Annotated in this window: 43 protein-coding genes; 9 read left to right on the top strand and 34 right to left on the bottom strand. The window is 67.2% G+C overall.

The annotated features are described in order from the left end of the window. Positions 1 to 186: 186 nt before the first annotated feature. From J7J50_RS21270 to J7J50_RS21210, 13 genes are all read right to left on the bottom strand, one after another. Positions 187 to 948, bottom strand: a complete 762-nt coding sequence (locus tag J7J50_RS21270; protein ID WP_215061162.1) for a YdcF family protein — start codon at positions 946 to 948, stop codon at positions 187 to 189. Positions 949 to 950: 2 nt separating this feature from the next. Next, positions 951 to 2,210 carry a glycosyltransferase family 4 protein gene (locus J7J50_RS21265; protein WP_215061160.1) on the bottom strand — a complete coding sequence of 420 codons (1,260 nt, stop codon included), beginning with the start codon at positions 2,208 to 2,210 and terminating at the stop codon, positions 951 to 953. Between the two features lie 6 nt (positions 2,211 to 2,216). Continuing rightward, positions 2,217 to 3,863: a heparinase II/III family protein gene (locus J7J50_RS21260; RefSeq protein ID WP_215061158.1), complete on the bottom strand. Its 1,647-nt coding sequence runs from the start codon at positions 3,861 to 3,863 to the stop codon at positions 2,217 to 2,219. Between the two features lie 40 nt (positions 3,864 to 3,903). Continuing rightward, positions 3,904 to 6,051, bottom strand: a complete 2,148-nt coding sequence (locus J7J50_RS21255) for a bi-domain-containing oxidoreductase (RefSeq protein ID WP_215061157.1) — start codon at positions 6,049 to 6,051, stop codon at positions 3,904 to 3,906. Positions 6,052 to 6,134: 83 nt separating this feature from the next. Further along, positions 6,135 to 7,232 carry a hypothetical protein gene (locus tag J7J50_RS21250; protein ID WP_215061155.1) on the bottom strand — a complete coding sequence of 366 codons (1,098 nt, stop codon included), beginning with the start codon at positions 7,230 to 7,232 and terminating at the stop codon, positions 6,135 to 6,137. Further along, positions 7,229 to 8,560, bottom strand: a complete 1,332-nt coding sequence (locus J7J50_RS21245) for an oligosaccharide repeat unit polymerase (protein WP_215061153.1) — start codon at positions 8,558 to 8,560, stop codon at positions 7,229 to 7,231. Before J7J50_RS21245 ends, J7J50_RS21250 begins: the two co-directional genes overlap by 4 nt. 12 nt (positions 8,561 to 8,572) lie before the next feature. Further along, entirely contained in the window at positions 8,573 to 9,106 is a 534-nt protein-coding gene (locus J7J50_RS21240; RefSeq protein ID WP_215061151.1) for an acyltransferase, read from the bottom strand. Positions 9,107 to 9,115: 9 nt separating this feature from the next. Next, the gene (locus tag J7J50_RS25175; RefSeq protein WP_215061149.1) at positions 9,116 to 9,637 is read right to left on the bottom strand and encodes an acyltransferase; all 522 of its coding nucleotides are present in this window, start codon (positions 9,635 to 9,637) and stop codon (positions 9,116 to 9,118) included. Next, positions 9,634 to 10,926, bottom strand: a complete 1,293-nt coding sequence (locus tag J7J50_RS21230; protein WP_215061147.1) for an oligosaccharide flippase family protein — start codon at positions 10,924 to 10,926, stop codon at positions 9,634 to 9,636. Before J7J50_RS21230 ends, J7J50_RS25175 begins: the two co-directional genes overlap by 4 nt. A 31-nt stretch (positions 10,927 to 10,957) precedes the next feature. Then, a complete protein-coding gene (wecC, locus tag J7J50_RS21225) occupies positions 10,958 to 12,214 on the bottom strand; it encodes a UDP-N-acetyl-D-mannosamine dehydrogenase (RefSeq protein WP_215061139.1) in 1,257 nt (418 codons plus the stop codon). Between the two features lie 109 nt (positions 12,215 to 12,323). Further along, on the bottom strand, positions 12,324 to 14,681 hold the full coding sequence (gene wecB, locus J7J50_RS25315) for a UDP-N-acetylglucosamine 2-epimerase (non-hydrolyzing) (protein WP_215061137.1): 2,358 nt from the start codon (positions 14,679 to 14,681) through the stop codon (positions 12,324 to 12,326). 519 nt (positions 14,682 to 15,200) lie between these two features. After that, positions 15,201 to 17,429: a polysaccharide biosynthesis tyrosine autokinase gene (locus J7J50_RS21215; protein WP_215061135.1), complete on the bottom strand. Its 2,229-nt coding sequence runs from the start codon at positions 17,427 to 17,429 to the stop codon at positions 15,201 to 15,203. Between the two features lie 36 nt (positions 17,430 to 17,465). Then, on the bottom strand, positions 17,466 to 17,882 hold the full coding sequence (locus J7J50_RS21210; protein ID WP_215061127.1) for a low molecular weight protein-tyrosine-phosphatase: 417 nt from the start codon (positions 17,880 to 17,882) through the stop codon (positions 17,466 to 17,468). Between the two features lie 536 nt (positions 17,883 to 18,418). Between J7J50_RS21210 and J7J50_RS21205 the strand changes: the two genes are divergently transcribed. Then, positions 18,419 to 19,516 carry a polysaccharide biosynthesis/export family protein gene (locus J7J50_RS21205; RefSeq protein WP_215061125.1) on the top strand — a complete coding sequence of 366 codons (1,098 nt, stop codon included), beginning with the start codon at positions 18,419 to 18,421 and terminating at the stop codon, positions 19,514 to 19,516. A gap of 24 nt (positions 19,517 to 19,540) precedes the next feature. Here the strand turns inward: J7J50_RS21205 and J7J50_RS21200 are convergent, their stop codons facing one another. From J7J50_RS21200 to J7J50_RS21175, 6 genes are all read right to left on the bottom strand, one after another. After that, positions 19,541 to 20,353 carry an arginase family protein gene (locus J7J50_RS21200; protein WP_215061123.1) on the bottom strand — a complete coding sequence of 271 codons (813 nt, stop codon included), beginning with the start codon at positions 20,351 to 20,353 and terminating at the stop codon, positions 19,541 to 19,543. Between the two features lie 205 nt (positions 20,354 to 20,558). After that, a complete protein-coding gene (locus J7J50_RS21195) occupies positions 20,559 to 21,638 on the bottom strand; it encodes a LacI family DNA-binding transcriptional regulator (RefSeq protein ID WP_215063507.1) in 1,080 nt (359 codons plus the stop codon). Between the two features lie 103 nt (positions 21,639 to 21,741). Next, a complete protein-coding gene (locus tag J7J50_RS21190; protein ID WP_215063505.1) occupies positions 21,742 to 23,025 on the bottom strand; it encodes a TRAP transporter large permease in 1,284 nt (427 codons plus the stop codon). After that, complete coding sequence (locus J7J50_RS21185; protein ID WP_215059846.1) at positions 23,025 to 23,585, bottom strand: TRAP transporter small permease; 561 nt, start codon at positions 23,583 to 23,585, stop codon at positions 23,025 to 23,027. Before J7J50_RS21185 ends, J7J50_RS21190 begins: the two co-directional genes overlap by 1 nt. Continuing rightward, positions 23,566 to 24,558, bottom strand: coding sequence for a TRAP transporter substrate-binding protein (locus J7J50_RS21180; protein WP_215059843.1), 993 nt, complete (start codon positions 24,556 to 24,558; stop codon positions 23,566 to 23,568). Before J7J50_RS21180 ends, J7J50_RS21185 begins: the two co-directional genes overlap by 20 nt. After that, entirely contained in the window at positions 24,555 to 25,391 is an 837-nt protein-coding gene (locus tag J7J50_RS21175) for a 2-keto-4-pentenoate hydratase (RefSeq protein ID WP_215059841.1), read from the bottom strand. The genes J7J50_RS21180 and J7J50_RS21175 overlap by 4 nt, the downstream gene beginning before the upstream one ends. 324 nt (positions 25,392 to 25,715) lie before the next feature. On the opposite strand from J7J50_RS21175, the gene J7J50_RS21170 reads away from it, so the two are divergent. Continuing rightward, a complete protein-coding gene (locus tag J7J50_RS21170) occupies positions 25,716 to 26,735 on the top strand; it encodes a sugar kinase (protein WP_215059839.1) in 1,020 nt (339 codons plus the stop codon). On the opposite strand, the gene J7J50_RS21165 is transcribed toward J7J50_RS21170, so the two are convergent. Further along, on the bottom strand, positions 26,668 to 27,219 hold the full coding sequence (locus J7J50_RS21165) for an SRPBCC domain-containing protein (RefSeq protein WP_215059837.1): 552 nt from the start codon (positions 27,217 to 27,219) through the stop codon (positions 26,668 to 26,670). The two genes, J7J50_RS21170 and J7J50_RS21165, sit on opposite strands and share 68 nt — an antisense overlap. Before the next feature lie 131 nt (positions 27,220 to 27,350). Continuing rightward, positions 27,351 to 27,995, bottom strand: coding sequence for an SAM-dependent methyltransferase (locus tag J7J50_RS21160; RefSeq protein ID WP_251044373.1), 645 nt, complete (start codon positions 27,993 to 27,995; stop codon positions 27,351 to 27,353). Between the two features lie 194 nt (positions 27,996 to 28,189). Between J7J50_RS21160 and J7J50_RS21155 the strand changes: the two genes are divergently transcribed. After that, on the top strand, positions 28,190 to 28,459 hold the full coding sequence (locus J7J50_RS21155; RefSeq protein ID WP_215059833.1) for a hypothetical protein: 270 nt from the start codon (positions 28,190 to 28,192) through the stop codon (positions 28,457 to 28,459). Between the two features lie 7 nt (positions 28,460 to 28,466). After that, the gene (locus J7J50_RS21150) at positions 28,467 to 28,844 is read left to right on the top strand and encodes a hypothetical protein (RefSeq protein ID WP_215059832.1); all 378 of its coding nucleotides are present in this window, start codon (positions 28,467 to 28,469) and stop codon (positions 28,842 to 28,844) included. Between the two features lie 55 nt (positions 28,845 to 28,899). On the opposite strand, the gene J7J50_RS21145 is transcribed toward J7J50_RS21150, so the two are convergent. Further along, a complete protein-coding gene (locus tag J7J50_RS21145) occupies positions 28,900 to 29,856 on the bottom strand; it encodes a LysR family transcriptional regulator (protein ID WP_215059830.1) in 957 nt (318 codons plus the stop codon). Between the two features lie 170 nt (positions 29,857 to 30,026). Here J7J50_RS21145 and pcaD point away from each other — a divergent pair, with 170 nt between their 5' ends. The 4 genes from pcaD to J7J50_RS21125 all read left to right on the top strand — a co-directional run bounded on the left by pcaD (position 30,027) and on the right by J7J50_RS21125 (position 34,414). Further along, the gene (gene pcaD, locus J7J50_RS21140) at positions 30,027 to 30,824 is read left to right on the top strand and encodes a 3-oxoadipate enol-lactonase (RefSeq protein WP_215059828.1); all 798 of its coding nucleotides are present in this window, start codon (positions 30,027 to 30,029) and stop codon (positions 30,822 to 30,824) included. Positions 30,825 to 30,946: 122 nt separating this feature from the next. Then, positions 30,947 to 31,195, top strand: coding sequence for a hypothetical protein (locus J7J50_RS21135; protein WP_215059826.1), 249 nt, complete (start codon positions 30,947 to 30,949; stop codon positions 31,193 to 31,195). Between the two features lie 123 nt (positions 31,196 to 31,318). Beyond that, a complete protein-coding gene (locus J7J50_RS21130; RefSeq protein WP_215059850.1) occupies positions 31,319 to 32,575 on the top strand; it encodes a D-amino acid dehydrogenase in 1,257 nt (418 codons plus the stop codon). A gap of 162 nt (positions 32,576 to 32,737) precedes the next feature. After that, positions 32,738 to 34,414 (top strand): diguanylate cyclase, encoded by a 1,677-nt coding sequence (locus J7J50_RS21125; RefSeq protein WP_215059824.1) that lies wholly within the window; start codon positions 32,738 to 32,740, stop codon positions 34,412 to 34,414. 27 nt (positions 34,415 to 34,441) lie between these two features. Here J7J50_RS21125 and J7J50_RS21120 read toward each other — a convergent pair whose 3' ends face one another. Continuing rightward, the gene (locus tag J7J50_RS21120) at positions 34,442 to 35,938 is read right to left on the bottom strand and encodes a PLP-dependent aminotransferase family protein (protein WP_215059823.1); all 1,497 of its coding nucleotides are present in this window, start codon (positions 35,936 to 35,938) and stop codon (positions 34,442 to 34,444) included. Between the two features lie 12 nt (positions 35,939 to 35,950). After that, positions 35,951 to 36,559, bottom strand: coding sequence for a hypothetical protein (locus tag J7J50_RS21115; protein ID WP_215059821.1), 609 nt, complete (start codon positions 36,557 to 36,559; stop codon positions 35,951 to 35,953). Between the two features lie 259 nt (positions 36,560 to 36,818). On the opposite strand from J7J50_RS21115, the gene J7J50_RS21110 reads away from it, so the two are divergent. Then, a complete protein-coding gene (locus J7J50_RS21110) occupies positions 36,819 to 37,163 on the top strand; it encodes a hypothetical protein (protein ID WP_215059819.1) in 345 nt (114 codons plus the stop codon). Positions 37,164 to 37,226: 63 nt separating this feature from the next. Here the strand turns inward: J7J50_RS21110 and J7J50_RS21105 are convergent, their stop codons facing one another. The 10 genes from J7J50_RS21105 to J7J50_RS21060 form a co-directional block, all read right to left on the bottom strand. Continuing rightward, positions 37,227 to 37,880: a lytic transglycosylase domain-containing protein gene (locus J7J50_RS21105; RefSeq protein ID WP_215059817.1), complete on the bottom strand. Its 654-nt coding sequence runs from the start codon at positions 37,878 to 37,880 to the stop codon at positions 37,227 to 37,229. A gap of 85 nt (positions 37,881 to 37,965) precedes the next feature. Then, complete coding sequence (locus tag J7J50_RS21100; RefSeq protein ID WP_215059815.1) at positions 37,966 to 38,598, bottom strand: tetratricopeptide repeat protein; 633 nt, start codon at positions 38,596 to 38,598, stop codon at positions 37,966 to 37,968. Further along, positions 38,595 to 39,353, bottom strand: a complete 759-nt coding sequence (locus J7J50_RS21095; protein ID WP_215059814.1) for a sigma-70 family RNA polymerase sigma factor — start codon at positions 39,351 to 39,353, stop codon at positions 38,595 to 38,597. Before J7J50_RS21095 ends, J7J50_RS21100 begins: the two co-directional genes overlap by 4 nt. Beyond that, positions 39,350 to 40,120: a flagellar type III secretion system pore protein FliP gene (gene fliP / locus J7J50_RS21090; protein WP_215059812.1), complete on the bottom strand. Its 771-nt coding sequence runs from the start codon at positions 40,118 to 40,120 to the stop codon at positions 39,350 to 39,352. Before fliP ends, J7J50_RS21095 begins: the two co-directional genes overlap by 4 nt. Continuing rightward, positions 40,117 to 40,479 carry a hypothetical protein gene (locus J7J50_RS21085; RefSeq protein WP_215059810.1) on the bottom strand — a complete coding sequence of 121 codons (363 nt, stop codon included), beginning with the start codon at positions 40,477 to 40,479 and terminating at the stop codon, positions 40,117 to 40,119. The genes fliP and J7J50_RS21085 overlap by 4 nt, the downstream gene beginning before the upstream one ends. Before the next feature lie 43 nt (positions 40,480 to 40,522). Continuing rightward, positions 40,523 to 40,813, bottom strand: a complete 291-nt coding sequence (locus tag J7J50_RS21080) for a FliM/FliN family flagellar motor switch protein (RefSeq protein ID WP_215059808.1) — start codon at positions 40,811 to 40,813, stop codon at positions 40,523 to 40,525. A 41-nt stretch (positions 40,814 to 40,854) separates the two neighbouring features. Beyond that, positions 40,855 to 41,673 carry a FliM/FliN family flagellar motor C-terminal domain-containing protein gene (locus J7J50_RS21075; RefSeq protein ID WP_215059806.1) on the bottom strand — a complete coding sequence of 273 codons (819 nt, stop codon included), beginning with the start codon at positions 41,671 to 41,673 and terminating at the stop codon, positions 40,855 to 40,857. Next, complete coding sequence (locus J7J50_RS21070) at positions 41,670 to 42,896, bottom strand: flagellar hook-basal body complex protein (RefSeq protein ID WP_215059804.1); 1,227 nt, start codon at positions 42,894 to 42,896, stop codon at positions 41,670 to 41,672. Before J7J50_RS21070 ends, J7J50_RS21075 begins: the two co-directional genes overlap by 4 nt. An 11-nt stretch (positions 42,897 to 42,907) precedes the next feature. Then, positions 42,908 to 43,321 (bottom strand): flagellar hook capping FlgD N-terminal domain-containing protein, encoded by a 414-nt coding sequence (locus J7J50_RS21065; protein WP_215059797.1) that lies wholly within the window; start codon positions 43,319 to 43,321, stop codon positions 42,908 to 42,910. Next, positions 43,311 to 43,583, bottom strand: a 273-nt coding sequence (locus J7J50_RS21060; RefSeq protein ID WP_215097557.1) for a hypothetical protein, incomplete at its 5' end; no start/stop codon positions are given. The genes J7J50_RS21065 and J7J50_RS21060, both read right to left, overlap by 11 nt.

Raw genomic sequence — 43,583 nt, 5'->3', positions numbered from 1 at the left:
GCTGGCGCGCGGGACCGATGTGGATAAGCCGCGCAATCTGGCCAAGGCGGTTACGGTCGAGTAAGCGCGGTGCGGTCGGTTTCGCGAATCGCCTTCGGTGTTCGCTAAACCCTTCGATAAGAAAACGGCGCCTTTCGGGGCGCCGTTTTCGTTGCGGGTGCGTCTTCGCCCGATTCGCGCGGCGACTCAGACCACCATCGCCACCAGCAGCCCCGCGTACTCGCGCAGCCCGCGCGCGCTGTAGCGCAAGGCGCGCATCGACGGTTGCCAGGGCGTGGCCGCGCTCAGCAGCGGCGGCGCTTCGGCCGGCGCCAGCGGCAGCGCCGGCAGGCGTTGATGATTGAACCAGCGCAGCGCGCGCGGCATGTGCATCGCCGAGGTCACCAGGATCACCCGCTGCCAACCGCGTTCGCGCCCGATGCGCGCGGCGTGTTCGGCGTTCTGGCGGGTGTCGCTACTACTGTCGTCCTGGATCATCGCCGTCTCGGGCACGCCGAGTTTGTTCAAGGCTTCGGCCATGAGCCGCGCTTCGCTGATGCCGCGGCTGGTACCGTTGGGGGCACCGCTGAGCAGGATCGTCGGTGCGCGCTGGGCATGCCATGCGCGCGCGGCGGCGGCGACGCGGTTGTCGGCCAACTCCGGCGACTGCGCGTCGCCGCTGTCGAAACGGTCGAGGCGGCCGATATCGCCGCCGAGCACGACGATGGCGTCGGCCGTCGGCATGCCTTCGGCGGATTGGCCCAGGTAAGCGCGTTGCAGCGAATCGCGCAGGGCGTCGGCCGCGGCCGGCATCGACCACAGCAGCGACCACACCGCGCCGGCCAGGAACAACGTGACGCCGCTGCGGCGCCAGCGGGCCAGCCAGGCCACCACCGCGAACCCGGCCGCGAGCAGCGACAGATGCAAGGGTTCGATCATCCAACCCAGCGCGGCGGCGACAGCGTCCATCGTTACGAGCCTTTCGAAGTCGGCAACATGCCGCGGGTGTCGTCGTCGAGCAGGCGCAGCAGCGCGTCGCTCATCAGTCCGGCCTGGCGATCGCGCGAATACGCCGGCGCGGCGGCGACGCTGGCCGCGCGCAGGCGCTGCATGCGTTCGGGATCGCCGGCCAATTGCGCGATCGCATCGGCCATGGCCTGCGCATTCTCCGGCGCGACGCACAGCCCGCAGCCGGTGCTTTCGACGATGCGCGTGGCTTCGCCGCGCGGCAGCGACATCAACGCCGGAATGCCCATGCCCATGCCTTCGAACAGCTTGGACGGAATCACGCCGCCGAACACCGGGTTGTCGCGCAGCGGAATCAGCGAAATGTCGCACAGCCCCCACAGCTTGGGCATCATCTCCTTGGGCTGGCGCGGAATCATGCGCACGTTCGCCAGTTGCCGCTCGGCCACCAGTTGCTCGACCCGCGCGCGCTCGGCGCCGCTGCCGGCGAAGAAGAACACGATGCGCGGATCGTGGCGGAGTTTTTCCGCGGCATCGACCACCGTTTCCAGCCCGTGCGCCATGCCGTGGGTGCCCAGGTAGCCGACCACGAAGCGCCCGTCCAGATCGTATTGCTGCGCCATCGCCGCATCGCGCGCGTACGGCACGTAGCGCTGCAGGTCCACGCCGTTGAGCACGACGTGGATCTTGCCGGCGTCGATGCCGCGATGGATCAGCTCCTCGCGGAACGACTGCGTGACCGGGATGATGGCGTCGGCGCTGCGGTACAGGAACATCTCCAGCCGTTCCAGCACGCGGATCGCCAGGCTGCGCTTCATCGCCCCGACCGCGGTGATCGAGGCCGGCCACAGGTCGCGCAGTTCGAACACGAACGGCCGGCGCTTGAGCCGCGCCAGCATCCAGCCGCCGAGCGCGCAGAAGAATTGCGGCGAGGTCGCCACCACCACGTCGTGGCGGCGCTCGAACAGGCCGGCGACGGTGGACGCGGCCATGAAGCTCAGATAATCCAGGGTGCGCTTGACGAAACCTTCGTTGGCGGTGATGTAGGTCTTGACCCGCACCACGCGGATGCCGTCGATGGTTTCCACACTGCGCCAATCGTTGCGGTAACCGTCGAACAACTTGCCTTCGGGGAAGTTCGGCGCGCAGGTGATCACGGTCACCTCGTGCCCGGCGCGCACCCAGCGCACCGCGTGCTCATAGGTGCGCGTGGCCGGTGCGTTGCCCTCGGGCGGGAAATTGTCCGAAAGAAAAAGAATGCGCATGAGAGTTCAACAATCCCAGAGGAACAAGGCGACCGCGTTGCCGACGGCCGGGTCCAGCGTCGCCTCGATGACCCGGCAGGCGCGGCCGAGGCCGAATTCGGGGTGATACGTGCTGGCCGCGGTGCGTTCGGTCGCAGGCTCCATGCGCCAGCGCAGGCCGAAGTTCGCATCCAGGTGCAGGGCGTGATCTTCGATGCGGATGTCCGGATGCACGCGGTAACGCGCGACGGCGCGGTCGAACCCGCCATCGATGCGATCCTCGATGCGCAGCGCGCCGGGTTGCAGCACCCAGCGGCGATGGTGCACCGGGCGGCCCTTCAGACGCCGATAGCCGTCGTGTGACGCGGCGAGCCAGGCGCCTTCGCCGAAGTGGCCGTGTTCGACCGCCGACGCGCGCGCACGGCGGGCGACGCGGAAGCTGCTCCACACCTCGGAGGAATTCTGGCCGTCGATCTCGATGGTGTTGTGCGCGGACGTGCCGCGCTGCCACAGCCGCTCGGCGCCGATGTCGTAGCGCGAGGTGCCGGCGTTGACCAGCACCCGGCGTCCGCGCAGCGACAGCTCGAAACTCAGGGTGTCGGCATGGGCGTGGCCAGGCAGATAATCCGGGCCGATGTCGCCGACGTCGGCGATCAACACCGCGTCGCCGCATTGCAGGCGCGCGTAACCCGAATCCGGCAGCAGCTGCAGGGCTTCGTCGGACGGCGCCGGCGCTTCGATGCCGAGCGCGAGCGCGTAGGCGGACAGCTGCGCGAGATTCGCCGCGATGCCGAGCGCGGCGTCGTTGAAGAAGGCGATGCCGCCGTCGGGATGGGTCATCACGCTCAGCCAGCGCAGCATCGCGGCGGCCTTGTCGCGCCACAGCGCCACGTCGGTGTGCGGCACGGCTTCGGGGAACAGGCGCGCGAGCTGAACCATGTCGAGCAGGTCTTCGAGCAGGATCGCGTGGTACATCGGGCTGCGTTCGAAGTGGCCGCCGTCGGCGAGGATCTGCTCGTCGATCTCGCGGCGCAGTCCGTGCAAGCCTTCCGCGCGCCAGCGCTCGGCTTCGGCGCCCTGGAAGAACGCGCCGGCGAACAGTAGCGCCTTGTAGTTGGCCCACAGGTGATTGCCGAGCAGATGGCGTTCGAGCCGGCGGCGCAGGAAACGCACCTGCGTGGCCAGACTGTTCAGCGCCGAGCGCTCGCGGGCGGCATCGCCGAAAGCCTGTCCGGCGCAGCGCCATTTGATCCAGTTGACGATGCGCAGCGACAGGCAGTACGGCTCCCAGCCGTTGCCGCCGGCCGGCGGATTGTCGGCGATCCAGCGCGCGATCAGCTCGCGGTGCCAATGGCTGCGCGACGGCGCGCCGTCGGCGTTGAGGTCGTCGAAGTAGTGCAGGTTGTACAGCCACAGCTTGGGCAGCGTGGTGCTGTTCCAGTCGTTGCCGGCCAGCTCGCGCTCGTCGTTCAAGAAGCGGAAGCGGTTCGCGCCCAGCATCGAGGGTTTGCGCGCGCAGGCCGCCCAGCGCACGTCGGTGGCGGCCGGCGCCGGCGCCGGCGCGTGCTCGATGCGCGGCCGGTGCAGCCGATGCCAGGCGCGGCCGTAGATCTGCACCGGGCGCAGATAACGCACGGTGTGCCACATGCGCGGCAATCGCGAAGCGATGCTCATGCGGCGCACCTGCAAGCGGGCGTGAGAACGTTCATGCGATTCAGACCGACGCATCCAGTTCGATGGTGACCCGCGCCACCTCGAAGATTTCTTCCGGCGGGATCGGCGGCGGCGACTTGCCTTGCACCGCCTGCATGAAGGCCGCGGCGCAGGCGGCCTGGCCCTTGTCCTGGCTCCACAGATTCATTTTGCTGAAACCCGGCCAGCCGTAACCGCGCAGCTTGCGGAAGTTGTCCAGCGCCAGCACGCGGCCGGCGGTGAACACTTCCAGGCGTTCCTTCGGGAAGCTCTTATGGCCGTTGGCGAGGTAATGCACGGTGCCGAAGGAACCGTCGGCGAAACTCAGGGTGAAGCTGACCCGGTCGCTGCGGATGCCGCTGGCGTCGCCGACCGCGGTGAGTTGATGGCTGACGATCGGCGAGCCGGCGAGGAAGCGCAGCAGATCGACGAAGTGGCAGGCCTCGCCGATCAGGCGGCCGCCGCCGAGTTGCGGGTCCTGGGTCCAGTGATCGGCCGGAATCGCGCCGGCGTTGACCGTCATCACGAACGATTTGGGTTCGCGCACGCCGGCCAGCAGTTGGTGCATCTTCTTCACCTGCGGGGCGAAGCGGCGGTTGAAGCCGACCATCAGCACCGGCGGGGTGCCGTAGACCGATTGCTCGCCGTGCGCCTTCTCGATGGTCTGCAGTTCTTCCAAGGTCAGGCACAGCGGCTTTTCGACGAACACGTGCTTGCCGCGGCGCAAGGACTTGAAGGTCAGCTCGGCGTGGCTGCCGTGCTGGGTCGCGATCACCACCGAGCCGACGCTGGCGTCGCGCAGCAGCGCGTCGGTGTCGGTGCTGGCGTTGCGGAAACCGTACTTCTTGCCGAAGTGGACGCTGCCGACGCCGTTGTTGGTCACTACCGTGTGCAGCTTGGCGCCGGACTTGACGAAGGCCGGGATCAGCACGCGGCCGGCGTAGTTGCCGGCGCCGATGAAGGCCACGCCGGCGCCGTCGGTATCGCCGGCGACTTCGCGCACCGCCGGCTTGGCCGGCAGCGGCACCTTGCGCCGGATCAGGTCGTCGGGCATTTCTTCGCCGCGGCGATAGTCGAGCATGATGCCCAGTGAAGGTTCGCCGCCGCCGAGCACGCCGTAGGCCTGTTCGGCATCGGCGATGCCGTAGCGATGGCTGACCAGCGCGCTGGCGTCGACCGCGCGGCTGGCCATCATGTCCAGCACCGCTTCGAAGTTGCGTTGCTCGGTCCAGCGCACGAAGGCGACCGGATAATCGTTGCCGCGTTCTTCGTAGGAGGCGTCGTACCGGCCCGGGCCGTACGAGCACGACACCTGGAACGACAGTTCTTTTTCGTAGAAATCCGCGCGCGACAGTTCCAGGCCGGTGACGCCGACCAGGACGATGCGGCCGCGCTTGCGGCACATGTGCGCGGCCTGCGAGACCGGCTCGTTGCTCTTGGTCGAGGCGGTGATCAGCACCGCATCGACGCCGCGTCCGCGCGAGAACGTCTGCGCGGCGGCGAGCGGGTCCTCGCCCTTGGACAGATCGACGGTCTGCGCGCCGTAGCTGCGCGCCAGCGCGAGCTTGGCCGGATCGAAGTCGATGCCGAGCACGCGGCAGCCGTGCGCGCGCAGCAGTTGCACGGTGATCAGGCCGATCAGGCCCAGGCCGGTGACCACCACGGTTTCGCCGAGGGTGGGCTGGACCAGACGGATGCCCTGCAGCGCGATCGCGCTGAGCACGGTGAACGCGGCGGACTCGTCGTCCACTTCGTCCGGAATCTTCGCGCACAGATTGACCGGCACCGCGACCACTTCGGCGTGCTTGCCGTTGGAGGCGACGCGATCGCCTAGCTCGAACCCGGTCACGCCCGGGCCGATGCCGATCACCGTGCCGACGTTGCAATAGCCCAGCGCCAGCGGTTGATCGAGCTTGCTGCGCACCGCGTCGAGCGTCGGCGCCAGACCGTCGGTGCGGATCTTCTCCAGCACCATGCGCACCTTGTCCGGTTGCTGGCGCGCCTTCTGCAGCATGTTGGCCTTGCCGAACTCGACCAGCATGCGCTCGGTGCCGGCCGAAACCAGGGTGACGTGGCTGCGGATCAGCAGATGCCCGCGGCGCAGCGCGGGAGCGGGGACGTCGGCGACTTCAGTGCTGCCGTCGCGCAGGTTTTGCAGGACTTGTTGCATGGCGGTTCCGATGCGTTGAATGCGGGGGAGGGGAGCTCAGGCACGGAGCGCGGAGCGTGTTGCGGTGTGATGGGTTGCGAGGTTCATGGCGGCAGCTGCGCGCATTCGGCGACCACGCGCGCCATCGCCGTGTCCCAGGCCTCGTAGCGAAGTTGCCGCAGGCCCTCGCGGCGCTGATCCAGCAGTGAGCGGTCGGCGTCGATGCGCAGCAGGTCTTGCGCCAGTCGCGCGCCGTCGCCGTACTCGACCATAAAGCAGGCATGGGCCTGTTCGAACGGGGCGGAGGTGGACAGGCCGGGATTGGTGAAGAACGGAATTTCCAGCGCGGCGCAGTCGAACCATTTGTTCGGCTCGGCCAGGCGGTTGATCTCCAGCGCCGGATCGTAGAACGCCAGCACCACGTCGGCGCTGAGCAGCATCGCCAGCGCGTCTTCGTTGCTGACGATGCCGCGGTAGTTCGAACCCATCTGCTGGGCCAGACTCTGCGCGTCCTCGCCGAGCAGGCGCCCGGCGCCGACGAATTCGATGCGGCCGGCGGTGGCTTCCATCGCTTCGCGCATCATCCGCGCGCCGCGCTCGGGCGAGATCAGGCCGCTGACGAGCACCCGCAGGCGGCCGTCGCGATACGGCCGCGCCGCCGCCATCTGGCGAGCGCGGGTGATCACGTCGCTGTGCGGCGTGTTGCGCACGATCCGCACGTTGTCGCCGTCGTTGCCGTCGGCGCGCGAGGCGCCCGGGACCACGTGCAGCGAAGCTTTGCGGCCGATGAAGCGTTCGATCGCCTCGATCGCGCGCTTGACCGGCGCCGGCCAGGCGTAGCTCTTGGACAGCTTGTCGCGATCCAGGAACACGAACCGGCAGCGCCGCAGCGAGGCGACGATGGCGCACGGCAGCGCCGCGTCCAGGCGCGAGCAGAAGTACACACCGGCGCGCGGCTGGAAGAACACGCGCACGGTCAGCCACGCCATCCACAGCGCGTAGCCCAGCGCGTTGACCGCGCCGCCGCCCCACGAGCCGAAGCTCAGCAGCACCTTGACCTTGGGCAGGTCGGCGTTTTGCTTGTCGCGGCTCCAGATCCAGAATTCGTACGGAATGCGCGCGCTGTCGAGCACCTTCGACAACTTGCTCAGGTACGGATTCTTCAGATAGGGATTGCCTTGTCCCAGGATGATCGCGTTCATGCCATGGCTCCGCGCATGCGGATGGGGCGGTTGCCGACCCAGGTGACGGCGTACAGCAACAGCAGGGTGATGAAATAACGGCTCCAGCCGCCGAGCAGTTCCATGTAGAGAAATCCGGAAGAGAACATGAAGATCGAGAAGCTGTAGATCACCACGCCGACCGGCGTGACCACGCGCCGGCGCGCATAGACCTTGCGGATGCCGGCCAGGCAGGCGCCGTTGACCGCGCCGAACGCGATCAGTCCCAACAGGCCGAAGTTCATGTAGCCCTCGGTCGGCAGGCCGGTGGTGTAGGAGGTGAGTTTTTCGCCTTCCAGGGTGTAGCTGCCCGGATAGATCATGTTGCGCAGCGCCGGGCCGCCGCCGAAGGGCTTGTCCGGCCACAGCGCGCGCGGGATCGGATTGACCGCGGCGGCGAACACGGTCTCGCCGTAGACGAAGTCCCAGCGCGAATCGTTCTGCGCAAGCCAGGTCAGGTTCTCGGCATTGCCGAAGGCGCCATTGAGGCCGTACACCAGCAACTGCACCGGGCCTTCGCTGGTGAGGCTGGAGCTGTCGGCGCTGTCGAGCGTGGTGCGCACCTTGGCCCAGGCCGAAAGGCCCAGGGCGATGATCAGCAGCAGCGGCAGCAGCATCAGCGCGCGGCCGATTTCGCCGCGGTAGATCGACAGCGAGGCCAGCAGCAGGATCGCGATCAGGATGAAGACGAAGTTGCGGTTGCCCATCGCCACGAACGCCACCGCCACCACCAGCACCACGCCGCCGATCGGCAGCAATCGCCAGCGCGCCAGCGGCGGGCCGTCGGTGCGGCGCGAGGCGAGGTAGTTGGTGACCAGGATCGCGCAGTAGCAGATCGCCGCGAACGCCAGCACCACCGCCGGGCCCATGCCGCGGCGGATCATGATGCGGTCCTTCATGTAGTCGGCCAGGTCGTAGCTGGCCACCGTGCGCGCCAGGTAGATCACCGCGCACATCGCCGGAATCCCGACCAGCACCAGCACGCGGCGGCGCTCGCGCCGGGTCAGGCTGCGCACCTGCGGCAGCACCGGCCGGCTCAGGCCGCCGGCGGAGGCATAACCGGCGATGCCGGACAGACAGAACACCAGCGAGAACATCAGCGCCGCCAGTTTGGCGTCGAAGGAGTAGTAGAACGGGTAGGTCTGGACCTGATGCAAATCCTTCAGCCACGGAATGAAGCCGTAGATGAAGGCGACGGTGAGGATGAAGACCAGGATCGGGTTGACGAACAAGCGGTCGAGCCGGCCGCCGATGCGCGTGAACGCCAGCATCACCAGGCCGATGAAGAACACGAAGTAGAGGATCGCCATGCCGTCGTCCTCCTAGCCCGCGCCGTCGATGTCGCGACGGAAGATCTCGCGCGCGGGATTGCCGGCGTACACGGCGAAATCCGGCACGTCCTCGGCCAGCACCGCGCCGGCGCCGACGATGGCGCCGCGGCCGATGCGCTTCACCCGCGGCAGCACGATGGCGCCGGCGCCGACCCAGGCGAAGTCCTCGATCCGCAGCGGCGAGAACTCGATCGGATTGCGATGCCAGTCGGCATGGCCGCTGCGCACGACGTGGTTGTGCGTGAAGATCTTCGCGCTTTCGGAAATGGCGACGTGATCGCCGACCTGTACTCCGCCGGAGTAGTCGATGTAGGCATCGGCGCCCAGCTCGACGCCGCGACCGAAGGCGATCGCGGCGTGCTCGCTGCGGTGCGCGGCGACCACCATCACCCGGTCCGACACGCTCATGCGTTCGGCGCGGAAATGCCAGCGGTACACGCGCGTGCGCAGCCCGCGCAGGCCGGGCAGGCCGAACGCCGACAAAGTGCGCGCGAACACGTAGCAGGTCTTGGACAGGGCGGACATGCCGGCGCCTCAGCCCGCGCGCAGCCGGTCGGGATACAGCTTGCCGACGTAGTCGCTGACCGAGCCGACCACCTGGCCGGGACTGCCGACGACGATGCTCAGCGGCGGAATCTTGCCGCGCACGACGCTGCCGGCGCCGATGATGCAGCCCGCGCCGATGTCGCAGCCGGGCATGATGATCGAGCCGGTGCCGACGAAGCTGTAGCGGCCGATCGACACCGGCTTGACGCGGATTTCCGGCGGATCGAAATACAGCCCGAGTTCCTTCGCGACGGTGTTGATCGCCGCGTCGTGGGTCAGGATGCGCACGTTGCTGGAAATCGTGCAGCCCTCGCCGAGGGTGATCAGCGAGTAGTCGGTGCCGTCGAACCAGATCTTGGCCGACAGATAGTTGGGCAGGCCGTCGATGCGCGCGCCCTCCGACTTCAGGTACCAGGTGTACAGACGCGTGACCAGGCCCGGCTTGATCAGCCAGCCGATGCGAATCGCACCCAGGACCACGGTTTTCTTCAACAGGCGGGCGACGCTCATGAATTGCTCCGGGCCAGCGCCTTCCAGCGCAGCTCGTTTCGGTTGAACAGGGCGAAAGTCAGTAGCTGCATCAGCGAGGCGAGGAAGTACGCGAACGCCAGGCCGGTCGCGCCGCCGCGCAGATGCAGGGCGACCGCGGCGGTGGCCAGCAGGACCACGCAGAACACCGCGTTGCCGGCGAGCAGGATCGACGGGCGGCCGTCGGCGGTGGCCTTGCGCATCAGGATCGTGGTCGGCGCGGTCGCCACCACCGAGGCCAGCAGCCACTGCAGCGGTTCCACCGAGCCGGCATAGGCTGGCGCCAGCGCGCGGATCAACGGCGGCGCCGCCAGCGCGGCCAGCACGGCGATGCCGCCGGTGATCGCCAGCAGCAGCGCCATTGAATGACGCAGCACCGTCGAGGCTCCGTGGCGATCGCCCTGAGCCAGCGCCGAGGACAGCATCGGCAGCGCGGCATTGGCGACCACGCCGATGCCGAACAGCAGGATCGAGCGGGCCTGATTGCCGAGGGCGAAATGGCCCAGGTCGGTGGCGCCGTCGGCGGTGTGCGAGAGCATCACCATCACCAGCCACATCGCCGGCACGGTCAGCAATCCGGCCAGCGACGAGGGCAGGCCGAGCCGCCACAGCACCGACCAGTCCGCGCGCGTGGTCGCGCGCAGCGACAACCTCAGGCCGTGTTCGCGGCGGTAGCGGCGCAGGCTGCGCTCCTGGCCGACGGCGATCACCATCTGCGAGGCGATGTAGCCGTACATCGCCCAATGCAGATCGCGCTGAAACGCCGCCAGCACCATGATCGCGAAGGCGATCGGCGCGCTGAGCAGGTTGGCCCAGGCCTGTTCCTTGACCCGGCCCACGGCCAGGGCGACGCCGTTCTGGATCGCGGTGAGAAAGCCCGCCAGCACCAGCAGGCTGGAGCTGGCGTACACCGGCGTGAGCGCGGGGTCGTGGCCGACGTAGCGCGCCACCAGCGGCGACAGCGCCACGATCGCCACCGCGAACACCAGCGAGATCAGCAACGCCGAGCCGTACGACACCGACCACGCCACCGCCATGCGCTCGCGCGAACCCTGCAGGGCTTCGGCGACGATCTTGGTCGCCATCTGCCCCAGGCTGAGCGCGCAGAACGTGGTGAACAACAGCGCCGTGGTCTGGATCAGGGTGAACTGGCCGAACGCCCGCGGCCCCAGCAAACCGGCGACCAGCAGCACGCCGGCGAAGATCGCCCCGCGCGAGGCCATGGCGCTCACGGCCGAGAGACTGGCGGTGGTGATCAGTCGTCGGATCATGGCGCCGGCGTTCCGTCCGAGCCCAAGCGGCTCAGACCCAGATGCCCTTGGTATCGACCAGGCGCAGGTGCGTCGGCGCGGCCTGCTCCCGGAACGGCTTGTGATCGACCAGCAGCAGGCCGATGTCGGCCTGCGCGCTCGCGGTGGGGAAATCCACCAGGATCAGGTTCGGCGACTTGAGCTTCTCCGGCAACGCATCGATATGCGGCTCGACCGCGAGTACCTTGCCCGGGTGGCGCGCGGCCAGTTCGATGGCGATGTCGAGCGCGGGGCTTTCGCGCAGGTCGTCGATGTCGGGCTTGAACGACAGGCCGAACACGGCGATGGTCAGGTCCTTGTCCTGCTTGCCGTCGGCCTTGGCTTCGGCGATGGCGGCATCGACCTTGTCCATCACCCAGCGCGGCTTGCTGTTGTTGACCTCGCGCGCGGTGCGGATCAGTCGCGCCTGCTCCGGCGCGCTATCGACGATGAACCACGGGTCCACCGCGATGCAGTGGCCGCCGACGCCGGGGCCCGGCTGCAGGATGTTGACGCGCGGATGGCGGTTGGCCAGCTGCACCAGATCCCACACGTTGATGCCGAGCTTGTCGCAGATGATCGACAGCTCGTTGGCGAAGGCGATGTTGACGTCGCGGAACGCGTTCTCGGTCAGCTTGCACATCTCGGCGGTGCGCGCGTTGGTGACGATGCACTCGCCGCGCACGAAGCTCTTGTACAGCTCGCAGGCGCGCGCCGAGCAGCGCGGGGTCATGCCGCCGATGACGCGGTCGTTCTCGATCAGCTCGCGCATCACATGGCCCGGCAGCACGCGCTCGGGGCAGTGGGCGACGTTGACGTCGGCGTCTTCGCCGGCGTCCTGCGGAAAGCTCAGGTCCGAACGCGCCTCCGACAGCCACTGCGCCAGCTGTTCGGTCGCGCCGACCGGCGAGGTGGATTCCAGCACCACCAGATCGCCCTTGCGCAGCACCGGCGCCAGCGCCTTGGCCGCCGCTTCGATGTAGCGCAGGTCCGGCTCATGGTCGTTCTTGAACGGCGTGGGCACCGCGATCAGGTAGGCGTCGGCCGATTCGGGCTGGATCGAGGCGCGCAGGAAACCGCCCGAGACCGCCGCGCGCACCGCCACGTCGAGATCCGGCTCGACGATGTGGATCTCGCCGCGGTTGATCGTATCGACGATATTCCGGTTCACGTCGATGCCGATGACCTGCTTGCGCACGGCGGCGAAAGCGGCGGCGGTGGGGAGGCCGATGTAACCCAGGCCGATGACCGAGACGGTGTCGAAACTCATAAAGACTCCAGTGATCCTCCGTGCGGGGAGGGTGTTGCGCTCAAGGGTGTGGGGTGAACGCGCTACGCCCGCACCCCGAAGGGCGCGGGCGTGGCGGCGACGCGAAAACTCAAGCGGCGAGCAGCGAGTCTTCGCGATTGAAACTGGCCAGGGCCTCGACGATGCGCTGACAGGCCAGGCCGTCGCCGTAAGGGTTGTGGGCGAAACTCATCGCCTCGTATGCGGCGCGGTTGTTGAGCAGTTCGCTGATGCCGTCGGCGATCAGCTGGCGATCGGTGCCGACCAGCTTGACCGTGCCGGCGGCGACCGCTTCGGGCCGCTCGGTGGTGTCGCGCATCACCAGCACCGGCTTGCCCAGCGACGGCGCTTCTTCCTGGATGCCGCCCGAATCGGTGAGGATGATGTAGGCCTTGTTCATCAGGTAGACGAAGGGCAGGTAATCCAGCGGCTCGATCAGATGGACGTTGGTGATGCCGGTGAGCAGGCGGTTGACCGGCTCGCGCACCTGCGGATTGAGGTGCATCGGATAGACGATATCGACATCCGGATGCCGCAGCGCGCTGTCGCGCAAGGCGTGGCAGATGCGCTCGAAGCCGCCGCCGAAGCTTTCGCGGCGATGGCCGGTGACCAGCACGATGCGCCGCTGCGGGTCGAGGAAACTGAATTGCGAGGCGACTTCGTTGCGCAGCGCCGGCGTGCGGTCGATGCGCACCAGCACTTCCTTGAGCGCGTCGATCACGGTGTTGCCGGTGACGGCGATGCGCTCGGTCGGAATGCCTTCGTCGAGCAGGTTCTGGCTCGACAGCGTGGTCGGCGCGAAATGCATCGCCGCCAGCGCGCCGGTGAGCTTGCGGTTGGCCTCTTCCGGCCACGGCGAGTACAGGTTGCCGGTGCGCAGGCCGGCTTCGACGTGCGCCACCGGAATCTGCTGGTAGTACGCGGCCAGCGTGGTCGCCATGGTGGTCGAGGTATCGCCGTGCACCAGCACCACGTCGGGCTTGAGCTCGGACAGCACCTGCTTCATGCCGGTCAGGATCGCGGTGGTGACGTCGGTGAGGTCCTGCTTGGGCTTCATGATGTTGAGATCGAAGTCCGGCTGCAGGTCGAACAGGTTCAGCACCTGGTCCAGCATCTGCCGGTGCTGGCCGGTCACGCACACGCGCGCGTCGAAGCGCGGGTCCTGCGCCAGCATCTTCGCCAGCGGCGCCATCTTGATCGCCTCCGGGCGGGTGCCGAACACGCACAGGGTCTTGATCGCGCGCGAAGGCTGCGACAGCGCCACGTTGGCCGGCGTGGACAGCGGATGCGAGGCGAATTCGCCGGCGAGGTTGTTGCGCGCATAGGCGGTGGCCGGCGTCGGCGTGGTCTTCAGCGGCACCGAGCCTTCCGGCGCGAACGCCAGTTCCGGCGTGTCCGGTCCTTCCGGCATGCCGCGCAGGCGCTTGAGCTTGTCGCCGTGGGCCAGCGCGAGGGAATAGACGGCCATGGCGAAGAAGAACGCGAGCAGGCCGCCCACGACCGGCAGATCGCGCAGCGCGTAACCCACCGCGGTGAGCGCGCAGGCGATGCCGACGATGGTCATCAGCGCGCCCTTGGGCGAACGCTGGTGGTCGAGCAGGATGTAGTGCAGATGCTGTCGGTCGGGCTTGAACGGCGACAGGCCCTTGCTGACCCGGCGGTACATGACGGTGAGCGTCTCGAACACCGGCAGGGCGATGCACCACAGCGCTTCGGCCGCATCGATACGCGCCGCGCCGCGCTGGCTCAGGTAGATCAGGCTCCACGCGGTCAGGTAACCGATCAGCATGCTGCCGGCGTCGCCCATGAAGATCTTGCGCTCGTTCATGCCGCCCAGGTTGACGAACAGGTACGGAACCAGCGCGACGAACAACAGCAGCATCAAGGGCAGCGCGCCCTTGGACAACACGCCGCCGTTGTCGAACAGGAAGATCGCGCCGATGCCGACCATCGCCATGCTGCCGGCGAGGCCGTCGATGCCGTCGAGCATGTTGAAGGCGTTGATCAGGCCGACCACCGCGATCACCGTGACCGGAACGCCGATCCAGCCCAGGCGGATCGCGCCGGTGCCGAACAGATTGCCCAGGTCGTTGAGGTACACGCCGCTGCCGGAGATCATCAGGCCGACCGCGATGGTCTGGATCAGCAGCCGCGCGCGCACGCTGAGGTCTTTTGCGTCGTCGATCGCGCCGGTGACCACAATCAGGCTGGAGGTGGCGATCAGGCAGACCGCGAAGCGATCGGCCAGGCCCAGGTAGAAGGCGCCGGCGAGCAGGCCGAGAAAGAAGCTGATCCCGCCGATGACGGGAATGTGGCCCTTATGCTGTTTGCGCGCGTTAGGCCGGTCGATCAGACCGAGCCGCCCGGCGACCGGGTACATCGCGTACATCGCGATGCTGGTGACCACGAACGTCAGGGCGCACGCGATGACGAACTGTTCTTTCATCATGACCGTTGTATCCAAGGAAAGTCTTCGGTAGACCCATCCGACGACCGCCCCCTTCGGTCAATCCTGTTTTCTTGCTTCGCGATCGCCGCGCGCCGTTGTTGCGATGTGTCGGCGGCGCGCGATCACGATGAATCGATAGATCTGCTTCGGTGTCGATGCACGATTCGTTGTTCGCCCGCGCCGGCTTGGACGCGTTTGCATCCTGGCCGGCAGCGGGCGGAACTGTGCCACTGTTCAGTTGCTAAATACTGTGCGCTAGTAGTTCGTTTGTTTGTGCTCGTTACGGAAGCGTGCTGGTCGTTCACATGCGACACATATAAGAATTTCTTACGTCAAAATGATCATTGCGGTACATCGCATCGTAATGGCGACGGGCAACACGCCGCTTCAGGAATCACCCATTCTCACTGCATTTTCCGCCGTTTCGCGCGGTTTCGCGTTCGCGAACATGAGCGGGAACAAAACGGCAAGCAATCAGTGCAATGGTTGCGGTTGAAATCGTAATGTTCGCCTGCGACGTCACTTCTCCGGCGTCGCCCTGTACTCGTAGCCGTATGCGTAGTTGGTGTCGTGACGGCGTTCGACGGCGTTGAATACCGCGCCCTTGAGGTCGATGCCGTTCTGTTCGAAACGCTGAATCGCCATCGCCAGCTCCTTGGGCGGATTCAGGCCGAAGCGCACCACCATGATGCTGGTCGCGGTATGACGGCCGATGATCGCCGCGTCGGTGACCGCGAGGATCGGCGGCGTATCGATGATGACCAGGTCGTATTGCTGCGAAGCCATTTTCAGCAGCACGCCCAGGTTCGGACGCATCAGCAGCTCGGACGGATTGGGCGGCGCTTCGCCGCGCGGAATGAAGTCCAGGCCGGGGATGGCGGTGGCGCGGGTGGCGGTCTTCACGTCGATGCGGCCGATCAGCAAATCCGACAGGCCGTTGTGCGGGTCCTGGCCCAGCACCTTGTGCAATGTGCTGCGGCGCAGGTCGCCGTCGATCAGCAGCACGCGCTGTCCGCCCTGCGCGATCACCGCGGCCAGGTTGGTGGACACGAAGGTCTTGCCGGCGCCGGGGCTGGCGCCGCACACCATCAGGATGTTGTTGTTCGCCTCCATCCGGGCGAAGTGCAGCGCGGTGCGCAGGCTGCGCATGGCCTCGATCGCCAGATCGTTGGGCGCGTCGAGCGCGAGCAGATGCGGCTTGTCCAGGCGCGTGCCGTTGCTCTGCAGCTTGCGGCCGAGCTTCTGGTGGCCGCGCTGGAAATCGCTCATCGGAATCGAAGCGTAGATCGGCAGGCCGAGCTGCTCGATCTCCTTCACGTCTTCGACGCCGCGGCTGAGCATCTGGCGCAGGAACACCCAGGCCACCGCCAGGAAGCCGGCGACGAAGGTGCCGATCATCACGATCAGCAGGCGCTTGGGCTTGACCGGCTGGCTGATGTCCACCACCGACTTGTCGACGATGCGGGCGTTGCCGACCGTGCCGGCGCGGGCGATATCCAGCTGCTGCGCCTGATTGAGCAGGTTGGTGTAGGTGAGCGTGGTGACTTGCACTTCGCGGGTCAGGCCCAGCAGTTCCTGCTGGGTCTGCGGCAGCACGCTGATGCGGTCGTTGATCTGCTGCTTGCGCGATTCCAGTTCGCCCAACTGCGACATCAAGGCCTTGTAGGCCGGATGTTGCGGGGTGAAGCGGCGGCTGACTTCGGCCTGCTGCATCTTCAACTGCGAGATGCTCGTGTCCAGCGCCACGATCTGATCGAGCAGCGATTGCGCGTCCAGGGTGATATCGACCGTGTGCGCCTGCTCCTGGTACTTGGCCAGCGCTTGCTCGGCCTTTTCCAGATCGCGCCGCGTCTTCGGCAATTGCCCGTTGACGAACTTCAGGCTGTTGGCGGCTTCGGCGGAATTGCGTTCGACGTTCTGCCTGGTGTACTGGCGGGTGATCGCATCGAGCGTCTGCGCGGCCAGGTCCGGATCGCCGAGTTGGTAGCTCAGCTGCAGGATGCCGGAGTCCTTCGCTTTTTCCGTGGCGATCAGGTTGTTCTGCAGCGCGGTGATGATGGCCAGGCGCGAGAGCTGAGTGATCTCGAAGCGCATGCCCGGATTGGCGGCCATGTCCTTGACCTGCAGGCTGACGCCGCCGCCGGTGGCGGTTTCGCCGACCTTGCCGCTGAGCAACTGGGTGTCGTCTTCGTCGTACAGGCGGTACGCGCCGGCCTCGCCGACGACCAGGGTCAGCGGCGTGGCGACCAGTTCGTCGGTGACGCTGAGCTGCGCCACGTGCAGGCTTTCGCCGCCCCAGCCGTAGCTGTTGAGGCCGAGCCACGGCGAAGCCACGTCGCCCGGGCGGGTCGGCTGATAGCGGCGCGCCATCAGCCCGCCGATCAGCACGAAGCGGACCGGTTCGATCTGCACGTCCAGCTTGAGGTCCTGCACCGCCTTGCCGACCACCGAGCGCGAAGTCAGCAGCGCGATTTCGGTTACCGCCTGCGGCGCCGAATCGGTCAGCGCCTGGGTGACCGCGGTCAGGCCGGGCAGGGTCGGCGCATTGGACTCCACCTGCACCATCGCATTGGCCTGGTACACCGGCGAGGCGATCAGCGCATAAGCGACGGCGAGCACGAAGCCGATCGAGGTGACGCCGACGATCAGCCATTTGTGGTCGAGCAACGTACCCAGCAGCGCGGCCAGGTCTATCTCATCGTTGCTTCTGTCCTGGTACGGACCGGGCGTCGTGGGGGCTGCCGACATGGGGGAAAGAACCTGAAAAAAAGGGAACGGGCCGCATCACAGATAGGCCCTCCAGCTGCTCACCCCCGAGCTGATCAGCTGATAGGCCTGTTCGAACGCGTTGCGCGATTGCCGGTATGGGTCCGGAATGCTGGTGTTGTCCAGCCATTTGCCTAGTAGATAGGTCTTGCCTCGCGCATGTGGGGAAATGCGGAGCACGGCATCGATCTGCCATGGCTCCATCGTCAGTATCAGATCGGCCGCATCGATCATCGCGCGGTCGATCTGTCTCGCGACATGGGATTGCCCACTCAATCCATGTCCTTCCAGCACAGCCTGTGCTGTAGCGTCGATCGGATGACCCGCCAAGGCGCCAAGACCGGCGGATTCTACGGTGACATCCCGACCTTGCAACTCATGGCGCAGCAACATTTCCGCGGTCGGACTGCGGCAGATGTTGCCCACGCAAACCATCAAAACTCGTTTGAACACACGCTCGATGCCTCAAATTGTAAGCGACCGCGCATCATGAGACGCACGAAGCGTGGCTCGAACGCAACGGCCGCGAATGTAAGAGCTGCACCTTACAGGGTCAACATGAATAGAGAACGCATCCCTCAAGCCGTGACGCGCATCACTCGTTGACGCATTGCGCATTGCGAGCGCGGCTGGACTTGTTCGTTAAAGATATGTTGTCCAATGCATGCGGTTGCCTAACGTGAGCTGTATCCGGAACGCATCCGATGACGGAAAACGTGATGCGGTTCCATGTGCGTGAACAAGAATGGGTCCGCGCTGGCTATACTTTTTGCACGGGGGCAGCACCAGTAACGACGTAATCTACTGAGGATTCATGCGCCAACCGTATCTTGTTCGTCCGGCGTCAGCGGTCGGCACTCATCCTTATTCAGCGGCGCGCAATGGCGAAGTCGTGCCGTGTCCGCATGCGTCCGGCATCGGCCCGCACAGGCGCCCGGCCTCATCCGCGTTCGCGATTTAGAGACGACACCATGAGCAAGTTTTCGCGCGCGTTGGCTGTCGCCGCCATCGTCGGACTCCCGGGCTGCATGTTGGCCCCGGGCCAATACATTTCGCCAAGCCAGTTCGTGCGCAGCGGCGTCGCCGACGACGGCCATATCAAGATGGTCTCGATCACGCCGGAATATCTGTCGACGCAGCATCGCAGCCAGATCGCGTTGCCGGCCGAGCTGATGGCGTATCAGCCCGATTCCTACCGCATCGGCCGCGGCGACACGCTGTACATCACCATCTGGGATCACCCGGAGTTGACCTCGCCGGCTGGCACCCAGCAGCAGGCGGCCGCGAACGGGCGCATGGTGCGGCCGGACGGCACGCTGTTCTATCCGTATGTCGGCGTGGTGCGCGCGGAAGGCCTGACCATCGAAGAGCTGCGCACGCTGCTCACCGACAAGATTTCGCGCTTCGTCGAAAGCCCGCAGGTCGATCTGAGCATCATCGACTACGGCAGCCAGCGCGTGACCTTGCAGGGCGCGTTCGTCAAGACCGATCGCCAGTCGATCACCGCGACGCCGTTGACCCTGGCGCAGGCGATCGGCGCGGCGACGGTGGACCCGATCCGCGCGGATCTGTCCGGATTCGTGCTGACCCGCGGCGACAAGCAGTACCGTCTGGATCTGGACGGGCTCAATCGCGGCGAATCGGTGGCGAAGGATATTTACCTGAAGGCCGGCGATCATCTGTACATGCCGTACAACGATCGCAAGGAAGTCTATGTGGTCGGCGAAGTCATGCGCCCGCAGGCGCTGACCTTCAAGACCACCGACATGACCCTGACTCAGGCGCTGGGCCGCGCCGGCGGGCTCAATCCGCTGACCGCCAAGGGCGAAGCGGTCTACGTGATCCGCGGCGTGGAAGACATGCGCAAGGAACCGGCGATGATCTATCACCTCAACGCCAAGTCGCCGGCGTCCTATGCGCTGGCCAGCCAGTTCCCGGTGCGCGCGGGCGATGTAGTGTTCGTGGGACCGGCCGGCGTGACCCGCTGGAATCGCTTCGTCAATCAGCTGCTGCCGTTCTCCAACATCATCAACAACGCGGCCAATACCGACAATCTGCTCGACAAGTGATGTCGCGGCGCGGGCGTCGCCGGCTCACACGGCCGGCGTCGCCGTCTTCACCATCATTCCGGCGATTTCCTTCAGCAGCTTCGCGGTCACGGTCGCGGTCATCTCGGACACGTCGCGGCGCGGGTTGTACTCGACGATATCGGCCGCGACGATCGGCTGATCGATGCGTTGGATCAGATCGATCACCTGCCGCACCGACAAGCCGCCCGGCTCGCGATGCGACACGCCCGGCGCATAGGCCGGGTCCAGCGCGTCGATGTCCATCGACAGATACACCGGCATGTCGATCTTGAGCTTGAGGCTGTCGGCATAGCACCCGGCCTCGATCGCTTCCACGCCGAAGCGTTGGAACTGCTCGCGATGGTGATCGTTGATCGTGCGCAGCCCGACCTGGATCAGCCGGTCGGCCAGTTCTTCTTCCATGATCCGCGCGAACGGCGAAGTGTGCGAACGCGGATTGCCCTGGTAGGCGTGGTAGATATCCGGATGCGCGTCGATATGCAGGATCGTCAGGCGCCGGTGGCGGCGGCGCACCGCGCGCATGATCGGATGGGTGACGGCATGATCGCCGCCCAGGCTGATCAAGGGATGGCCCGCGTCCAGCGCCTGCGCCACGTGCTGTTCGATCAATTCCCAGGCATCGGCGGCGCCGTCGAAGCGGATATCGCCGTGATCCACGAGCAGGCCTTCGGCGCCGACATCCACGCCGGTCTCGCTCCAACTGCTGTAGGCGTCGCTGTGCAATTCGCGGCGGATCAGCGCCGGCGCTTCGGCCGGACCGCGGATGAAGGACGAGTTGTCGTCGTTCGGAATGCCCAGCAGCGATATGCGGACCATGATTCGTTCTCCCTGATGGCGAGGGATGGCTGTTCTATCACGCAAATGTCATGCCGCGCGTCATGGCGGCGCGGTGCGATTTATTCCGCGACCGGCCCGAGGTGCGGGCGCCAGCCGCCGGTGTCTATGAAATACACGTGGCCCAGGGTTTCCGCGACGGTCGCGCAGGGCCGTCGCGACCCGAGCAGCGGATTTCAGCGAGACGTCAGTACGCCGGCGGCTGACACGAGTCGCGCACGACCAGATGCGGTCGCACGCTGGCCGAAGCCACCGAAGCGGCGCCGGGCTCGGACTGCAGCAGCATCGACGCGGCGATCCGGCCCATGTCGCGCACCGGCAAGCGCACTGAACTGAGCGCCGGCCACAAGCGCGACGCCAGCGGGCTGTCGTCGAAACCGACCACCGACAGCTGCTGCGGAATGCTGATGCCGGCGCGCAGCGCGACCTTGTACACGCCCGCGGCCATCTCGTCGTTGCCGGCGAAGATCGCGCTGGGCCGCTTATTGCCGGCGAGCAGCAACTCCGCCGCCGCCACGCCCGATTCGAAGGTGTAGCCGGCTTCGACGATGCGCGCGGCCGGCAGCTCGATGCCGCGCTTGCTCAGCGCCTCGACGAAACCCGCGGTGCGCTCGTGCGCGGAGCGATAGCTGGACGGCCCGGTGATCAGCGCGATGTCGCGATGGCCCAGCGATTGCAGGTAATCGGCCGCTTCCGCGGCGCCGTCGCGGTCGTGGGTGATGACCATGCGCGAGGCTTCGTCCAGCGACACCGAGGCGATGCGCGAGTAGCGGCAGCCGATGTCGGCGAGCATGTCGGCCAGCGCCTGATCTTCCGACACGCGCGGCACCAGCATCACTCCGTGCAGCTTCTGCTGCTGGACGAAGCGGTGCACGCCGTCGATATAGCCCGGGTTGCGGCTGTCGCAGGGATGCACGACCAGTTCGAAGCCCGAGTCGCGGATCGCGTCGAGCGCGCCGTACTGCATGTTGACGATGTACTGCGCGGTCGGGTTGTCGTAGACCATGCCGATCAGGAACGAACGCCGGAACGCCAGCCCGCGCGCGAACGGATCGGGGGTGTAGTTGAACTGACGCATCACCGCTTCGACCCGCTCGCGGGTCTCTTGATGCACCAGCGGCGAATGGTTGATGACCCGCGAGACCGTCTTCTTGGACACCTCGGCCAGGCGCGCGATGTCGTTGATCGTCTTCGCCTTGTCCGGCGCCGGGCGTTGCGGCGCCGCGGCCCGGGCCGGCGCCGGGGGTTCAGTTTTCTTGCGCGGCATGGGCGGACAGGCCAGAAGAGCGTTGCGGGGATTCTAGCCCGCCACGCCGGTTCACAGCGCCCGCATCATGGAACGCGGTTTCGGGTTCAGCCCCGCGGGCGTGTCAGTGCTTGAGCAGCGACGGCAGCCACAGCGACAGTGATGGAACGAACGTCACCACCAGCAGCACGCCCAGGGCCGACAGCCAGAACGGCCAGATCGTGCGCAGCGCCTCGCCGATGCTGATCTTGCCGATCGCGGTGCCGACGAACAGCACCGAGCCCAGCGGCGGCGAGATCAGGCTGATGCCGCCCTTCAGGATCAGGATGATGCCGAAATGCACCGGGTCCACGCCGATGGCCTTGGCCAGCGGCAGGAAGATCGGCGTGCCGATGATGATCATCGGCGCCAGATCCATGAACGTGCCCAGCACCAGCAGGATCAGGATCATCAGCAGCAACAGCAGGTTCTTGTCGGTGGTGATGGCGGTCAGCGCGTCCACCGCCGCGGTCGGCACCTGCAGATAGGCCAGCAGCCAGCCGAACGAAGCGGCCGAGGCGATCACGAACAGGATCATGCCGGTGGTGCGCGCCGCACCGGTCACGGTTTCGAGGAAATCGCGCCAGCGCAGGTTGCGATAGACCAGCGCGGTGACCAGCAGCGCGTACACCACCGCGATCGCCGCGCTTTCCACCGCGGTGAAGATGCCGGCGCGGATGCCGACGAAGATCAGCGCCACCAGCATCAATCCGGGCAATGCGGCGAGGAAGCGGCGCGCGACGACGGCCAGGCCGGGGAACGGTTCGACCACGTAGCCGCGGCGGCGGGCGATGATCCAGGTCGTGGTCATCAGCGTGACCGTCATCAGCAGTGCCGGGACAATGCCGGCGGCGAACAGGTCGGAGATCGAGATGCTGCCGCCGGCGGAGGCCGAGTACAGGATCAGATTGTGCGAAGGCGGCACCAGCAGGGCGACCATGGCCGCGGTCATGGTGACGTTGACGGCGAAATCGCGGTCGAACCCGCGCTGGGCCATCTGCGGGATCATCGCCCCGCCGATCGCCGACACGTCGGCGATGGCCGAGCCGGACACGCCGCCGAAGAACAGCGACGACAGCACACTGACCTGGCCCAGGCCGCCGCGCAGGTGCCCGACCAGCGACGAGGCCAGGCCGATCAAGCGCTCGGAAATGCCGCCGCGCAGCATGATTTCGCCAGCGAAGATAAACAGCGGGATCGCGATCAGCGAGGCCGAACCGGCGCCGGCGGCGATCTGCTGCACCACTACGATCGGCGGCAACCCGATCCACAGCAAGGTCGCCAGCGCCGCCGAGCTGAGCGCGTACGCCACCGGCACGCCGATCATCAGCAAGAGCGCGAACACACCGAACAGGATCGCGACGTCCATCATTCGCTCCGCATCGTCGAGGTGGCGGGCGCCAGCACCGCGAACAACCGCTGCAGCGCGAACACGGCCATCAGCGCGCCGCCGATCGCCATCGGCGCGTACACCGCGCTTTGCGGCAGCGGCGCGCCGGCCATCGGGATGTCGATTCCATCCAGCAGCAACTCGCCGCCCCACCACGCCAACGCCGCGCCGATCAGCGCGATCGCGCTGTTGGACAGCGCCAGCAGCACGCGCTGGATCGGCGGTGGGGCGGCGTGGACGAGCACGAAGAAGCCGAAATGCGCGCCGTGATGCACGCCGGCGGCGGCGCCGAAACTCATCGCGGTATTGAGCAGGATCAGCGCGACCGGCTCGGTCCAGCCCGGCGAATCGTTGAGCACGTAGCGCGCGAACACCTGCAGCGCCTGCACCGCGACCATGCCGACCAGGGCCAGCCCGGCGATGGCGATGGCGGCGCCGGCGATGCGGTCGAGCAGGCCGACGGTCGCCGGCGAAGCGGCGTGCTCATGCGTATCGAGAGTTTCTTCCACGATCGATGCCTCAAGCCAGTGAGCGGACATCGCGGTACAGCGCTTCCAGCGCCGGCACGCGGTGGTAGTCGGACAGCAGCGGCGCGACGGCGGCGCGGAACGCGGGCAGGTCGCAGTCGTTCATGCGCACGCCGGCCGCGATCAGGGCGGCGCGCGCGGTGGTTTCCGATTCGTCCCAGCGCTGGCGCATCACCGTCACCGACCTGCGCGCAAGGTCGAGCAGCAGCTCGCGGTCGCTTGCGCGCAGGGAATCGAAACTGCGCCGGGACATCAGCAGCACGTCCGGTGCGTAGGAGTGCGCGCTCTGCGACCAGTAGTGCGCGGCTTCGAACTGGCGGCTGGAGTGGAAACTGCGCAGGTTGTTCTCGGCGCCGTCGATCAGATGCGTCTGCAGCGCGGAGAACACTTCGCCATAGGCCAGCGGCGTGGGGTTGCCGCCGAGCAGGCGGATCATGCGCATGAAGATGTCCGAGGACGGCACGCGGAACTTCAATCCGTGCATGTCGTCCGGCGTGCGGATCGGCCTGCGCGTGTTGTAGAAACAACGCGCGCCGCAGTCGTAGATCGCCAGGCCGACCAGTTCGCGCGAAGCGAAGCCGCGCAGTACCTGCGCGCCGACCGTGCCGTCGAGGGCGCGGCGCAGATGCGCCACCGAATCGAACACATACGGCAGCGACAGCACTTGGGTCAGCGGAAACGCGTTGTTGAGCGCGCCGCTGTAGACGCGGGTGATGTCGATGGCGCCGAAGCGCGCCATGTCGATGGCTTCCGACTCGCGCCCCAGTTGCCCGGAGTGATACATGCGCAAGCCCAGGCGGCCGCCGGTGGCCTGCTGCAATTGCTGGCCGATCCATTCGATCGCCGCGACCGTCGGATAGTCCTTGACGTGGACATCGGTGGCGGTAAGCAGGCGGCGTGCGTCGCCCGCCCACAGCGCCGACAGCGCCGCGGCGGCGATGCCGGCGGCGCCCAGGCCGCCGAGAAATGCGCGGCGTGTGCTCATACGATCGTCCCCGCGATGCCGCGGGCCGGCACCGTTTCGCAATGCAGACTGCCCCAGCGGCCGAAGGAAATGCGCGAACGCTGTCCAGCAAGAATGTCGTGGATGCCGGTCGCCGCGCCCGTGGTCACGTACATGCCGGCCTTGAGCGGATAACCGCGCCGCGCGCAACGCGCCAGCGCGAAGCTCAACGCCGCGAGCAGGCCGCCGGGAATCGAGGCCGCGCCGCCGCGGCCGACGCTGCGTTCGTCGATGAAGGTCTCGCAGGTCAGCTCGTGGTCGGCCAGCGCCTGCCAGGCGGCGATGCGCGGGCCGACGATCAGGCCGGCGTTGTTGCCGAAATCCGACACCACCACCGGCGGGCCCAGCGCGTTGATCATCGGCAGCGGACTGCCGGCCAATTCGATGCCGATCGACAACGCGGCGACCAGCGCGGCGGCCTGGGCATGGCTGAAATCCAGTTGCCCGGGCGGGGCGTCGTGGCCCAGTTCGAACACGAATTCGGCCTCGACCGCGGCGAAGCCGCGCTCGATCACCGCGAAACGGCCGGCCTGTCCGTCGGCGACGCGCTGCACCGCCCCGGCGAAGATCGGCCCGACCAGGCGGTCTTCGCCCAGGCGCTGCTCCCAATTTTCCGGAATGCGCCCGACTTTCCAGCCGACCACTTCGCTGCCCCATTGCGCGATCGCCCGGTCCTGGGCGAGGTAACCCTCGTCCAGGCTCCGCGGCAGCGGCCCGGGATAGACCGGCAACGCTTCGGCCGTCCGCCGCGCCAGGACCAGGCGCGCCGCCACGGCCGCCGGGTCGAAAGAGTCGTCGAGCGGGTGTTTGTCCATGCCGGGGCGGTCCTTCGGAACGCGATTTCTGATGAACAGGTTGTATAGGAAACCGGTGTCATTGACAATCAGCCGAAGAGGAAGAATTCGCTCGGCCCACGGAAGTGTTCGAGGCGATAATCTTAAATAATTGATATTTATAAATTTTATCGGTCAGGTCAGGGCGCCTGCACGCCAGACATTCCCGCCCAACTTGACTTCAACCCGCTCCCAGCCCCAAGCCCCACCTGATACCGTGTCCTCCAGGACATGACACCGAGAGTCACCTAACCCGCCCAGCCCGCGCCGCGACCGGCGCGGCGCCACCCAGCCCGAGAAAACCGCATGGCAGAACGAATCCTGTGTTTCGGCGAATTGCTGATCAGGCTGGCCGCGCCCGGCCGCGAGCGTCTGTTGCAATCGCCGCGGCTGGAGGTGTGCATCGGCGGGGCGGAAGCCAACGTCGCGGTGTCGCTGGCCCATTTCGGCCATGAGGCGGCGATGCTCAGCGTGGTCGCCGACAACGCGCTCGGCCACGCGGCGATCGGCGAATTACGCCGGCACGGTGTCGATACCCGTTGGGTCGATGTGGCGCCGGGCCGCATGGGTTTGTATTTCCTCGAGACCGGCGCGGTGCAGCGTCCGAGCAGCGTGCTCTACGATCGCGCCGATTCGGCGTTCGCGCGCGCCGGCGCCGACCGCTACGACTGGCCGAAGGCGTTGGCCGGCGCGAGTTGGCTGCATCTGTCCGGGGTGACGCCGGCCTTGGGCGCGGCCGGCGCGCAAGCCGCGCTGGCCGCGGCGACGGCGGCGCGCGCGGCCAGCGTGCGCGTGTGCTTCGACGGAAATTTCCGCGCCAAGCTGTGGCAGCAATGGGACGGCGATCCGGGTTCGATCCTGCGCGAGTTGACGGCGCAGGCGGATCTGATCTTCGCCGATCACCGCGACATCGCCGTGGCGCTGGGCGGCGAGATCGTTGCTGAGCCGTTCCACGCCAGCCTGAGTCAGGCCGCGACGCGGGCCTTCGACGCCTTCCCACATCTGCAGCGATTGGTGTGCACTCAGCGCGAACAGCGCGACGTCGATCATCACGTCTTGTCGGCGTGGTCGTTCCATCGCGACGGAACGCGCGGCCACGCCGCGCCGCGCGAGCTGGCCGGCATCGTCGATCGCATCGGCGCGGGCGATGCGTTCGCGGCCGGATTCCTGCACGGCCTGTGCAGCGGCATGGACGATGCGCGCAGTCTCGACTTCGCCCTGGCCGCGGCCTGTCTGAAACATTCGATCCCCGGCGACTTCAATCCGGTGTCGGTGCAAGAGGTCGAAGCGCTGCTTGGCGGCGGCGGGTTTCACGTGCGCCGGTAAGCGTCGCAGCCTGGTTCGCCGGCGCCGATTCGCAATGCCGCTTCAACGCGGCCAAGGCGATTCCCCAGTAGTAATTGATGTGTCCGTACACCGCGTAGCTGGCCAGATTGCTCAGCGTCAGGCGCAGATCCGTGCCCGCAATCGAGGGCTGCAATTCCAGGCGGATGACGACGTGATTGTGCGCGAGATCGGGCAGGACCCGCCGCGACAGCGAACTCCAGTGGCTGTACTGAAGAACGCGTTCGGGTTCGAAAGCTTCGACGCGGCCGCTGTTCTCGAAGCGCAGGCGTCCGTACAGGATGCCGCGAATAAGGATCGGCGCGCCGACGATCCAGTCGGTGATCAACTCCAGCGGTTGGTCCGACATCCATGCGACGGCTTCGCGCGGCACGGTCAATGCGCGCCACACCTTCGCCGGCGGCGTGTCGATCCGGATGTGCTTGATCGCGCGCTCGGGGTACTGGCCTTGCGGGTCGAAATCCATCGCGGGGCAGGCGTCTGAGGCCTTGAGTGGCCGGATCGATATCCTGCCTCAACGCGCGGCGATCGGCGCCGCGCGTTCGTGTCGATTTGCAATTCGTACCGATCCCCGTCGCGACCACGCGCGCCGCCGCCTCAGCGGTGGAGTCTCATCAAGCGCCCGCTCAGCGCGGCGCGGCCTTCGACCGGGAAACGGCTTTCGGTGGAGGTGAATCCCTTCGCCAGCATCGCGCCGGTCCAGGCGCCGCAATTGCCGCGGCCGGGATCGGCGATGAGGATTTCCGCGTCGGCGCCGGCGTAGAGCTGGATGACGTTGGACAGCAAGGTCGCGTGAGTGCGTTCGTACAGGACGTCGCTGCCGACGATGAGGTCGAATTTGCCCAGGGTGAGGTCGATGTCGTCGCGCCAATCCAGATGGCAATAGGCGACCGGGCTGACGTGATTGAGGCCGCAGTTGTGATGCAGAAAACGTTCGGCCAGCGGGTGCAGATCGGTGGCGGTGACATCGGCGCCGCCGCGTCGCAGCACCAGGCTGCTCAACGCCAGGCCGCAGCCGATTTCCAGGATGCGCAGGCCGCGCACGTCGCGCTTGGCGATTTCCCGCGCCAGATGCACGCCGGCCGGCCACAACTGGCCGAAGATGCTCCACATCGCGGGCGGAACGCCGGCGCGTTCGGCTTCTTCGTCGGGATCGAAAAACTGTTGCCGATCCTTGAGCGCGCGAATGCGATAGTCGAACTCACCGACCCGAAGATCGATGACACGCGTGTGATATCGCAAAGGGCCTCGGGTGACGTGAGCCGTCGTGCAGGCAGCGACGCTGTTGCAGCGTCTTATGAATCGCGAGAAGCCGGGTCGCCTTTCCACCCTACGCCCTTTATGTGGATTAAGCGAGACATTTCGTCGGCGCGGCCCCATTCAACTTCCGCGGGTTTATAAGCGCATACTGGCTCGACTGTAGTGTGGGAACCAAAATGGATAATCACGTTGAGTGGTTCCAGTTCACGCTGTCCAACGGACAAACGGTAGGGCCCGCGCCGCTACGACGTATCTGGATGGAAGCCTGCGGAACGACGAACGTCACGGTGCAGCGGATGCACCGGCATTTGCTTGGAAAACGCACCGCGGTTTATTCGCTACGCGCTTCGCCGAGGCTTGGAAACATACCGGTCGTCGAGGCGCGACTTCGCAGTCTGCTGCTCACCGCCCGACTCGACAGCGTGCTCACTTATGTCTCGCACTGAGGTCGTGATGCAGACCATGTTTGATATCGCGGTGGGTCGATGCGAATCGATCGAAAACAAAACGGTGACGGTCAAGCTCGACAGCGCGATCGTCAGCCGTCTGGTGCCCGGCCATCCCTGGCGTACCTCCGGCACCAGCCGGCTGAAACTCGACATCGAGTTGTGCAGCCTGCGCAGTCCGCCGGTGGTGGGCGCGGAGACGTTCCTGCAGCGCGAGGCGCTGCTGCGCAATCCGGCCGCCAGTCTGGATCTGCTCGGCGACGGCAACTACACCGCGGTGCGGTTGAAATCGCTGGGCGCCAATACCGAACCGGAAATGCTCAGCTCGTCGTCGAAGGCGATCCTGGGCGATCGTCCGCGCTCGCGCTGGAGCAAAAACAGCTAAAACACGGGTTGCCGCGTCGCGCTCGCCGGCGTTGGCCGGGAAGCGCGCGTCCGTGCTATCGGGTTTTCCTGCGCGCCGCGGTTTTGCGCGCGGTCGCGGCCGCCGGCTTGAGCGAGTCGTGAAACGCCGGCGCGTGTTCGAGCAGGTAATCCCATAAGCGATGGGCCACCGGCCCCTGCGCGCGATCGCGGCGGCGCGCGACGACCAGTTGTTCGCGGCGCCCGGGCAGATAACGCCCGACGATCGATTGCAGGCGCCCGTCGCGCAATTCGTCCTCGATCAGAAATCCCGGCATGTGGCCCCAGCCCATGCCCTGCGCGATGATGTCCTTCTTCATCGCCTGATCGGCCACCGTGCACTGGTGCGCGCCTTCGACGGTGAAGTAATCCTGCGGCGGCGAATGCCGCGCGCTGTCGCGCATGATGCACTGGGTGAGCCCGCGCAACTGCTCGGGGCGGATCGCGCGGGTGATCGGAAACGGCAGGAATCCGGGCGCGACCACCGGCACCATCGCCACCTCGCACAGGTCGATCCATTCCAGGCGCGCGTCGCTCTTGTCGATGCGGTGCACGATCAGATCGGCCTCGTCGTCGAACAAACGCTCCCACGGCCCGCTCACCGCCTCGAAATGCAGATGCAGCCGCGTGCCCGGGCATCGGCCGAAGAAGCGGCCGAGCAGGGCCAGCGCCTGCGTGCGCGGACACAGGTCGCCGATCACCACATGCAGCTCGCTTTCCTCGCCCATCGCCAGTTGCTCAGCGTGTGTGCGCAGTTCCTGCAGTTCGCGCAGCAGCGATTGCGCGCGGCGATGCAGCGACAGCCCGGCCGCGGTCGGCTGCACCCGGTAGCCGCTGCGATCGAGCAGGCTCAGGCCGAGCTGGCGTTCGAGTTTGGCGACCGCGGCGAACACCGCCGGATGCGAGCGATGCAGGGCGGCGGCCGCGGCCTGGAAGCCGCCGGCGCGGACCACGGCGTCGAAGCATTGCAGGTCGTGCAGGGTGAAAGCGCTCATGCGGCGGGCCTGTCGGGTTTGATTACAAAGACTGTGCGATCTTTGTAATATCAAGCTGGGCTGGCCGCAACTAGCCTTGTTTCCACGGCGCAGGCCGTCGCGGCATTCCGCCGGGCAGCGCGATCGACGCGCCGCCGCGGGGTCGCGAACGATTCCAAGGAAACAAGCCCATGAGAACTTTGTCTTACTTCCACACCGGCGATGGCGTGCGCATCGCTTACCGCTTCGACGGCGACGCCGGCCGGCCGGTGCTGGTGCTGTCGAATTCGATCGGCACCGACCTGAGCATGTGGGATGCGCAGATTCCGGCGCTGACCCGGCACTTTCGCGTATTGCGCTACGACACCCGCGGCCACGGCGGCAGCGACGTGCCGGCGGGCGCGTACTCGCTGGATCGCCTGGGCCGCGACGCGATCGAGATGCTCGACGCCCTGCGGATCGAACGCGCGCATTTCCTCGGCCTGTCGCTCGGCGGCATGATCGGCCAGTGGCTGGGCGTGCACGCGCCCGAGCGCATCGACCGGCTGATCCTGAGCAATACCTCGGCCTATCTCGGCCCGGCCGGGCCGTGGAGCGAACGCATCGCCTCGGTGTTGCAGGCGCCGGACATGGCCGGCACCGCGCAGATGTTCCTCGAAAACTGGTTTCCCGCGCACATGCTCCAGCCCGAGGCGCCGGTGGTGGGGCGCTTCCGCGCGATGCTGCTGGCGACATCGCCGCAGGGCCTGGCCGGCAACTACGCCGCGGTGCGCGACATGGATATGCGCCGCACCAATGCGCTGATCCTCGCGTCGACCCTGGTGATCGCCGGCGAGCACGACACGGTGACCGCCGCCAGCCACAGCGAAGCCATCGCCGCGAGCATCGCCGGCGCGAAACTGCTGACCTGGCCGGCGGTGCATCTGACCAACATCGAATTCGGCGAGGCCTTCGATCGCGCCGTGGTCGATTTCCTGCTGGCGCGATAAGCGCGGGCCGCGCCGCGGCACGGCGGCAGTCGCGGCCCCGCGCGCGCGCCGTCGTCTTGCATCGGCGCCGCGCTGGGGTATTGTCGGAATCCGTTTTCGCACAGCGCACGGGTGCCGACGCCATGACCGACCGCGAACGCCGTCAACCGGCCGAACTGGTGAGCCCGGTCGGACTGCGTGCCGGCCTGACCCGGCAGCAGCTCGATGCGCTGGCGACGCTGGAGCAGTTCGGCTGGATCCTGAAATTCGTGCGCCGGCCGTTGTTCCAGGACCCCATCGCGGTGGTGTTCCGCGCCAATGGCGAAAAGTTCGTGGTGCTGCGCACCGACGGCTCGCTCGACGAGCATCCGGACTTCAAGATCCGCGGCTGAGCGCCGCGTCGCGGCATCGAAACATCCGCCTCGACGGGATTCCGGTCGCGCGCATCGCGGTGGTAGCCTGCGCTTCGTCGGCGCCGGGGAGCGCCCCGGCCCGCGCACACAAGGGTGACCCGCATCAAAGTTCTCATTCTCGGCAGCGGGGTCATCGGCACCACCGCCGCGTATTACCTCGCCAGGGCCGGCTTCGAGGTGGAAGTGATCGATCGCCAGCCCGCGCCGGCGATGGAGACCAGTTACGCCAACGCCGGCGAAGTCTCGCCGGGTTATTCCGCGCCGTGGGCGGGGCCGGGCGTGCCGTTGAAGGCGATCAAGTGGCTGTTGATGCGGCATCGGCCGCTGGTGATCCGGCCCGCGCTCGATCCGGCTCTGCTGCGCTGGTGCGCGGCGATGCTGCGCAACTGCACGCACGCGCGTTACCGCATCAACAAGGCACGCATGGTGCGGCTGGCCGAATACAGCCGCGACTGCCTGCGCGAATTGCGCGAAGACACCGGCATCGCCTACGACGCGCGCCAGCAGGGCACCTTGCAGTTGTTCCGCACTCAGCGCCAACTCGACGACACCGGCAAGGACATCGAGATCCTGCGCGAATCCGGCGTGGCCTTTCAATTGCTCGATCGCGACGGCTATTTGCGCTACGAACCGGCGCTGGAGCTGGTCAAGGACAAGTTCGCCGGCGCCTTGCGCCTGCCCGGCGACGAAACCGGCGATTGCTTCAAGTTCACGCAGAATCTGGCCGCGATGGCGCAATCGCTCGGAGCGAAATTCCGTTTCGGCGTGGATATCCAGCGCTTGGAAAGCGAAGGCGGCGAACTGCGCCGCGTGCATACCGATGCCGGACCGTGCCAGGCCGACGCCTACGTGCTCGCGCTCGGCAGTGATTCGCCGCTGCTGCTGGCGCCGGTGGGCATCCGCATTCCGGTGTATCCGGTGAAAGGCTATTCGCTGACCTTGCCGATCAGCGACGAACGCTACGCGCCGCAGTCCACGATCATGGACGAGACCCACAAGGTCGCGGTGACCCGGCTGGGCGATCGCATCCGCGTCGGCGGCACCGCCGAGCTGGCCGGTTACGACCGGCGCCTGCACGAATCGCGCCGGCGCACCTTGAATCACGTGGTCGGCGATCTGTTTCCGCGCGGCGGCGACGCCGCGCGGGCCGAATTCTGGACCGGGTTGCGGCCGATGACGCCCGACGGCACGCCGGTGATCGGCGCCACGCCGCTGCGCCGGCTGTTCCTCGCCACCGGCCACGGCACCCTGGGCTGGACCATGGCCGCCGGCACCGGCCGGGTGATCGCCGATCTGATCGCCGGCCGCGCGCCCGATATCAGCCTGGACGGCCTGGGCGTGGAGCGTTACCGCGACTGAGCCGCGGCCCCCGCGCCGGCCGGCGCAAGGGTCGCGGCGGCGGATTCATCTCGCGCAACGGAATCGAGTTCCCAATCCTGTGCGGAACTGCGCCCTAACTGTAAGATCACGCGGCCCGCGGCTGGGCTATGCTCGCGCTGGCTTCATCGACTTGCTGAGGAAATGGATCGGTCCTGGCGTCTTATCTGGCAGACCCTGCTGACCCTGCTGGGTCTGACGGTGACGGCGCTCGCCTGCGCGCAGCCTTTTACCCTGGCGCAGCTGCAGCCGGCGACCGACCCGGCGCCCGCGCGCGTGCTCGCCGGCGACTACGCGCAGCGGTTCGTGCCGATACGCGGCGACCAGATTCAGGTGGTCGATCGACAGGCGCATTGGTGGCGCCTCACCGCCAATCAGGACGTCGCCGGCAACAACGCGCCGCAACTGGTGATGAGCCAGCCGTACCGCAAGGCGGTCAGCATCTGGCGCCCGGGCGAGGTCGAGCCGGTGCGCCGCTCGGTGCACGGCAAGGCCGCATCGTTCCAGCACTCCTCGCGCTTCCTGGTGTTTCCGCTCGACGGCGGCATGCGCAAGGGCGAAGTGCTGTATCTGCGCGTGCTGGGCACCGGGTTGACCACCTCGACGCTGCAGATCGAACCGCTGGACGCGGTGCATCGCCAGGACATGAGCCACGTCGCCCTGCGCAGCGTGGTGCTGACCGCGCTGGGCGTGATCTCGGTGCTGGCGTTCGCGTTCTGGATCGGCCTGCGCGAGCGCGGCTACGCCTTCTTGTGCCTGACCTTGCTGATGCAGACCTTCAATCTGGCGGTGGAGGGCGGCGAAGTCCGGATGATCTCCTGGTTCAGCGAATTGATGCCCGATCGCCGCACCAACGTCGTGCTCAACACCGCGGCGGTGTTGGCCAGCGTGCGCTTTTTGATGTTCTTCCTGGATCTTCGCGTGACCCAGCCGCGGGTCGCGCGCGTGCTCAACGCATGCAGCTGGCTGCTGGGCATCCTGCTGGCGATCTCGATCGTCCGCACCTGGCGGATCAGCGCGAGCTTCGGCAACGTGGTGTTGCTGGTGGTGATCTGCGCGACCGTCTACGCCAGCGCGGTGGCGATCTCGCGGCGCCAGCGCGAAGCGTATTTCCTGATGTTGGCGTGGACGCCGCTGATGGCGGTGTTGATCGTGCTGGTCGGCAGCTATCAGCGCTGGTGGCCGATCTACGCCTGGCTGGAATACGCCTATCCGATCGGCCTGGTGCTGGGCGGGCTGGGCCTGCTGATGGGATTGGCGGCGAAGTTGCAGCAACTGCGCCGCGATCACGACAACGCCAAGCACCGCGCCACCTACGACCGCCTGACCAGCGTGATGAACCGCGCCGCGATCGAGGAAGGCCTGCGCCAGGCGATCAGCGACGCGCATCTCAACAAGCGCCCGCTGACCGTGGTGTTTTTCGATATCGACCACTTCAAGCGCATCAACGACGAGCACGGCCACAGCGCCGGCGACGAAGCCTTGCGCACGGTCGCCGAGCGCACCCGCAACCGACTGCGCGCGACCGATCTGTGCGGCCGCTACGGCGGCGACGAAATCCTGGTCGGCCTGCCCGGCGCGCGCCTGGAGCAGGGGCTGGTGGTGGCCGAGCATCTGCGCCGCACCATCAGCTCCAATCCGCCGACCGTGCACGGCCGCATGCTGCCCTTGAGCCTGAGCGTCGGCGTCGCCGAGCTGCGTCCGGGCGAGAGCTTCGATCAACTGCTCGAACGCGCCGATGCGGCGCTGTACGCGAGCAAGGCCGGCGGCCGCGACCGGGTGACGGTGCAGCGCGCGGCGGTAGGCGATGTGGTGATCTGAGCGCGCGCGCGGCGCTGACCGCCGCGCTCAAGCAAGCGCGGCAAGAATCGCGCCGCGCACGATCGACAGCCCCGCATGGCTCTGCGCGCGAGTGGCGCCGGCGAAGCCGAACACCAGTCCGCATTCGCCGGCCCCGTATTTGGACAGCGGATGCACGGCGACGCCTTCGCGCGCGCAGGCATCGGCGACGGCACGATCGTCCACCGTCGCCGCCAGCGCGGGCTTGAACCGCGCGGCCACGTGCATGCCGGCGATGGCCGGGCCGAAATCCAGCAGGTCGGCCAGGGCCCGCGCTTCGTGCAGGAAGGCGAGACGGCGTTCGTCGTAGATCGCGCGGGTGGTGCGCAGATGCCGGCCCAGGTGGCCCTCGTGGATGAACGCCGCCAGCGCGCCCTGCATCAGCAAGGCGGTGTGGCCGTCGGCGGCGTGCTTGGCATCGACGAAGGCGGCGACCAGCGGCTCGGGCACGATCGCGTAGGCGATGCGCAAGCCCGGAAACAGGATCTTGTTGAAGCTGCCGATGTAGATCACCCGGCCGTGATCGTCCATGCCCTGCAGCGACGCGATCGGCCGGCCCTCGTAGCGGTAGTCGCCGTCGTAGTCGTCTTCCAGCACATAGCCGTCGTGTTGCGCTGCCCAGGCCAGCAGCGCCTTGCGGCGTTGGATCGACATCTCCACGCCCAGCGGATACTGATGCGCGGGGGTGACGTAGGCCACGCGCGCATCGCCGGCGAGGGCGAGCCCCGCGTCCACGTCGAGGCCGTCGGCGTCCACCGGCACCGCGATCACTTCCAGGCCGGCCGCGCGCAGGCAGTGCTGCACCGGTTGATAGCCGGGCGTTTCGCACCAGGCCTTGGCGCCCGGATCGGCCAGCACCTTGCCGGCCAGTTCCACCGCCTGCTGAGTGCTGGTGACCACGATCACCTGCTCGGGCGAGCAACGCACCGCGCGCATCGCCGAGGCGTGCGCGGCGATCGCGCCGCGCAGCGCCGGCAGGCCGTTGCTGGCGCCGTATTCCCAGTAATCGCTGCCGGCCTTGCTGGCTTCGCGCTGCAGCAGGCGGTTCCAGACTTCGCGCGGAAACAGATCGATCGGCGGCAGCGACGGCGTGAACGCAATCGCCGAGGCGGCGAGGTAATGGCCCGGATAGCTGCGCAAAGCATCCGCGCGTTGCGACAGACGCCGCGGCGCGGTTTCGGCGCGCGGCGTGGCCGCGCGCTTGGGCGCCAGCGGCGGCGCGTCGCGTTCGGGCAGTTGCGCGGCGACGAAACTGCCGGCGCCGCGGCGGCGCACGATGTAGCCGTCGGCGACCAGCTGATCCAGCGCCCAGTCCACCGTGTTGCGCGCCACGCCCAGGTCTTTCGCCAAAGTGCGGCCCGACGGCAGGCGCGCGTTCGGCGCCAGCGCGCCGCTGACGATCGCGCTGCGGATGCGCTCGCAGATGCGCGCGTACGCCGGCTGGCCGGCCTGCGCGTCCAGCCCGGTCACGTCCACGGAGAACACCGATCCGGCATGTTTGGCCATGCCGCCATGCTACTAGGCCTGCACGCGGGTGTGCTCCATCCGCCAATTGGTTTCCCAGTCCTTGCCGTCGAGCGAAAACGCCTGCTCCCAGCGCGCGTGATCGGCGTCCACCCGGGTCCAGCGGAAGCGGATCTTCACCGGCCGGCCGTCGTCGAGGTCGTCGCCGAAGAACTCGCCGCGATCGCCGTCGAAGCCGCCGGCCACCGGCGGAAACAATTCGCCGGTGGTGTTGTTGATCCAGTACAGATACCAGCGCCTCTCCTTGAGGTTGAACACGCGCACGGTCATGCCCTGCCAGCCCTTGGTCGGGAACACGCCCTCGTCGATGTTGACCATGCCGCCCATGCGGCTTTCGCAGCTCAGCGAGGCCGGGAACTCGTCCCATTCATCGCTGCCGACCCAGCGCCGCTTCAGGCGCCGGTTGCTGAAGGTCCAGCGGCCGACGAAGAAATCGAAATCGCGCACATCGCCGGTCGGCAGCACGATGTCGGTGCCGGGCAGTTTCTTGACCCGGCCCGGGGCGGGCGCGGCGGCGGCCAGGGGCGACAGGCCCAGCGCGGCGGCGCCGGCGACGGCGTCGAACAGGAGGCGGCGACGTGCGGTCGAGACGGGACGGGACATGGGAGCGGCTCGATAGGGACCGGCGTCGACGATGCGCGGGTGGCCGCTGGGCCCGGAAGAGCCATTAAATCGGCGCCGACAGGGCCAGTGCGGGCGGACGCGGCCGTTTTGCCATGCGCCATCGCGCATAATGTCCGCTACGGTCAGGCCGCCGGCGCGGGCATCTCGCCGACGTTCGCGAGCCTGCCGGCCGGATGCGTCGCAGCGTCGCGGCAGCAAACCGGTCAGACTCAACACTTCCTTATTCAGCCTTGTCGCGATGACCTCGATTTCCCGTCTGGACCGCTTGATCGCGCAACTGCGCGTCCATCTGCAGAAGCAGGGACGCGCACCGGCGTCGCAGCAGCAGCGCTCCAGCGGCGGCGCCGCCGGCGAGACCGCGCGCAATTCGCCGCTGCAGGCCGTGCAGGCGCTCAAGGCCGCGGGCGTCACCGACGAGCGGGTGCTGATCAACCGCCTGGTCGAAGGCCTGCTGGCGGAAGAATTCGGCGACGAACTGGCCAACTCGGCCGAGTTCCACCAGACCATCGGCGTGGTGGTGTCGGTGATGGCCGACGACGCGGAGACCTGGGCCTTGTGCCGGGCTTGCGTCGAAGAGGCTTGAGGGGGAGTTACCGGAAGGCCGTCCGCGACGGCGCATGTTCTGTTCTAAAGCTCAGCCGTAGCGTCAGCGAATCGTTGCGAGCGCAGCCGCTTGAGCGCTTATATCTGCCGCCGCTGCCGCGGAGACAGCGCTAGCTGGTGAAGATGCGGCCGGCGCCGCCGACAATGGCAAAGCTGTGGATGCAGCCGAAGCAGCGGTCGCTTCTGCCGCCGCCGGTGCGGACGAAGGCACGGACACCGGCGCCGCCGGCATCGAAACCGGCGCGACCGCCGTCGCCGGTTTATTGCCGGCCGCCATCGCCGGCAGCAATCCCCAGCGCCGCATCACCTCCTGAATCCGGCGCATATACGCCTCGCCCACTTCCGGTGTTTCGGAGTGGTAGGCGGCGACGGCTTTCCAGGTCTGTCCGTAACGATCGACTTTGCGCCGCAGCAGCCACGCGCCGACGTAGGCGTTCACGCACGGATCGAACAGGCGCTCCTGGTCGATGCCGTGCCGCGACAGTTCGGTGTTGTGCACCGTGTTGATGCCCATCAGGCCGATGTCGGTGGTGCGGTTCTTGTTGTAGTTGACGGTCTGCGGCCGCATCCGCGATTCGTGATAGGCGATCGCGCGCAGCACCTGCGGATGCACGCGCTGGTAGTTGGCGGCATCGTCGATGCAATCGGCCGCGGCCGGCGCGATCGCCTGCGCGGCCAGCAACACCGCCGCCAGCATGATCAACGCGCGCACGCTTCGCCGCCGCGCGCGCGGCGCGGACGGCGATGGGTTCGGCAACGACACGGCGCGCATCGCCAGCGGCTCAGTGATCGCGGCGGGCGAGGTAGTCGCCCAGCAGCAGATGACTGCTCGGCGAGGGCTCCTCGCCTTCGGCCGGATTCGCTTCGGCGATCGCGATGCCGGCGGCGAGGGCGGAGTCGCCGGCCTGCGCATCGGCCGCGTCGGCGACGATTTCGTGCGACTTCTCGATCAGCGTGGCGATGAACGGCGACAGCTCGGGATGATCGCGATTGCCGTCCAGCCCGCGCTGCAGATACGCGCGCGCCTGCTCGGGCTGACCGGTGACCAGCTGAGTCAGGCCGCGGGCGAAATCGCCCAGCGGCTGGCTGTCGTCGAGCCGGGTCAGCGGCTGCCAGACCGCGAGCGCCTGCGCCGCGCCTTTGTGGCACAGCTCCAGGTAGCCGAGCATGAAACGCGCCGCGTGCAAGTCCGGCGCCATCACGATCGCCTGGCTCAGATCGGCGAACGCGCCGGGGTACTGGCCCAGGCTGGCGTAGACCGAGCCGCGCAACAGCGCCAGGCGCGCATCGGCCGGATGCCGGGCGATGGCCTGATCGAGCATCGCCAAGGCTTCATCGTCGGAGTGCTGCATGGCCGTCTTGATCGCCTCGATGGTGGCGTCGTCGCAGGCAGTGGGGAAGCTGTCGTCTCTCATTTCTTGGTCCGCGAAGGTTGATGAGGTTGGATCTTCTCGCGCAGCAGGCCCAGCCCGGCGCGATGGATCTGCGAGATGCGGCCCTTGCTCAGGCCCAGGATGCCGGCGATCTGTTCGAACGGCAGCGAATGGAAATAGTGGTAGCTGATGACCTTGGCCATGTCGGTCGGCAGCATGCCCACCGCCTGGCGCAGCGAGCGGCAGGTCTGATACCAGGCGACCGCCTCGTAGCCGTCGTGGCGGATCGCTTCCTGGCCGTTGGCGAACATGCCGGTGCCTTCGAGCATGTGGCCGATGGCCAGGCCGACGGCGAGTTCGGACAGCGTCTGCGTCAGCTTGCGGCTGCGCGGGCTGCTGTTGTCCTTGAGCGAATTCAAGCGGTCGCGCTGCAGCCGGCGCTTGAGCGAGATCTGCTCCTGCGCGTCGCTGAGCTGCTTGATGCCGTCGAGCACGCTGCCGGTGATGCGCGCGGTGCAGAAGGTCTTGAACGAATTGCCCAGCGAATGATCGAAGCGCGCCATCGCATCGAGCAGGCCGATGTAGGCCAGCTGCTGGAAGTCGCGGAACTCCACGTCCTTGCTGTAGCGCCCGCCGTAGATGTTGGCCGCGATCGCCTGCGCATACGGCAGGTAGTGCAGGAAGATGGCTTCGCGCGCCTGGCTGGAGTTTTCCTGCTGCATCGCCGCCCACAGCGCCGCGTCCGGAGCGGGCGCGGCCTGGGTTTCGTCCACGGCGATGGCGGCGGAAGGGATCATTTGAAGCTGAGAATCACGCCTTGCAGGATCAGGCTCCATCCGTCCACCAGCACGAACATCAGCACCTTGAGCGGCAACGAGATCGTCGCCGGCGGAACCATCAGCATGCCCAGCGACAACAACACGCTGGACACGACCAGGTCGATCAACAGGAACGGCAGCAGGATCACGAAGCCGATCTGGAAGGCCACGCGCAGTTCGTTGAGGATGAAGGCCGAGGTCAGCTGGAGCAGGCTGACCTGCTCGGGCGAATCGGGCAGCGGCTTGCCGGAGATCTCGTACATCACCTTCAGCTCGTCCTCGCGCACCTGCCGCAGCATGAACTCCTTGGCCGGGCCGGCGCCTTTCTCCAGCGCCACGTCCAAGGTCATCTGACCGCTCATGAACGGTTGATAGGCCTGGGTGTTGATCTTCTCCAGGGTCGGCAACATCGTGAACACGGTCAGCAGCAGCCCCAGGCTGATCAGCACCGGCGTCGGCGGCGTTTCCGGCATGCCGAAGGCGTGGCGGATCATCGACAGCACGATGATGATGCGGATGAAGGCGGTCATCGAAATGACCAGCGCCGGCACGATGCTCAGCAGGGTGAGCACGGTGGCGATGCGCACGCTTTCGCTGGTGCCGCCCTTGAGCGCGGTGAGCACGCCGCCTTGCTGGGTGAACGGGTCCGGCGGCGGCGTGGCGGCCATGGCCGAGGCCGCGGCGAACACCGCCAGCAGCAGCGACAGCAGCAGCCATCGGCGATGGCGCAGCAGGAAGGACTTCATGACGCGCGGGCTCCAGCGTGGGATTCGGCGGCGTTCGCGGCCGTGGCATCGATGTCGGTATCGGCGGCATCGTCCCGCGGCGCGGGCTCGCTCGCGGCGGTGGCGTCGTCATCGACGCTGCGCAGGGCGGTGACGTGAATGGCGTTGTCGCGGGTGGTCAGCAGCAGACGCTCGCCCTTGTAGCCGAGCACGTGCACGGCGGTGCGCGGATCGATCTGCAGGCTTTCCAGCAAGGACAGGTCGCGGGTGACGCGCGCGCTCAAGCCGCGAAAGCGCGAGCGCAGCAGGTAGATGGCGCCCACGCCCAGTCCCAGGCACAGGGCCAGCGACAGGACGACGCGGAAGTAATCGATATGCATGTTCGGATCCCCGGGCGGTTCGCCGGACGGCGAACCGGCCCGATCAGGCGGCGCCCAGTTCCTTGACCCGCACGCCGAAGTGATCGCCGACCGCGACGATTTCGCCGCGCGCGACGGTGCGGTCGTTGAGCAGCACGTCCACGTCCTGCAGCAGGTGCTGGTCCAGGGTCAGCAGCGAGCCGGCCTGCATGGCCATCAGCTCCTTGACCGTGATCTTGGCCGTGCCGAGGCGGATTTCGACCTTGACCGCGATTTCCGAAAGCATGTCCATCGGAATGCGCTGCGGGTTTTTTTCCGGCGCGCCGGCGGCCTGCTCCGGAAGGTCGATTTGCATGATGTCGATTTTGCTGACGCCGAGCGAAGGGTTCATGGGAATCACTTTTGGGTAATGGAAGTAAGTGCGATCGACAGGCGCTGCTGCGAGCGCCCCGGACGACCGAGGGCGACGGTGCGCGGCGGCGCGTCGTCGGCGTGCAGGCGCACCTGAATCGGTTCGTGCAGCAATTGCGAAGTGGTGAGCACGTCACCGACGGCCAGCTCGCTCAGTTGCAGAGCGGTGAGTTCGCAACTGCCGAGCACCGCCGATACCCGCACTTCGCTGTCGCCGAGCGCGGCGCTGAGCGCGGCGGGCTTGTCGATGCGCGGCACCGCCGGCGCGCCGGCCATCGGCCGCGCCCAGGCCAGTTCCGCCGCGCAGTACAGATCCAGCAAATGCGGGTCGCGCGCGCTGCCGATGCGCAGGCGCAAGCCGCCGCACGGCAGGGCGAAGCCGCTGCCGGGCAGCGCGCGCTGCAGCCTCGGCGCATCGGCGCCGCGCAGGAAATCGCCGCTCAGCCGCGCCAGCAGGCTTTCCATCAGCTCATGCTTGAACGGCGCGAGCAACGCCTCGGGCACTTGCGCGTCGGCCTGCGCCGACAGGGCCATCGCCGCCAGCGCATAACGCTTCCACGCGGTGGCGTCGGTCTGCGCGGCGAGTCGATCGCCGGCCTGCCAGCGCGCGCCGGCGCCGTCGTCGAGCGAGTGCCCGGGCGCGAGGGTGTCGACCGCGGTCACGCCGAGCGGGCGCTGATCCAGCCATTCGTCCTGCCAACGCTGCAGCGCGGCCTCGGCCTCGGCGCGGGCCCAGTCGCGATCGGCCTCGCCCAGCGGGCGCCAGCGTTGCGCGGTCGCGGCCGCGCTCTGAGTCGCGCTCATCCTTGGCCGCTCTTCATCTGGAACAACTGCATGATCATTTCGTTGGCGGTGCTGATGACCTGCGAGGAGGCCTGGAAGCCGCGCTGGATCAGGATCAGCCGGCCGAACTCGGTGGACAGATCGACGTTGGACGCTTCGGTCACGCCCGAGGCGAGTTCGCCCGCGCCCTGCTTGCTGCCGACGTAGTTCGGCGGCGGCAGCTGCGAGGCGTCGAACAGACCGTCGCCGAGCTGGATCAGCCGCTGCGGATCGGAGAAATTCGCCATCGCCACCGTGCCCAGCTCGGTGGTCTGGCCGTTGGAGTAATTCACCACCAGCGCGCCGCTGTCGTTGACGTTGAGCGAGGCCATCGTGCCCATGCCGTAGCCGTCGGCCTTGGTGACGCGCACGTCGGAGCTGTTCGAGAACTGGGTCAGGCCGGAAAAGTCGAGCTTGAGCTTGCTGTCGCCGGCGCCGCTCTTGATGGTGATCTCGAACTGGTCCGCGCCCGACTCGATGATGCTGGAGATGAAACGGATTTCGCCCTGGCCGAGCGACTGGCCTTCCTTGTTCTCCAGCTTCACCTGCCACAAGGTCATGTTGCTGGGCAGGGTCGAGGTGGCGCTGCGGTCGCGGGTGAACTTGACCGTCGTCACGATCTTGGTGCCGGCCGCGTCGTACAGCTCGACGTTGGGAATCGAGTACACGTCGGTGTTCGGCGCGCCCGCGGCGGGCGCGGCGGCCATGATCAGGTTGCCGTTGAACTTGATGCTCGACGTCGCCTTGGGCGGGCTCACCCGCTGCTTGTCGAGGCTGACCGGCACTAGGCTGCCGTCGGCGGCGAGGGTGGTCAGCTGCAGATCGTTGTTCTTCTCGCGGATCGTGCCGTCGTCCTTGATCACGAACTGGCCGGTGCGCGCGTAGCGCACGCCCTGTTCGCCGAGCAAGGCGAGAAAGCCCGGCCCCTCGATACCCAGGTCGAGCTGGCCGTCGCTCTTGCGAATCTCGCCCTGCTTGAAGTTCAGCGAGGAATAGCTGTACTCCACGCCGCTGCCGGCGCTGGTGATGCGCGCGGAGTCCGGGCCTTCGCCGAAGAAGCGCTGGCCGTAGTACAGGTCGGAGAAGCGCGGCGTGGTGGTCTTGAAGCCGGGCGTGTTGAGGTTGGCGACGTTGTTGCTGATGGTCTGCAGACCCTTGGAATGCGCGGTCAGACCGCTCATGCCGATGTAGATGCTGTCCAGCATGGCTCGCTCCTTTAGCGGACTTGCACGATCTGGGAAATGGTGGCGTTGGCGAGGAACTCGCCGCCGGCGGTGGTGATGGTCAACTCGGGCTGGCCGTTCTTGAACGAGACGTTCTTGACCACGCCGCTGATCAGGCCCTGATCGCCCTGGACGTCGACGTTGCGTCCGAGCAGGCCCAGCGTTTGCGTCGCCGATTGCACGCCGAGCAGCTGATCCATCTTGTCGGTGAGCTGGCGGCTTTGTTCCAGCGAGGTGAACTGGGCGAGCTGGGAGACGAACTCGAAGTTGTCCACCGGCTTGAGCGGGTCCTGATAGGTCAGCTGGGTCAGGATGATCTGCAGCAGTGACTGCATGTCCAGGCCCAGCGAATCGATCCGCTGCGAAGTGCCGGCGCCCGAGCCGCCGTTGATGGGACTAATCGCCATGTCGTTCTCCCCCGTCGAAAGTGGTTGCGTGCGTTCCGTTGATGTAGAGCTGCGCGGTGCCGGCGCCGTGTTCGTGCAGCACGCGCGCGATCATGCGTTTGAGAAGGTCGGCGTCGAGCGGCCGGTCTTCGCGCACGCGCACCGCCACGCTGAGGCCGCCGGCGCCGTTGATCAGGCTCAGGCGCTCGGCCAATGCCTCGTAATGCGTTTGCGGCAGTTGCGGCGCGGGCGCGGCGGTGCGCGCGGCCGCGGCGGGTTCGCC

The organism is Lysobacter sp. ISL-50 (genome assembly GCF_018612875.1).
In the GTDB taxonomy this organism is placed as follows: Bacteria; Pseudomonadota; Gammaproteobacteria; order Xanthomonadales; family Xanthomonadaceae; genus Lysobacter.
Note: the sequence above shows the minus strand (reverse complement) of the source record. Positions and strands in the feature narration are given on the sequence as shown.

What these genes read in the sequence shown, in the direction of transcription:
- J7J50_RS21185 (WP_215059846.1), bottom strand. Translation starts at nt 23,585, where the DNA reads ATGTCCGCTCACTGGCTTGAGGCATCGATCGTGGAAGAAACTCTCGAT.
- J7J50_RS21180 (WP_215059843.1), bottom strand. Translation starts at nt 24,558, where the DNA reads ATGAGCACACGCCGCGCATTTCTCGGCGGCCTGGGCGCCGCCGGCATC.
- J7J50_RS21100 (WP_215059815.1), bottom strand. Translation starts at nt 38,598, where the DNA reads ATGAGAGACGACAGCTTCCCCACTGCCTGCGACGACGCCACCATCGAG.
- J7J50_RS21170 (WP_215059839.1), top strand. Translation starts at nt 25,716, where the DNA reads ATGGCAGAACGAATCCTGTGTTTCGGCGAATTGCTGATCAGGCTGGCC.
- J7J50_RS21150 (WP_215059832.1), top strand. Translation starts at nt 28,467, where the DNA reads ATGCAGACCATGTTTGATATCGCGGTGGGTCGATGCGAATCGATCGAA.
- J7J50_RS21065 (WP_215059797.1), bottom strand. Translation starts at nt 43,321, where the DNA reads ATGGCGATTAGTCCCATCAACGGCGGCTCGGGCGCCGGCACTTCGCAG.
- J7J50_RS21105 (WP_215059817.1), bottom strand. Translation starts at nt 37,880, where the DNA reads ATGCTGGCGGCGGTGTTGCTGGCCGCGCAGGCGATCGCGCCGGCCGCG.
- J7J50_RS21210 (WP_215061127.1), bottom strand. Translation starts at nt 17,882, where the DNA reads ATGGTTTGCGTGGGCAACATCTGCCGCAGTCCGACCGCGGAAATGTTG.
- J7J50_RS21230 (WP_215061147.1), bottom strand. Translation starts at nt 10,926, where the DNA reads ATGATCCGACGACTGATCACCACCGCCAGTCTCTCGGCCGTGAGCGCC.
- J7J50_RS21255 (WP_215061157.1), bottom strand. Translation starts at nt 6,051, where the DNA reads ATGCAACAAGTCCTGCAAAACCTGCGCGACGGCAGCACTGAAGTCGCC.
- J7J50_RS21165 (WP_215059837.1), bottom strand. Translation starts at nt 27,219, where the DNA reads ATGGATTTCGACCCGCAAGGCCAGTACCCCGAGCGCGCGATCAAGCAC.
- J7J50_RS21125 (WP_215059824.1), top strand. Translation starts at nt 32,738, where the DNA reads ATGGATCGGTCCTGGCGTCTTATCTGGCAGACCCTGCTGACCCTGCTG.
- J7J50_RS21265 (WP_215061160.1), bottom strand. Translation starts at nt 2,210, where the DNA reads ATGCGCATTCTTTTTCTTTCGGACAATTTCCCGCCCGAGGGCAACGCA.
- J7J50_RS21245 (WP_215061153.1), bottom strand. Translation starts at nt 8,560, where the DNA reads ATGGCGATCCTCTACTTCGTGTTCTTCATCGGCCTGGTGATGCTGGCG.
- J7J50_RS21095 (WP_215059814.1), bottom strand. Translation starts at nt 39,353, where the DNA reads ATGATCCCTTCCGCCGCCATCGCCGTGGACGAAACCCAGGCCGCGCCC.
- J7J50_RS21270 (WP_215061162.1), bottom strand. Translation starts at nt 948, where the DNA reads ATGGACGCTGTCGCCGCCGCGCTGGGTTGGATGATCGAACCCTTGCAT.
- J7J50_RS21175 (WP_215059841.1), bottom strand. Translation starts at nt 25,391, where the DNA reads ATGGACAAACACCCGCTCGACGACTCTTTCGACCCGGCGGCCGTGGCG.
- J7J50_RS21260 (WP_215061158.1), bottom strand. Translation starts at nt 3,863, where the DNA reads ATGAGCATCGCTTCGCGATTGCCGCGCATGTGGCACACCGTGCGTTAT.
- fliP (WP_215059812.1), bottom strand. Translation starts at nt 40,120, where the DNA reads ATGAAGTCCTTCCTGCTGCGCCATCGCCGATGGCTGCTGCTGTCGCTG.
- J7J50_RS21195 (WP_215063507.1), bottom strand. Translation starts at nt 21,638, where the DNA reads ATGCCGCGCAAGAAAACTGAACCCCCGGCGCCGGCCCGGGCCGCGGCG.
- J7J50_RS21205 (WP_215061125.1), top strand. Translation starts at nt 18,419, where the DNA reads ATGAGCAAGTTTTCGCGCGCGTTGGCTGTCGCCGCCATCGTCGGACTC.
- J7J50_RS21200 (WP_215061123.1), bottom strand. Translation starts at nt 20,353, where the DNA reads ATGGTCCGCATATCGCTGCTGGGCATTCCGAACGACGACAACTCGTCC.
- J7J50_RS21120 (WP_215059823.1), bottom strand. Translation starts at nt 35,938, where the DNA reads ATGGCCAAACATGCCGGATCGGTGTTCTCCGTGGACGTGACCGGGCTG.
- J7J50_RS21145 (WP_215059830.1), bottom strand. Translation starts at nt 29,856, where the DNA reads ATGAGCGCTTTCACCCTGCACGACCTGCAATGCTTCGACGCCGTGGTC.
- J7J50_RS21075 (WP_215059806.1), bottom strand. Translation starts at nt 41,673, where the DNA reads ATGAGCGCGACTCAGAGCGCGGCCGCGACCGCGCAACGCTGGCGCCCG.
- J7J50_RS21240 (WP_215061151.1), bottom strand. Translation starts at nt 9,106, where the DNA reads ATGTCCGCCCTGTCCAAGACCTGCTACGTGTTCGCGCGCACTTTGTCG.
- J7J50_RS21110 (WP_215059819.1), top strand. Translation starts at nt 36,819, where the DNA reads ATGACCTCGATTTCCCGTCTGGACCGCTTGATCGCGCAACTGCGCGTC.
- J7J50_RS21250 (WP_215061155.1), bottom strand. Translation starts at nt 7,232, where the DNA reads ATGAACGCGATCATCCTGGGACAAGGCAATCCCTATCTGAAGAATCCG.
- J7J50_RS21215 (WP_215061135.1), bottom strand. Translation starts at nt 17,429, where the DNA reads ATGTCGGCAGCCCCCACGACGCCCGGTCCGTACCAGGACAGAAGCAAC.
- J7J50_RS21135 (WP_215059826.1), top strand. Translation starts at nt 30,947, where the DNA reads ATGACCGACCGCGAACGCCGTCAACCGGCCGAACTGGTGAGCCCGGTC.
- wecC (WP_215061139.1), bottom strand. Translation starts at nt 12,214, where the DNA reads ATGAGTTTCGACACCGTCTCGGTCATCGGCCTGGGTTACATCGGCCTC.
- wecB (WP_215061137.1), bottom strand. Translation starts at nt 14,681, where the DNA reads ATGATGAAAGAACAGTTCGTCATCGCGTGCGCCCTGACGTTCGTGGTC.
- J7J50_RS25175 (WP_215061149.1), bottom strand. Translation starts at nt 9,637, where the DNA reads ATGAGCGTCGCCCGCCTGTTGAAGAAAACCGTGGTCCTGGGTGCGATT.
- J7J50_RS21115 (WP_215059821.1), bottom strand. Translation starts at nt 36,559, where the DNA reads ATGTCCCGTCCCGTCTCGACCGCACGTCGCCGCCTCCTGTTCGACGCC.
- J7J50_RS21070 (WP_215059804.1), bottom strand. Translation starts at nt 42,896, where the DNA reads ATGCTGGACAGCATCTACATCGGCATGAGCGGTCTGACCGCGCATTCC.
- J7J50_RS21190 (WP_215063505.1), bottom strand. Translation starts at nt 23,025, where the DNA reads ATGGACGTCGCGATCCTGTTCGGTGTGTTCGCGCTCTTGCTGATGATC.
- J7J50_RS21155 (WP_215059833.1), top strand. Translation starts at nt 28,190, where the DNA reads ATGGATAATCACGTTGAGTGGTTCCAGTTCACGCTGTCCAACGGACAA.
- J7J50_RS21080 (WP_215059808.1), bottom strand. Translation starts at nt 40,813, where the DNA reads ATGCAAATCGACCTTCCGGAGCAGGCCGCCGGCGCGCCGGAAAAAAAC.
- J7J50_RS21085 (WP_215059810.1), bottom strand. Translation starts at nt 40,479, where the DNA reads ATGCATATCGATTACTTCCGCGTCGTCCTGTCGCTGGCCCTGTGCCTG.
- pcaD (WP_215059828.1), top strand. Translation starts at nt 30,027, where the DNA reads ATGAGAACTTTGTCTTACTTCCACACCGGCGATGGCGTGCGCATCGCT.